At 72.9% G+C, this 57,671-nt stretch carries 43 protein-coding genes; 23 read left to right on the forward strand and 20 right to left on the reverse strand.

Going from position 1 to position 57,671, the window contains the following annotated elements:
- Positions 1-181: 181 nt before the first annotated feature.
- Positions 182-1,231: a glycosyltransferase family 4 protein gene (locus ADK67_RS28815; RefSeq protein WP_269436038.1), complete on the forward strand. Its 1,050-nt coding sequence runs from the start codon at positions 182-184 to the stop codon at positions 1,229-1,231.
- 58 nt (positions 1,232-1,289) lie between these two features.
- Here ADK67_RS28815 and ADK67_RS28820 read toward each other — a convergent pair whose 3' ends face one another.
- The gene (locus ADK67_RS28820) at positions 1,290-2,723 is read right to left on the reverse strand and encodes a putative glycoside hydrolase family 15 protein (protein WP_231648398.1); all 1,434 of its coding nucleotides are present in this window, start codon (positions 2,721-2,723) and stop codon (positions 1,290-1,292) included.
- Entirely contained in the window at positions 2,705-4,120 is a 1,416-nt protein-coding gene (locus tag ADK67_RS28825) for a sugar transferase (protein WP_082403971.1), read from the reverse strand. Before ADK67_RS28825 ends, ADK67_RS28820 begins: the two co-directional genes overlap by 19 nt.
- A gap of 356 nt (positions 4,121-4,476) precedes the next feature.
- On the opposite strand from ADK67_RS28825, the gene ADK67_RS28830 reads away from it, so the two are divergent.
- Both ADK67_RS28830 and ADK67_RS28835 read left to right on the forward strand, forming a co-directional pair.
- Positions 4,477-5,283, forward strand: a complete 807-nt coding sequence (locus ADK67_RS28830) for a glycosyltransferase (protein ID WP_231648399.1) — start codon at positions 4,477-4,479, stop codon at positions 5,281-5,283.
- Positions 5,283-6,593, forward strand: a complete 1,311-nt coding sequence (locus ADK67_RS28835; RefSeq protein ID WP_053719678.1) for an FAD-dependent oxidoreductase — start codon at positions 5,283-5,285, stop codon at positions 6,591-6,593. The genes ADK67_RS28830 and ADK67_RS28835 overlap by 1 nt, the downstream gene beginning before the upstream one ends.
- On the opposite strand, the gene wecB is transcribed toward ADK67_RS28835, so the two are convergent.
- Positions 6,511-7,683: a non-hydrolyzing UDP-N-acetylglucosamine 2-epimerase gene (wecB, locus tag ADK67_RS28840; protein ID WP_053719679.1), complete on the reverse strand. Its 1,173-nt coding sequence runs from the start codon at positions 7,681-7,683 to the stop codon at positions 6,511-6,513. The two genes, ADK67_RS28835 and wecB, sit on opposite strands and share 83 nt — an antisense overlap.
- Positions 7,684-7,897: 214 nt before the next feature.
- Here wecB and ADK67_RS28845 point away from each other — a divergent pair, with 214 nt between their 5' ends.
- From ADK67_RS28845 to ADK67_RS28860, 4 genes are all read left to right on the forward strand, one after another.
- The gene (locus ADK67_RS28845; protein WP_053719680.1) at positions 7,898-8,848 is read left to right on the forward strand and encodes a lysyl oxidase family protein; all 951 of its coding nucleotides are present in this window, start codon (positions 7,898-7,900) and stop codon (positions 8,846-8,848) included.
- Positions 8,849-8,923: 75 nt separating this feature from the next.
- Positions 8,924-10,330 (forward strand): DUF4041 domain-containing protein, encoded by a 1,407-nt coding sequence (locus tag ADK67_RS28850; protein ID WP_231648400.1) that lies wholly within the window; start codon positions 8,924-8,926, stop codon positions 10,328-10,330.
- Between the two features lie 3 nt (positions 10,331-10,333).
- On the forward strand, positions 10,334-10,891 hold the full coding sequence (locus tag ADK67_RS28855; RefSeq protein ID WP_053719681.1) for a DUF2510 domain-containing protein: 558 nt from the start codon (positions 10,334-10,336) through the stop codon (positions 10,889-10,891).
- A 111-nt stretch (positions 10,892-11,002) separates the two neighbouring features.
- Positions 11,003-11,851 carry a serine/threonine-protein kinase gene (locus ADK67_RS28860; protein ID WP_157620913.1) on the forward strand — a complete coding sequence of 283 codons (849 nt, stop codon included), beginning with the start codon at positions 11,003-11,005 and terminating at the stop codon, positions 11,849-11,851.
- Positions 11,852-11,864: 13 nt separating this feature from the next.
- Here ADK67_RS28860 and ADK67_RS28865 read toward each other — a convergent pair whose 3' ends face one another.
- Positions 11,865-12,653 carry an alpha/beta fold hydrolase gene (locus tag ADK67_RS28865; RefSeq protein ID WP_053719683.1) on the reverse strand — a complete coding sequence of 263 codons (789 nt, stop codon included), beginning with the start codon at positions 12,651-12,653 and terminating at the stop codon, positions 11,865-11,867.
- Positions 12,654-12,747: 94 nt separating this feature from the next.
- Between ADK67_RS28865 and ADK67_RS28870 the strand changes: the two genes are divergently transcribed.
- Together ADK67_RS28870 and ADK67_RS28875 are read left to right on the forward strand one after the other, a co-directional pair.
- Positions 12,748-14,061, forward strand: coding sequence for an aminotransferase-like domain-containing protein (locus tag ADK67_RS28870; RefSeq protein ID WP_053719684.1), 1,314 nt, complete (start codon positions 12,748-12,750; stop codon positions 14,059-14,061).
- Between the two features lie 9 nt (positions 14,062-14,070).
- Entirely contained in the window at positions 14,071-15,051 is a 981-nt protein-coding gene (locus ADK67_RS28875; protein WP_053719685.1) for a hypothetical protein, read from the forward strand.
- Here the strand turns inward: ADK67_RS28875 and ADK67_RS28880 are convergent.
- The gene (locus ADK67_RS28880) at positions 15,048-16,109 is read right to left on the reverse strand and encodes a DUF2332 domain-containing protein (RefSeq protein WP_053719686.1); all 1,062 of its coding nucleotides are present in this window, start codon (positions 16,107-16,109) and stop codon (positions 15,048-15,050) included. The two genes, ADK67_RS28875 and ADK67_RS28880, sit on opposite strands and share 4 nt — an antisense overlap.
- Before the next feature lie 133 nt (positions 16,110-16,242).
- Between ADK67_RS28880 and ADK67_RS28885 the strand changes: the two genes are divergently transcribed.
- A complete protein-coding gene (locus ADK67_RS28885; protein WP_197289663.1) occupies positions 16,243-17,838 on the forward strand; it encodes an outer membrane protein assembly factor BamB family protein in 1,596 nt (531 codons plus the stop codon).
- A 19-nt stretch (positions 17,839-17,857) separates the two neighbouring features.
- Here the strand turns inward: ADK67_RS28885 and ADK67_RS28890 are convergent, their stop codons facing one another.
- Together ADK67_RS28890 and ADK67_RS28895 are read right to left on the reverse strand one after the other, a co-directional pair.
- Complete coding sequence (locus tag ADK67_RS28890; protein ID WP_053719688.1) at positions 17,858-20,437, reverse strand: ABC transporter substrate-binding protein; 2,580 nt, start codon at positions 20,435-20,437, stop codon at positions 17,858-17,860.
- A 74-nt stretch (positions 20,438-20,511) separates the two neighbouring features.
- A complete protein-coding gene (locus ADK67_RS28895; protein WP_053719689.1) occupies positions 20,512-20,742 on the reverse strand; it encodes a hypothetical protein in 231 nt (76 codons plus the stop codon).
- Positions 20,743-20,928: 186 nt separating this feature from the next.
- Between ADK67_RS28895 and ADK67_RS28900 the strand changes: the two genes are divergently transcribed.
- The gene (locus ADK67_RS28900) at positions 20,929-21,558 is read left to right on the forward strand and encodes a dienelactone hydrolase family protein (RefSeq protein WP_063797750.1); all 630 of its coding nucleotides are present in this window, start codon (positions 20,929-20,931) and stop codon (positions 21,556-21,558) included.
- 49 nt (positions 21,559-21,607) lie between these two features.
- On the opposite strand, the gene ADK67_RS28905 is transcribed toward ADK67_RS28900, so the two are convergent.
- Positions 21,608-22,567 carry a S66 peptidase family protein gene (locus tag ADK67_RS28905; RefSeq protein WP_197289664.1) on the reverse strand — a complete coding sequence of 320 codons (960 nt, stop codon included), beginning with the start codon at positions 22,565-22,567 and terminating at the stop codon, positions 21,608-21,610.
- A gap of 239 nt (positions 22,568-22,806) precedes the next feature.
- A complete protein-coding gene (locus ADK67_RS28910; protein WP_053719691.1) occupies positions 22,807-24,402 on the reverse strand; it encodes a beta-1,3-glucanase family protein in 1,596 nt (531 codons plus the stop codon).
- A 195-nt stretch (positions 24,403-24,597) separates the two neighbouring features.
- Here ADK67_RS28910 and ADK67_RS28915 point away from each other — a divergent pair, with 195 nt between their 5' ends.
- A complete protein-coding gene (locus ADK67_RS28915) occupies positions 24,598-25,797 on the forward strand; it encodes a cysteine desulfurase-like protein (RefSeq protein ID WP_053719692.1) in 1,200 nt (399 codons plus the stop codon).
- A 141-nt stretch (positions 25,798-25,938) separates the two neighbouring features.
- On the forward strand, positions 25,939-26,700 hold the full coding sequence (locus ADK67_RS28920) for a hypothetical protein (protein WP_063797751.1): 762 nt from the start codon (positions 25,939-25,941) through the stop codon (positions 26,698-26,700).
- A 50-nt stretch (positions 26,701-26,750) separates the two neighbouring features.
- Here ADK67_RS28920 and ADK67_RS28925 read toward each other — a convergent pair whose 3' ends face one another.
- On the reverse strand, positions 26,751-27,350 hold the full coding sequence (locus ADK67_RS28925; protein WP_053719694.1) for an acetoacetate decarboxylase family protein: 600 nt from the start codon (positions 27,348-27,350) through the stop codon (positions 26,751-26,753).
- 147 nt (positions 27,351-27,497) lie between these two features.
- Here ADK67_RS28925 and ADK67_RS28930 point away from each other — a divergent pair, with 147 nt between their 5' ends.
- Positions 27,498-29,588 (forward strand): acyltransferase family protein, encoded by a 2,091-nt coding sequence (locus tag ADK67_RS28930; protein WP_053719695.1) that lies wholly within the window; start codon positions 27,498-27,500, stop codon positions 29,586-29,588.
- On the opposite strand, the gene ADK67_RS28935 is transcribed toward ADK67_RS28930, so the two are convergent.
- The gene (locus ADK67_RS28935) at positions 29,589-33,242 is read right to left on the reverse strand and encodes a DEAD/DEAH box helicase (RefSeq protein ID WP_231648401.1); all 3,654 of its coding nucleotides are present in this window, start codon (positions 33,240-33,242) and stop codon (positions 29,589-29,591) included.
- Between the two features lie 295 nt (positions 33,243-33,537).
- The gene (locus tag ADK67_RS28940) at positions 33,538-34,668 is read right to left on the reverse strand and encodes an alkaline phosphatase family protein (protein ID WP_053719696.1); all 1,131 of its coding nucleotides are present in this window, start codon (positions 34,666-34,668) and stop codon (positions 33,538-33,540) included.
- A 35-nt stretch (positions 34,669-34,703) separates the two neighbouring features.
- On the opposite strand from ADK67_RS28940, the gene ADK67_RS28945 reads away from it, so the two are divergent.
- A complete protein-coding gene (locus ADK67_RS28945; protein ID WP_053719697.1) occupies positions 34,704-35,210 on the forward strand; it encodes a DinB family protein in 507 nt (168 codons plus the stop codon).
- Between the two features lie 109 nt (positions 35,211-35,319).
- Positions 35,320-37,350, forward strand: a complete 2,031-nt coding sequence (locus ADK67_RS28950; protein ID WP_197289665.1) for a tetratricopeptide repeat protein — start codon at positions 35,320-35,322, stop codon at positions 37,348-37,350.
- On the opposite strand, the gene ADK67_RS28955 is transcribed toward ADK67_RS28950, so the two are convergent.
- Positions 37,328-39,676: an HAD-IC family P-type ATPase gene (locus tag ADK67_RS28955; RefSeq protein ID WP_053719699.1), complete on the reverse strand. Its 2,349-nt coding sequence runs from the start codon at positions 39,674-39,676 to the stop codon at positions 37,328-37,330. The two genes, ADK67_RS28950 and ADK67_RS28955, sit on opposite strands and share 23 nt — an antisense overlap.
- A gap of 123 nt (positions 39,677-39,799) precedes the next feature.
- Here ADK67_RS28955 and ADK67_RS28960 point away from each other — a divergent pair, with 123 nt between their 5' ends.
- The 3 genes from ADK67_RS28960 (at position 39,800) to ADK67_RS28970 (ending at position 44,863) form a co-directional block, all read left to right on the forward strand.
- Entirely contained in the window at positions 39,800-42,133 is a 2,334-nt protein-coding gene (locus ADK67_RS28960) for a phosphoketolase family protein (protein WP_053719700.1), read from the forward strand.
- A gap of 1 nt (position 42,134) precedes the next feature.
- Positions 42,135-43,214: an acetate/propionate family kinase gene (locus ADK67_RS28965; protein WP_053719701.1), complete on the forward strand. Its 1,080-nt coding sequence runs from the start codon at positions 42,135-42,137 to the stop codon at positions 43,212-43,214.
- 149 nt (positions 43,215-43,363) lie between these two features.
- A complete protein-coding gene (locus ADK67_RS28970) occupies positions 43,364-44,863 on the forward strand; it encodes an extracellular solute-binding protein (protein WP_053719702.1) in 1,500 nt (499 codons plus the stop codon).
- Between the two features lie 6 nt (positions 44,864-44,869).
- Here the strand turns inward: ADK67_RS28970 and ADK67_RS28975 are convergent, their stop codons facing one another.
- The 3 genes from ADK67_RS28975 to ADK67_RS28985 all read right to left on the reverse strand — a co-directional run bounded on the left by ADK67_RS28975 (position 44,870) and on the right by ADK67_RS28985 (position 52,068).
- Complete coding sequence (locus ADK67_RS28975; RefSeq protein ID WP_053719703.1) at positions 44,870-45,529, reverse strand: hypothetical protein; 660 nt, start codon at positions 45,527-45,529, stop codon at positions 44,870-44,872.
- A 16-nt stretch (positions 45,530-45,545) separates the two neighbouring features.
- Positions 45,546-47,828 (reverse strand): ATP-binding protein, encoded by a 2,283-nt coding sequence (locus ADK67_RS28980; RefSeq protein WP_082403965.1) that lies wholly within the window; start codon positions 47,826-47,828, stop codon positions 45,546-45,548.
- A 286-nt stretch (positions 47,829-48,114) separates the two neighbouring features.
- A complete protein-coding gene (locus tag ADK67_RS28985) occupies positions 48,115-52,068 on the reverse strand; it encodes a CHAT domain-containing protein (RefSeq protein WP_053719705.1) in 3,954 nt (1,317 codons plus the stop codon).
- Positions 52,069-52,133: 65 nt separating this feature from the next.
- Here ADK67_RS28985 and ADK67_RS28990 point away from each other — a divergent pair, with 65 nt between their 5' ends.
- Positions 52,134-52,535: a hypothetical protein gene (locus ADK67_RS28990; protein WP_053719706.1), complete on the forward strand. Its 402-nt coding sequence runs from the start codon at positions 52,134-52,136 to the stop codon at positions 52,533-52,535.
- Positions 52,532-53,467, forward strand: a complete 936-nt coding sequence (locus ADK67_RS28995; protein ID WP_053719707.1) for a hypothetical protein — start codon at positions 52,532-52,534, stop codon at positions 53,465-53,467. The genes ADK67_RS28990 and ADK67_RS28995 overlap by 4 nt, the downstream gene beginning before the upstream one ends.
- Here ADK67_RS28995 and ADK67_RS29000 read toward each other — a convergent pair.
- From ADK67_RS29000 to ADK67_RS29010, 3 genes are read right to left on the reverse strand one after another with little or no spacing between them, the layout of a single operon-like run.
- Entirely contained in the window at positions 53,454-54,074 is a 621-nt protein-coding gene (locus ADK67_RS29000; protein ID WP_053719708.1) for a TetR/AcrR family transcriptional regulator, read from the reverse strand. The genes ADK67_RS28995 and ADK67_RS29000 overlap by 14 nt on opposite strands.
- Positions 54,043-54,993: a saccharopine dehydrogenase NADP-binding domain-containing protein gene (locus ADK67_RS29005; protein WP_053719709.1), complete on the reverse strand. Its 951-nt coding sequence runs from the start codon at positions 54,991-54,993 to the stop codon at positions 54,043-54,045. Before ADK67_RS29005 ends, ADK67_RS29000 begins: the two co-directional genes overlap by 32 nt.
- Before the next feature lie 2 nt (positions 54,994-54,995).
- The gene (locus ADK67_RS29010) at positions 54,996-55,805 is read right to left on the reverse strand and encodes a class I SAM-dependent methyltransferase (RefSeq protein ID WP_053719710.1); all 810 of its coding nucleotides are present in this window, start codon (positions 55,803-55,805) and stop codon (positions 54,996-54,998) included.
- A 96-nt stretch (positions 55,806-55,901) separates the two neighbouring features.
- Here ADK67_RS29010 and ADK67_RS29015 point away from each other — a divergent pair, with 96 nt between their 5' ends.
- Both ADK67_RS29015 and ADK67_RS29020 read left to right on the forward strand, forming a co-directional pair.
- Positions 55,902-56,234 (forward strand): YnfA family protein, encoded by a 333-nt coding sequence (locus ADK67_RS29015; protein WP_053719711.1) that lies wholly within the window; start codon positions 55,902-55,904, stop codon positions 56,232-56,234.
- A complete protein-coding gene (locus ADK67_RS29020) occupies positions 56,231-57,127 on the forward strand; it encodes an aminoglycoside phosphotransferase family protein (protein ID WP_053719712.1) in 897 nt (298 codons plus the stop codon). The genes ADK67_RS29015 and ADK67_RS29020 overlap by 4 nt, the downstream gene beginning before the upstream one ends.
- Before the next feature lie 39 nt (positions 57,128-57,166).
- Here ADK67_RS29020 and ADK67_RS29025 read toward each other — a convergent pair whose 3' ends face one another.
- Positions 57,167-57,451, reverse strand: a complete 285-nt coding sequence (locus ADK67_RS29025) for a hypothetical protein (RefSeq protein ID WP_231648402.1) — start codon at positions 57,449-57,451, stop codon at positions 57,167-57,169.
- Positions 57,452-57,671: the final 220 nt, after the last annotated feature.

A 57,671-nucleotide genomic window follows, 5' to 3' on the forward strand; every position in this document is an offset into this window, starting at 1 on the left:
TGGCGGGAAGAGCGTCCGCCAAGCCTGCCCGGCTTCGACCAGCCTAAAGCACCCGAACCCATGTCAAATCGGGCCTCTGCGGGGCGGTTGCGGGTCCGTTGTTGGTTCCGGAAGTTCTGCTTGTGGAGGTGAGTGGTCGGTGAGGGTGGCGTACTTGTTGACGCAGGACAGTGGGGGGCCGGTGGATGTCACGGTTCGGTTGGCGCGGGCGGTGATGGAGTTGGGGGTGGAGGTGCGGGTTTTCGGGCCCGTGCCTCGGCGGGGGGTGGAGGAGTTGGGCGGGTGTCACGAGGTGGTTGAGGTTGGTGACAAAGTGGACGTTCGGGCTGGGCGGCGGGCGCGGGCGGTGGTGCGGGGGTGGCGGCCGGATGTGGTGCACGCGCAGGATCGGCGGGCGGGGTTGGTGAGTGCTGGGTTGAGGTTGCGGCACAAGGTGGTCCAGACGTACCACGGGGTGCCGGACGATGTGGGTGAAGAGTGGTTCCGGGGTGGCAAGGGGGCGGTGGGTCCCTCGGCTTACACGCGGGCTGTGTTGGCGGCGGATGCTGTGGTGGCACGGGCTGTGCATAGGACGGTGGTGCCGGCGCAGGCCATGGGGCGGTTCCTGGCGGCGCGGTTGAAGGTGCCCGAGGCGCGGTTGGCGCACATCGACAACTGCGTGGAACCCGCGCACGTGCAGCCGCCGGTCGGGCCGGTGCGGCGGTTGGTGTTCGTCGGGTTGTTGGTGGAGAGGAAAGGGTTGGCCACGTTGTTGGCGGCGTTGGCGTTGCCCGGTGTGATGCCGGTGGACGCGACGTTGACCGTGGTGGGTGACGGGCCGGAGAGGGCGAAGGCGGAGGAGTTGGCGCGGGCGTTGGGGGGGAGGGTGGAGTTCTTGGGGTTCCGGTCGGACGTGCCGGAGTTGTTGAGGCACCACGACGCCCTTGTGCTGCCGTCGACGATGGAGCAGCAGCCCTTGGTGGTGGCGGAGGCGATGGCGGCGGGCAAGCCCGTGGTGGCGACGGACACCGGTGGGGTGGCGGACATGCTCGGGTGCGCGGGGGCGGACGGTGCGTTGGCGGCGCCGGGTGATGTTGACGGGCTGGCTGATCGGTTGCGCGCGTTGTTCGCCGAGCCCGATGCCGCGCGGATCGGGTTGGAGCTCGCTGAACGGGCGCGGGAGCGGTTCGCGCCGCACGTGTGCGCGCGGCGCCACCTCGACCTCTACCGCCGGCTCATTGACAACCCGTAGCCGTAGCCGGCGGTCCGTGGCGCCGTAGTTCACGGGTGAGGCTTCTGGGTTCAGTCGGTTAGGAGGTGGTGTTCGGTGGCTCGGTGGGTGTGGTCGGCTCGGTGGTCGTGGTCGTGGTCGTGGTCGTGGTCGGCTCGGTGGTGGTGGTGGTGGGTGTGGTGGTGGTTGGCTCGGTAGTTGTGGTGGTGGTAGTGGTAGTAGCGGTGGGCACGGTGGTGGTGGAGTCGGTTGGGTTGATGAGGATGATGGCGTCGCCGGCGGCCAGGTCGATGGTGGACGGGGCGGTGGCGCCGCCGTCGATGTTGACCAGGCCCGGTGGTGGGGTGATCTTGGCGGATTGACCGGTCGGGTTGACTGCGACGTAGCCGCCGGTGAAGCGTCGGTCCCAGACGCCGGAGGGGAGGCGGTTCGCCGTTTCGGTGGCCTCGCCCAGGTTCGAGTCCTGGTAACGCGACCAGTCCGGGTTGCGGTAGTCCTTGGTGGTGGCGCCGGACCAGCAGGTGTGCGGGCTCGCCAGCAGTGCGGCCGTGGCGAAGCCGACGCGCTCCTCCCGCGCGCCCTTGGTGTGGGTGATCAGCAGGAGCCACGTCTCGCCGAGCGCGGCCTGGGACCGCAGTTCCTTCCACTCGTTGCCCTTGAACGTGAGCAGTTCACCCGTACCGGTGTCGCGCAGGCCGAAGTTCTCCTCCATCGCGCCGTCGTAGCGCGAGTGCGCCGACCACCGACCCGCGGTCAGGTGGGATTCGGACACGTTCGGGATCAGCATCTTCCCGGCCTTGTGCAGGGTGTCACCGGCCGTGGTGAGGAACGTGTCCATGCCCTCGCGGATCACCCGGTCGGACTCGGCGGCGTCCGCCGTGCCCTTGAGCACGGCGGACGAGTAGTACTTCAGGGAGCTGAAGTCGTTGTCCGCCAGCACGCCGTCCCAGCCCTCGCGCACCACCTCGGCGGTGACGGCGTCGCTCCACGCCTTCTGGTAGGCGGGGTCCCAGACGGTCATCTGCCAGTGCTTCGGGTAGGAATTCCACTCGATCCGGTTGTTGTGGGTGTCCACCGCGAACCAGTGCGGGCTCTCGCGGTGCGCTCTGAAGTAGCCGATGCCGGTCGGCAGGAACGGCGCGTCCACGTCGCCGTCGACCGCGCCGGGGTAGTTGCGCGCGCTGGAGAAGTCCTTGTAGACCAGCACCTTGATCTTCGGGTTGAGCTGCTTGAGCCGGCGCAGCGAGGACGTCTCGGTCGCGTTGAGCACGACCAGGCTGTAGTGCTGCGCGGCGAACGTGATGTCCCGGTTGGTCGGCGGCTCGCCGATGCCGTACCACCAGCCGCACGGCGCGAGCGGCTTCGGCACGGGGCCGAGGGGGTCGTGCGGCGGTGTCTCCCGGCCGGCGGCGGCGCCCGCGGTGCACGCCGCGCTCGGCACCAGGAGCGCGGCGGCGCACAACAGGGCGAGGACGCGGCGGGGTCGTCGTCGGTTCAGCGGTTCCTTCGGCACAACAGCTCACCCACCGTCTGCAACAGGATTTTCACGTCCAGCCACAACGACCAGTTGGCTATGTAGTAGTTGTCGTATCGAGACCTGTCGACAATCGAGGTGTCACCCCGCAGCCCGTGCACCTGCGCGAGCCCGGTCAACCCCGTCGGCACGCGGTGCCGGGCCCAGTATAGCTCGTGGATAGCCGAGAATTCGCGGACGAAACCAGGGCGTTCCGGGCGTGGTCCGACGATGGACATGTCGCCCCGGATGATGTTCCACAACTGGGGCAGTTCGTCCAGCGAAGTGCTGCGCAGGAATCGCCCGACTGGCCCGACCCGGCGATCCCCGACCACCGACCAGGTGACTTGGGAATCGTCTTCGCCGTTCATCCTCACGCTGCGCAGCTTGTAGAGCACGAACGGCTGATCGTCCATCCCGACCCGGATCTGGCGGAAGATCACCGGTCGGCCGCTCTCCAGCAGCACGGCCAGCGCGCACAGCGCGATCACGGGCGAGAGCACGACCAGCGCCACGGCGGCGAGCAGCACGTCCATGGCGCGCTTGACCCACCAGCTCGGCCTGCTGGTCGGCGCGGTGCCCAGCCGCATCAGCGGGTAGCTGCGCAGCCGTTCGATGTCCGGCCCGTCCTGGTACAGCTCGAACATCCGGGGCACCACCAGCGTGGTGCAGCCGAGCCGGTGGGCGATGATGGCCGAGTCGACGACCGACGACTCGCGGGCGTGCGAGAACGCGAGCACGACCGTGCCGACACCCAACCGGGTGATCGCGTCGGCCAGGTCCTCGTCCATCAGCCCGACCGGCAGGGCGGTGCGGTCCAGCGCGGGCTCCGGGTCGACGAAGCCGACCGGCCGCAGGCCGAACTCCGGGTGCGCCAGCATCGCGCCGACCAGGTCGACTCCGACCTTCCCGGCGCCGACCACGATCGTGCGGTCGCAGCGGTGGAACCTCCGCCGGCACCAGCGGCCGAAGGCGAACACGAAGAGCCGGGCCGGTTCGCTCAGCACGGCGAACGCCAGCACGGCCCACTGCGTGGCGAGGGCGGCGTCCGGCGGCGCGCCTGCGACCAGGCCGGCCAGCGTGACCAGGGCGAACGCGACGGCCGTCGCGCCGGCCGAGCGCGGCAGGTCGTGGAACCAGGACAGCCACAGCCGCCGCCGGTACAGCCGGCACGCGGCCCGCACGCCGAGCAGCGCCGCCGCCACCACCGCCGTCCACCCCGCGCCCGGCGAGTACCGGGCCGCCACCGCGGCCACCGCGGTCACGTCCACCGCGACCAGCAGCACCGCCACCGCGTTCACCCGCCGCAGCAGGTCCGACCCCGACGCCTCGCGGAGCCGCGGGTGCCGCCACCGCGACACCAGGGTCGGGGTGGTCGCCGAGCCGACCCCGTTCACCTCGGACCGCCCTTGCCAGGGACCGAGCGCGTCCCGTCCACGCCACACCACATTCGGACGACGTCCTTCCCACCATGAACCCGATTATTTGGTCACCCGTTCGAGACCATCCGAACGGGACTCTCTGCTCACTCGGTGTGCATCAAGCGTGATTCATTGGCGCTAATTCACTCGTTCGGTGATCACTATTCCCCTTTCCGGTAGCCGGCGCGCTCTGACCCTGCGGTAATTCAGCCAGACGTGCGACGAGATACCACCGGGGTGGTCGAATCCCGTCGCGGTCCGGAGGCGAATAATTCTGGACCGTCATCCGCCATCCAGTGAAATGGGGCCCATTGAGCGTCGATGAAGGAGACGTGCGCACCGCGTCGGAACAGGGCGGACCGGCCCGTCCCGACGGCGCGCGCACCCACGTCCGTGCCCACGTCGTGCTGCCCGCCTACAACGAGGCGGCCTCGCTGCCGCCGCTGCTGACCCGGCTCGCCGAGGCGTCCCCGGCGGGGGAGCTCACCGCCTGGGTCGTCGACGACGGCTCGTCCGACGGCACCGCGGACGTCGTCGCCGACGGCTGGCCCGGCCTGGACGTCCGGCTGGTCAGCCACCCCGTCAACCTCGGCCTCGGCCAAGCCGTCCAATCAGGACTGCGCGCCGTGCTGGCCGAGGCGGGCGACGAGGACGTCGTCGTGGTGATGGACGCCGACGACACCCACGACCCGGCCCTGATCCTGCGGATGCGGCAGGAGATCGAGGCGGGCGCGGACGTGGTGATCTGCTCCCGGTTCGTCGACGGCGGCGACGACGCGACCGCACCGCCGCTGCGCCGGCTGCTGTCCCGCGGCGCGGCCGTGCTGTTCCGCCGCGTGCTGCGGGTCGACGGCGTCCGCGACTGCACCAGCGGCTTCCGCGCCTACCGGGTCAGCCTGCTGGCCCGCGCCGAGCGGCACTGGGGCGAGCGGCTCATCGAGGAACGCGGGTTCGCGTGCATGGTCGAGCTGCTGCTCAAGCTGCGGCACTGCCGGCCCGTGGTCACCGAGGTGCCGCTGGCCCTGCGCTACGACCGCAAGCACGGCCCGAGCAAGATCCGCATCGTCCGCACCGTCGGGCAGTACGTGAAGCTGCTGGTCCGCGACCGGCTCACGCCCGCGCCGTACCGGGCGCTGTGATGCGGCGGGCGGACCGCGGGCACGTGGTGGTGGTCGGCGGCGGCATCTGCGGCTTGGCCACCGCGCACCGCCTGGTGCGCGCCGGCACGAGGGTGACGTTGCTGGAGGGCAGCGACCAGCTCGGCGGGCTAGGCACGTTCTTCCCGTGGCGCGACCGCTGGGTGGAGCGCTTCTACCACTGCGTGATGCCGACCGACGACCACCTGCTCGACCTGCTCGGCGACCTCGGGCTGCGCGACTCGATCGCCTGGCGGCCGACCCGGATGGGCATGGTCGTGGACGGTCGGGCGTTCCCGTTCAACACGGCGCTGGACCTGCTCAGGTTCACCCCGTTGAGGGTGCTCGACCGGCTGCGGTTCGGCGCGGTCTCGGTGCTGCTGCGGCGGTTGGGCCGGGGGAAGGACCTCGACGGCACCCGCACCGAGGACTGGCTGCGCGGCCTGTACGGCGACCGGGTGTGGGAGCTGCTGCTCGCGCCGCTGTTCGGGGCGAAGTTCGGCGCGCGGTTCGGCGACGTGCCCGCGCTGTACCTGTGGCAGCGCCTGGGGCGCGAGGGGGCCGTGTCGGTGCGCGGGTACCCCGAGGGCGGCTACCGGGCCGTGATCGACGCGCTGAGGGCGTCGATCGAGGCCGGTGGCGGCGTGGTGCGGCTGGACGCGCCGGTGCGGCGGATGGGCGTCACCGGCGGGCGGATGCGGATCACGCTGGACGGCGGCGAGTCGGTGTCGGCGGACCACGTGGTGTCGACGCTGCCCCTGCCGCTGCTGCGGCAGCTCGCCGACGAGGACCTGGCCGCGCGGCTGCCCGACGTGCGGCTGCCGTACCAGGGCGTGGTGAACGCGCTGTTCTTCCTGCGCCGGCCGTTGTCCGGGCACTACTGGACGCCGGTGGTGCGGTCCGGCACCGAGTTCGACGGCCTGATCCAGATGACGCCGCTGGCGGGCGTGGAGCCGTACGACGGGCGGCACCTGGTCTACGCGATGCGGTACACCGACCGGGAGTCCGCGCTGTTCCGGGAGGACGACGCGGCGATCGCGGCGCGGTGGACCTCGCAGCTGCTGGCCCTGCACCCCGCGCTGTGCCGCGAGGACCTGGACGACGTGCGGGTGTTCAAGGCGCCGTTCGTGGAGCCGGTGTACCCGCTCGGGTACCTGGCGCGCCGGCCGCCCGTGGTGGTCGCCGGCACCCCGCTGCTGCTGGCGACCACCGCGCACGTCTACCCGGACGTCACGAGCTGGAACTCGAGTGCGGGACTCGCGCGACGGGTCGCCGCGAGGCTGGCGGGGGCACCACAACCTGTTCCGGGCTGAGCCGCCGGGTGTGCACCGGCTCGCCGCGGACCAGCTGCCGGAGCGCGGCGGCGATCCGGGCCGACGGCGAGCCGGTGCCGTAGGGCGACGGGATGTGCTCCAGGCGTTCCCGGTGGCCCGCCACGTCGTCCAACCACCGCAGCACCTCCGCGCACACCCGCGGCCCCGGCGGCACGAGGGTGCCGAACGTGCCCTCGATCTCGGGGCGCTCCGTGCTGCGGCGCACCACGACCACCGGCCGTTTGAGGACGCTGACCTCCTCCTGGATGCCGCCGGAGTCGGACACGACCACGGCGGCGCACCGGGCCAGCGCCAGGAACGCCGGGTACGCCTGCGGTTCGACCACCCTGAGCCGGTGCAGCAGGGCGGTCAGGCCGAACGCCTCGACCCGCTTGGCCGTGCGCGGGTGCAGCGGCAGCACCACGGGCAGCGGCAGCCGGTTCAGCTCGCGCAGGATCGTCTCCAGGTTGACCGGGTCGTCCACGTTCTCCGGCCGGTGCACGGTGGCCAGCACGTAGCCGTCGCGCTCCAGCTCGTGCGCGGCGAGGACGACGGTCTCCTCGTCACGGCCGGGCAGCGCCGTGACCAGGGCTTCGACCACCGTGTTGCCGGTGATCGCGATGCGCTCCTCGGGGACGCTCTCGGCCAGCAGGTTGGTGTGGTTGAGCGGCGTCGGCGCGCAGCAGAGGTCGGCGAGGTGGTCGATGGCGACCCGGTTGTGCTCCTCGGGCATCGCCCGGTCGAAGCTGCGCAGCCCGGCTTCGACGTGCACCAGCGGCACGTCGTTGGCGTTGGCGGCCAACGCCCCCGCGAGCGCGGACGTCGTGTCGCCCTGCACGATCACCGCCGTCGTCGGGTGCTGCGCCAGCAGCTCGTCCACCGCCGCGATGGCCGCGCCGAGCTGTCCGCCGCGCGTGCCGCCGCCGACGGTCAGCTCGTGGAACCGGCCGGGGCGGCCGATGTCCTGCCGGATCCGGTGGTACATCGCGGTGTCGTAGTGCTGTCCGGTGTAGACGACGGTGGCGTTGGCGCCCATCACGCGGATCAGCGGCGCGAGTTTGATCAGCTCCGGCCTGGTGCCGCACACCATCGTGACGGTGCCGGGGACTCCCTGGTCTATCGGACCCACCTCCAGTCGCGGATGACGCGCGCCCGGGGCGCGATCGCGGTGAAGGTTAGAGTCCCGGCGGCCGATTTCCCTTGCGCCTCAGTCGATCGAGTGAACTTGCCCGTCGGGTGGCTCGAGTTGTCGGGGTGCCTCAGTAGATTGGTGAGTGGATCATTCTGAAGTGGACGGACATGCGATGATGCGAAGACACACGGCGTTGATCACCACGGCGTTGCTCGTGGCGTCGGCGGTGGGCCCGTCGCACGCGGAGGGGGCCGGGACGGTGCTGCTGCCGGACCTCCGGCAGGCCCCGGTGGGGTGCCGCGGCGGGTTCACCGGCAACCCGTCGTGGTGCGTCGACTGGGACGTGTGCCCGGTCGCCGACCCGGCCGCGCCGAACGGCGAGTGCGTGCAAGTGGGCCCGATCGGGGCAATCCGGCTGAGGTTCACCACATCGGCGGACAACATCGGCGACGGGCCGCTGGTGATCCACGGCAGGCGGAGTGACGCCGGGCAGCCGCGGATGGCCGCGCGGCAGGCATTCCAGTCCGCTGTGGACGGTTCCATCCCGATGGCCTACGAGCAGGCGCAGCACCCCATCCCGGCCACCCTGTACTACGAGCCGGCGGCGACGCACGAGCACTGGCACCTGCTCGGCTTCGAGCACTTCCAACTCCGCACACCTTCGGGTGACACGGTCGTGACGGACCGGAAGAACGGCTTCTGCCTCGGCGACCGGTACGCGACCCACGACCGGCTGCCGAACCGGCCGGGCGCGGAGGACACCCCGCAGGGTCGGCTGGCGGCGTTCCTGCGGCTGAACAAGTGCGGCCACCACGCGCCGGAGGCGTTGAGCGTGGTGCAGGGCATCTCGGTCGGCTACGGCGACGACTACCCGCACACCGTCGACTTCCAGTGGCTGGACATCACCAAGGTGCCGTCCGGTGTGTACGACGTGGTGAACACCGTCAACGGCGACCGCACCCTGGTCGAGAAGTCGTACGCGAACAACACCTCGGTCATGGCGGTCTCCATCCGCTGGCCGGACGGCGCCGTCGAGCCACCCGCCACGATCACCACCCCGCCGCAGGTGCGGCTGCTGCGGAACTGCCCGGGCACCGACCAGTGCGCCACCCTGCGGGAGTGACCGGTGAGGGCCCGCCGCGCGGTGTAACGCGGGTGGTCCGGGTGCCGATCCACGGTGACATGGCCGGGAACCCACGTGTCCGCGTGGTTCCGGGCGTGGCTCCGGGAGAGGACCAGGGTGGCTCTGTTCGGCAACAAGGAGAGCGCGGAGATCGCGGCGCTCCAGCAGCAGGTGGCGGCGGCGCACGCGACGATCGCCGAGCTGCGCGGGTGGGTCGGTCACCTCCGCGGGGCGGAGACCGGGGCGTTGGAGGCCGAGCTGCGCGGCCTGCGGTCGGCGGTGGAGCAGGCCAAGCAGGAGCACGCGACGCTCGGCGCGTCCCGGCAGCGGCTGGTGGCGGAGGTCGGCACGTGGCGGTCGCAGCTGGTCGAGACGCGCGAGCTGGCCCTGCTGCAGGAGGTCGGGGTCTACGAGTACGCGCACCCGCTGGACGACGCGCTCGCGTACAAGAGCGCCCTGGACGGGCTGAAGCAGCAGATCAAGGCGGCGGCCAAGGACGACGCGGTGGCGTGCCAGGTCGACTGGGCGGTGAACGGGTCGGTCAAGGAGGGGCAGAAGCTGGGCCGCGACATCGCCAAGTTGATGCTGCGCGCCTACAACGCCGAGGCCGACAACGCGGTGCGCGCGGTCAAGCCGCACACCCGTGAGGCGGTGAAGAAGCGGCTGACCACGACCCGGGACACCATCGGCAAGCTCGGCGCGCTGATGCGCATCGTCATCTCGCCGGACTACCACCGGCTGCGGCTGCACGAGATCGACCTGACCGCCGACTACCTGGTCAAGGTCGAGGCCGAGCGCGACGCGGCCCGGGCGGAGCGCGAACGGCTCCGCGAGGAGGCGAAGGTGATGAAGGAGATCGAGCGCGAGCGGGCCCGGCTGGCCAAGGAGCGGTCGCACTACGCCACCGTCGTGACCAAGCTGGAGGCGAAGGGCGACGTCGAAGGGCTGGCGCGGGCGCGGGAGCAGCTCGCGGCGGTCGACGACGCGATCACCGGGGTGGAGCGGCGTGCGGCGAACGTGCGCGCGGGCTACGTCTACGTGATCTCCAACGTCGGCGCGTTCGGGCCGGACGTGGTCAAGATCGGCATGACGCGGCGGCTGGAGCCGATGGACCGGGTGCGCGAGCTGGGCGACGCGTCGGTGCCGTTCCGGTTCGACACGCACGCCCTGTTCTTCTCCGACGACGCGATCGCCCTGGAGACCGCGTTGCACCAGCGGCTGAGCGAGAAGCGGGTGAACATGGTCAACCCGCGGCGCGAGTTCTTCTACGCCACGCCGGCGGAGGTCAGGGACCTGCTGGTCGCGTTGGGCGACGACCACGTCCTGGAGTACAACGACACGGCGGAAGCCGTCGAGTGGCGTGCGTCCGACCCGGGTCGACGTCTCGTCGACGGCGCGGCGCGGCGTGACCCGGTGCTGTCGGGAGTCGGCGCCGGTGACGCCGGGTCGGACGGCGACCTCTCCGACGACGGCGGTGAGTGACCGGTGCCCCACTCGCCCGCCGCGTGGCTGACCGATCCGCTCGACGACGCGCTGGTCCGCTACTGGGACGGTCACCGCTGGACGTTCCACACGGCCGTGCGCCGGGTGGCGGCGGCCGTGCCGACGTCACCGGTACCGACGCCACCGCCCGCGCCGACGCTTAGGCCCGACGTGGCGCAGGCCCTCGAACGGGTGCGGGGCGTGCTCATCGGCTCGATGAAGGAGGTCAACCTCTTGGGCGGCTACCTGCGCCCGGAGGAACGGGTGCTGGCGCTGACCGGTGCGCAGGGCGAGGGCTCCGGCGTGCTCGCCTGCACCAACCACCGGCTGCTGTTCCTCTTCGTCGGCCTGGTGCGCAAGCAGGTCCTGCAGGTGGACTGGAACCAGGCCAAGGGCGTCACCTACGACCGGGCGTCGAAGGTCTTCGCCGTCTACACGACGAAGCCGACGAAGCGGGCCGTGCCCGCGATGGCCGTGCGCGTGCCCAACCTGGCCGACGCGCAGGCCGTGGCCCAGGCGGCGCAGGCCGCGTCCGCCGCGCCCCGCCTGGATGTCCTCTGACCGGATGTCCTCTGAGGAGGGCCGTCCAGCCCTGGTGGCCTCCGGCGTTTGGCCGCGTCGCCGTTCGGGAATTCGCCGGACGTCCGGATCGGCGACCCGAAGGGTGGGGCCATGTCGTTGGCCACCGGGGAACGCGTGCTCGCAGGTCGCTACCAGCTGGCGGGCAAGCTCGGCGCGGGCGGCGCGGCCGAGGTCCACCGGGGGTGGGACGTGCTGCTCCGGCGGTTCGTCGCGGTCAAGGTCGTGCGGGGCGACGAGGTGGACGAGCGGCGCTTCGACAACGAGGTCCGCACGCTGGCCGGCCTGTCGCACCCCGGGCTGTTGTCCGTCTACGACGTCGGCACGTGCGACGGGGCGTCGTTCGTGGTCATGCAGCTGGTCGAAGGCACGACGTTGCGCGACCGGCTGCTGGCCGGCACGTTCACGCCCGCGCAGGTCCGCACCCTCGGCCACCAGGTGGCGGACGCCCTCGCCCACGTGCACGACCAGCGCGTCGTGCACCGGGACGTGAAGCCGTCGAACGTCCTGCTCGACGGCTCGGACACCGCCTACCTGGCCGATTTCGGGCTGGCCCGGACCCTCGGCTCGACCCGCGTCACCAACGTGGGCGAGGTCGTCGGCACCGCCTCCTACCTGGCGCCGGAGCAGGTGCGCGGTGACGAGGTGGGCCCGGCCGCGGACGTCTACGCGCTCGGCCTGCTGCTGCTGGAGTGCCTGACCGGCTACCGGGAGTACCAGGGCGACCGGGTGGAGGCCGCCGTCGCCCGCCTGCACCGCCCGCCCAGGGTCCCGGACGACGTGCCCGCCGGTCTCGCCCGCCTGCTCTCGGTGATGACCTCGCTGTCCGTCCGCCGCCGTCCCACGGCCGCGCAGGTCGCCGACAAGCTCCGCCCCGCCCCGACCGCACTGCCGCGTGACGGGCTGCTCTGCGGTGTCCGGTCGCCCGGTCGCCCCGCCTAGACCCGCCCCCGGTTCACGCCTGGACCGTGGTCAGGAACCGTTCGAGCGCGTCGGTGAACTCCGCCGGCCGTTCGAGGTTGGGCAGGTGGCCCGCGCCCGGGATGACCGCGAGCGCCGAGCCGGGGATGGCCGCGTGCAGCCGCTCGGCCACGGCGACCGGCGTGTACTCGTCGTCCTCGCCGACGACCACGAGCGCGGGCACGGTGACGCGGGACAGGGAGTCCAGGTAGTCGGGCCGTTCCGCCCGTCCCCGCCACCCCGCCGCCGCACCCTCCGGTGACGTGCCGCGCATCATCCCCAGCACGTGCTCGGCGACGGCCGGCAGCGCGACGACGTTGTGCGGCGAGATCATCTTGTCCAGCACTTCGTCGGCGTACGGCCCCATGCCTTCGCGCAGCACCCGCGCCGCCAGTTCGTGCCGCAGTTCGCGGGCCGCCGCCGTGTCCGCCTCGGGGAACGTGTCCGCCAGCACGAGCGCACGGACGCGTGCCGGGTGCGATCGGTGCAATTCCATGGCGATCTGGCCGCCCATCGACAACCCGCACACCACCACCCGGTCCAGGTCGAGGCGGTCGAGCAGGCCGATCAGGTCGCCGGCGAACACGTCCAACGGCGTCTTGCCGGGCACGACCGTCGTCTCGCCGTATCCGCGCAGGTCAGGCACGATGACCCGGTAACGGGAGCGGAGCCGTTCGACCTGAGGGCGCCACATCGAGCGGTTGAACGGGTGGCCGTGCACCAGCAGCACCGGGACGCCGTCGCCCTCGTCGTCGTAGGCGATGTCGATCTCGTTGACCCGCATGATCCCCCCACTGTCCGGTTGACGTCCGAAGCCTAGGAACGCCACCCTGCTCGGTGCAATGAAAACAATGCTCTCGGTGCAATGTGAGGTGCGCGTGGCGGACTACCGCCTGATCGCCGACCGGCTCGCCGCCGACGTCGCGACCGGCAGGCTCAAGCCGGGCGACCGCCTGCCGCCGCAACGCGCGTTCGCCCGCAGGCACGGCATCGCCGGCTCCACGGCGGCCCGCGTCTACGGCGAGCTGATCCGCCGCGGGCTCGCGGTCGGCGAGGTCGGGCGCGGCACGTTCGTGCGGGCCGCACGCCCGCCGGTCGAGCCCGCGCTGGCCGAACCGGGCGGCGCGCGGGTCGACCTGGAGCTGAACTTCTGCGTCCTGCCCGACCAGCCCGCCCTGCTGGTGCCCGGTCTCGACCGGCTCGTCCGGCACGGGCTCGGCGACGCGCTCACGCCGGTCGGCGTCCGCGGCACGCCCGAGGCACGCGCCGCCGTCGCCCGCGTGCTGGCGCGGGGCGGGTGGACGCCGGACGAGCGCCGGGTCCTGTTCACCGGCAACGGCAGGCAGGCGATCGCGGCCGTCGTGTCGGCGTTGGTGCCGGTCGGCGGGCGGCTCGGGGTGGAGGCCGTCACCTACCCGGTGGTGAAGGCGATCGCGACCAGGCTGGGCGTCACGCTCGTGCCGCTGCCGGTGGACGACGCGGGCGTGCTGCCGGGTGCGCTCCGCGCCGCCGACGTGCGCGCGGTCTACCTCCAGCCGACCCTGCACAACCCGCTCGGCACCACCATGCCCGAACGACGCCGCGCCGAACTCGCCGACACCGTGCGCGACCTGGACGTGCAGGTGGTCGAGGACGCCATCTACGCCTTCCTCGGCCCCGACCTGCCGCCGCTCGCGCCCGAGCGCACGACCGTGGTGGACAGCCTGTCCAAACGCCTCGCGCCCGGCCTGACGGTCGGGTTCGCCGTCCCGCCCGCGCACCTGGTCGACCGGGTCGCCGCCGCCGCGCGCTCCGGCGGCTGGGCGGTCGGCCACTTCGCGCTCGCCGCCGCGACGGAGTGGCTCACCGACGGCACCGTGGAGTCCATAGTGGACCAGAAACGCGTGCTCGCGCACGAACGGCAGCGGCTCGTGCGCGAACGCCTGGCCGGCTTCGACATCAGCGCCGACCCCGGCTCCTACCACTGCTGGTGGCGGCTGCCGGACCGGTGGCGCGCCGAGACGTTCGTGGCCGCCGCGGCACGGCGGGGCATCGCCATCACGCCCGCCGCCGCGTTCGCGGTCGTGCCCGGCCACGCGCCGAACGCCGTCCGCCTCGCCCTCGCCTCCGCGTCGACCCCGACCCTGGCCGCCGCGCTGGACGTGCTCGCCGCGCTCGCCGAAGGCAGCCCGGAGGACGAGCAGGTCGACTAGAGTCGGGCCATGACCGGGGTTTCTTGGCTGCTCGACGCCGATCCGGCGCTGCGCTGGCAGGTCGAGCGCGACGTCGTCCACGCGCCGCCCGAGGTCTGGGAGGCGACGCGGGCCAGGATCGCGACCGAGGGCTTCGGCGCACGCCTGCTCGCGCTGCAGGACACGGACGGCCGGTGGGCGGGCGGCGCGTTCTTCCCCGCCGGCTTCGACTTCCACGGCCCGGAAGCCGCCGATGGCGCCGGGCAGCCCTGGACCGCGACGACGTGGACGCTGAACACGTTGCGGGAGTGGGGCATGGACTCCACCGTCCTGCGTGACCGCGGCACGGCGGAACTGCTGGAGCGCCACTGCCGCTGGGAGTACGACGACCTGCCGTACTGGGGCGGCGAGGTCGACTGCTGCATCAACGCGTGGACCGTCCAGAACGGCCTGTGGCTCGGGGCCGACATCACCGGCATCGTGGACTGGTTCGTCGAGCACCGCCTGCCCGACGGCGGCTGGAACTGCGCGTGGGTCGAGGGGTCGATGCGGTCGTCGTTCCACTCGACCCTCAACTCGCTCAAAGGACTGCTCTCCTACGACGCCGCGACCGGCGGCACGGACGCGACGCGTGCCGCCCGCCGTGCCGGCGAGGAGTACCTGTTGGCCCGCGGGCTGTTCCGCCGGCTGTCCACGGGCGAGCCGGTGGCGCCGTGGGTGGACCGCTTCTCGTACCCCTTCCGCTGGTTCTACGACGTGCTCAACGCCGCCGAGCACTTCCGCCAGGTCTCGCTGCTCGACGGCACGCCGCCGGACCCGCGCATGGCCGACGCGATCGAACTCATCCGCGCGCGGCGGCAGCCCGACGGCACCTGGCTCCAGTCCCGCCGGCATCCCGGACGCGTCTGGTTCGAGGTCGACGTGCCGGCGGGGGAGCCGTCGAAGTGGCTGACCCTGTACGCGACCCGGGTGCTCGACTGGTGGGACGCCAACGCCCCGTCAGCGCCCTAGGAATCGGCCAGCCACGCCAGCAGTCGGCCCCGCGACCAGCAGCGGCCGACGGCTTCGGCGTGCCGGCCCGACCCGTCGGACACCGCCACGCCGATGATGCTGTGGCCGGAGGCAGGGCGGTCGCCGAGCGTCGGTATCGACGGCGCGACCCCGACCCCCTCGGCCGACACCCACGCCACCGGCCGACCCGCCGCCGCTTCGTCGAGGCGGTGCAGGAAGCGCGCGCGGTCCTCCGGCGGGAAGCGCGACAGCGCCCACGTCGTGGTGACGACCGGCAGGGCGTCCGCGGGCACGTGCGCGAACGCGTCGGGCAGCACGTCGACGGCGTCACCTCGCAGCAGCAGCGGAGGGTGCGCCGCCGCCAACGTGATCTCCGCGTCGAGCCTCGCCATCCGCTCCGGTTCGTCGGGTGGCAGGCAGGCGCGCAACCAGCGGGCGTCGTCCGCGTCGGTCACGTCGAGAGGGTCGACGTCGACGCCGATCCGGGCGACGACCTCGGGCATCGCCCGCGTCGGAACGGGCCGGTCGCCCACGATCGAAGCCGACACCCGCACCGGAGACGTGGGGTCGCCCAGCGACTGCCCATTGCCGTAGGTGATGCCGACGCGATCGACCGTGAGGTTGAGACCGGCCGAGCAGCCCACGTCGACCAGCCCGACCGCGGTCGCGCCGACCCGTCGTGCCGCCTCGGCGACGGCCGGGTACAGCACCGCGCCACGCCCGGTCTCGTCGGTCCTCACGCGCCGGCGCACGGCGATGTCCACGACGGCGTCGGTCAGGCGCAGCAGGGTGTCGATCGCCGCGTCGGCGGCGGCCTCGCCGTTCCCGGCGGCATAGGCCGCGGCGAGTGCGGGTGCGCGTCCGGCGAGGGCGAGGTCGTGCAGCGCGGCGAGGATCAGCGCGGGCTGCCGCTTGCGCGCCGGTGCCGAACCGATGGCCTGCAACGCCCCGTCGGACTCGCTCAGGGCGACGGCGACGCGTCCGCGCAGCGGCGACGTCGCGGCGTCGACCTCGCCGAACCGCCGGTACACCTCGGCGAGCGTGCGAGCCTTACCCACGGGTTCGGCGCCTCCTGCGATCGGCCCTCGACATCCCGACGATCCTAAGCCGTGTAAGGCGTTCACCTGACATCACCTGGTCACGCCGGCGGATAGCCTCACGTCGGCTTGCCAGGGTGCCTCGTCGCCTGGCGTGGATCGACGTGACAGGAACCCGGTGTCCCAGTACCCCCAACACCCGCACTACAGCGCGCCCGGCCGTCCTGGCCTGCCCGGCAACCCCGGTCAGTGGCACCCCGGTCCGCCGCAGGGGTACGGCCCTCCGGTCCCGCCACCGGCCAAGGGCAACAAGGGGGCGCGGTGGGTCATCGTCGCCGTTGTCGTCGCGGTGGTGGTGGCCGCGGGAGCCGGCGGTGCGTGGTTCTGGCTGCGGGCCGGTGGCGCGGGCGAAGGACTCGCGGCGGAGGCGGGCACGCAGCTCACGCGCACGGTGGAGGAGTACTTCCCGGAGGACTGGAAGCCCGAGGGCGAAGAGATCGCGATGGCGGTCGGGTCGTGGGTCGACGGGCGTTGGTGGACCGACGACCACCTGGTGCGGGAGATGCCGGGCGAGGTCGTCGCCTACAAGATCTCCGACGGTTCGGTGGCCTGGCGGATCCCGGTGGCGGGCAACGGCTCCTGCCGGTCCTCGCGGGAGATGACGCCGGAGGGGCACGTCGCGGTCCTGCGCGGTGACGGGATGGGCAGGAAGGCGGTGAAGGGCTGTCACCAGCTGACCCTGGTCGACATCACCGCGGGCAAGGAGCTGTGGACGGTGGAGCTGGACCAGGTGGGCGGCGAGTACGCGAACTCCCTCTCCCAGCCCGTGATCTCGGGCGGGCTCGTCCACGTGAGCAACGGGAAGGGCAGCCAGACCCGCGGCCTCGCGGACGGGTCGCCGTCCGACCTCAAGGCGGAGCCGACGGGCTGTGCCGCCACCGACCACCTGGGCGTCGACGGCGTCCTGGTGTCGTGGCTGCGGTGCCGCAGCGGCGACGAGATCCTGTGGGTGCTGGCCGGGTACGACGAGAACGTGAAACCGCTGTGGGGGTGGCTCCACCCGGAGAAGGGCCGCAAGCCCGCCCTGACGGGCGTGCTGTCGGTCGACCCGCTGACCGTGGTGGTCTACAACGGGACCAAGGGCCAGGACATCTGGCGGGTGGAACCGGGCAAGGGCACGCCGGACGCCCCCGGCACGCACCGGGTGCTCCTCTCCATCATCGCGGGCGAGAACATCTCGCTGCCCTGCCCCACCTACGGCCGGTCGACCGGGCCGTCCGTGTGCACCGCGGTCGTGGTCGGCGACGACGTGCTCTACTTGCAGTCCAATCCGAACGGCCCCAGCAGCAGGTTCCACGGGATCGTCGCGGTGGACCTGGACACCGGCGCGGAGCGCTGGCACGCCCGCGCGGAAGGCGAGCTGTCGCTCTCGGCGATCACCGTCGACGACGGGAAGCTGATCGCCTTCCAGGCCCAGGCCGACCTCTCCCTCGCCAAGGATTTGGGCCACGAGTCGCCGGGCGTCGTCGTCACCGTCGACCCCGGGAACGGCAGCCTCACCGCGCTGGCGGCACTTCCCCTGGTCGAGCGCGGGCAGACGTTGGAGACGCTGGTCGAACGCGGCGAGTACGGCACCGACACCATCGAGTGGCACGACGGCACGCTGGCCATCCTCGCACCGGCGGTCGTGGTGACCAGCGAAGGAGTCGGCGGTGGCCCCGGGTCCTTCGCCGGCCTCGTCTACTCGTGACCCAGGACGAACGCCGTCGCTAGCCGAACGCCACCAGGTACGTGGCCAGCACCGCGAGCAGGTACACCGGGTAGCCGACGCGCGAGGCGCGGGCCAGCCGCCGCTCCGCCTCGTCGTGCCGCATCGCCACCAGCCGCTTGCGCAGCATGACGATCAGCACGCACCCGGCGGCCAGCATGATGAACGCGTAGTAGCCCCACTCCAACGCCACCGTGTAGCTGACCGACGGCAGCTGCGACGTCACGTTGTTCAGCAGCACGGCCGTGCTGAGGATCGCCGTGACGCCCATCGACACCGGCGCGGCCCCGTCCGCGGGCCTGAAGAACAGCGACAGGTACGTGACGCAGATGAGCAGCAGCAGCGGCAGCAGGTTCTTCAGCAGGAACGGCAGCGTGTCGCGGACGATCTCCACCTCGCCCGTGTACTGGCTGTAGTAGATGCCCTCGGCGGCGCCGGCCGCGGAGCCGTCGCCCAGGGCGTCGCTGCTGCCGACGGTCCGCTGGAAGAACCGCGCCGACGTGGCCAGCCAGTTCGGGATGTCGTTGATCGTCGCCTCCGCGTCCGCGCCGCTGCGCAGGTGGTGCTCGGCGGGCAGGTCCAGCACCTCCTTGTCGGTCACGTACACGACCTCGTCGGCGGTCCGCGTCCGGTTCTGCAGCACGACCTTCAAGTGCTGGTGGTCGAACGGGAAGCTGCGGAACTCGAAGCCGTTCTTGAACCGGTCGGCCACCCGGTACAGCCGGTAGGTGCCGTCCTCGCCGGTGACGTCGCGCAACGGCTCGCCCAGCCTCAGGTCCGGCTCGACCGCGTTCACGAACTGCACGTCCGCCGCCGTGTGCGGGCCCGTGTACTTCAACCACAGGAAGAAGTCCATGAAGTACGTGCCGTCACGGGTGTCCAGGTCGCGCACCTCGTTGAGGTTGATGCCGGTGGCCACGACCTGGCGGCGCGTCAGGTACCGGTCGCCGATCGCGATCACCGTGCCGTCGGCCAGGCCCGCGCCCAACGCCTGGGGCGACGGCGGCTCGTAGCTCGTCAGCTGCACCGGCGCGGACACCAGCCGCGTGCCGTCGCTCGTCACGAACGACACCGGCATCTGCGCCGAGCCGTTGGCGGTGAAGTACAGCGGCCCGAGCAGCGCCGGGAACGCGTTCCTCTTGTCCTTCAACGCGGCCAGGCCGTCGCGCAGCCGCTCGCGGTCGTCGGCGATAGTCGTCTCGTCGAGTCCGATGTGGTGGGTGGTGACGACGTGCAGGCCGACGTTGAGCGCCTCCCGCGCCGTGGCGGCCTGCCAGCGCGGGCGTTCGCCGTACCGCCGCTGGTAGTCCTCGGCCCACCTCAGCGCGGGGCCGGACAGCGAGTCGTGCGCCATCGGCGTGGCCAGGTGCAGGTCCCGCGTGGCGCCGCCGAGGGCGTCGTGGAACGACGGGGTGCCCAGGGTGGCGGTGCCCAGGATCGGCACGTCCACGCCCGCGTCGCGCAGGCCCTTCACCAGCGGGACGCCGTTGCGCTCCTCGGTGGCGAGCACGACCGGCGTGCCGAGGGCTTTGACCTGGTCGACGACCGCCCGCGGGTCGTCGGTGACGGGCACGGTCGCGACGACCTCGCCGAACCGCCGGTAGGAGTCCGCGAACGCGGCCTGCGCGGAACGGCCGGACGCGTGGTCGTCGTGGACGATCACGACCTTGTCGACGCCCAGCACCTCGGCCGCGTACACGGCGAGGAAGTCGCCCTGGGTGCGGTCGCCGAACATGCTGCGGAAGTACCAGTCGCTGCCGTCGGTGACGCTCGACCCGCTCGCCGACGGCGTCACGGCCGGGATGCCGGCCGCGCGGTAGATCGGTGCGGCGGCGAGGGACGTGGCCGTGACGCCGTGCCCGATGACGTACAGCGCCTTGTTCTCGCGGACGATCTCCTCGGCGATCCGCTTCGCCTGGTCGGGCTGGTCGGCGTCGTCGTAGACGAGCAGCTCCACGGGGTGGCCGTTGACGCCGCCGTCCGCGTTGACGTCGTCCAGGCCCATCCGCACGCCGCGTTCGAGGTGGGCGGCGGCGGCCGGGTCGCGCCCGGTCAGGCCCGCGACCAGGGCGACGTGCACGGGGGTGTCGGTCGCCTGGCTGACCGCGGACCACACGCCCGCGCCGGTCAACGTCACCAGGACCACGATGCCCGCTGCGACCAGCGCTTTCAGCTTCGTGCGGCGTTTGGGCGCGGGGTCGGTCGGGTCCGGGCGCGGCGGTTCGACCACGTCCCGCGCCTCGGGTGGCGCTTGTGGTTCGACGCCGCGCAGCGCGCGCCGGGCCCGGTCGGTGGCGGGGTCGGCTTTGAGCGCGTAGGCGTGGTCGAGGCAGAACCGGCGTTCGGCGTCGTCGGTGACGAGTTCGGCGAGCCAGCGCCAGGCGGGCTCGTAGTCGATGTCCTCGGCCAGCGCCACGCCGAGCAGTTCGCGGGCGGCGGCGGGATCTGTGTTACGCAGGGTGATCGCCTGATGCGTGAGCGTCACGGCCGTGTCGGGTTTGACGGGCTTGGCGCGGTCGGCGGGCTGGTCGGGTTGGCCGGGCTCGGCGGGCTGGTCCGGCTTGGCAGGCGTCTCGGGCACGGGGTCGGACGCTAGGCACGCCACCCGGTGCCCGATGGAGAATCCCCCGGTTGTGGCACGGTCACCTGATCAGGTCATTCGGCGGGGCGGCCGTCCTCGTCCTCGATGTGCATCGCCGCGTCCTCGGGTCCGCGCAGGTAGTTCGACCCGGCTTCGTCGGCGATCGACGTCGGCTCTTCGTCGACGAAGTCGCCGTCGTCGTCGGGCACGGCGTACTGCGGGCCTGCCGTCTCGGGGTCGCGACGCAGGCTGTGGCCCTCGTGCGTGCCCCAGTGCGGCTCCAGCGACTCCTGCTGCTCGGACATCGGTCCTCGATCTCCTCGTTCGGCTGGGTCGTCTCGTTCGGCTCGCGCTCGTTCGTCGGCCATGGTCGCTCCTCCCGTGCCGGTCAGGGGGCACACCGATGGGTTACCCGCGACCCCCGGTGGGACACGGCTCGTTTGCCGGGGCGTGCGGCGGTGAACCCGGAGGCCATGACGAGGAGCGGCACGATGGCGGTGTCGGTCGACGCCTGGGGCGTCGACCTGGACGCCGACCTCGGCGTTCCGTCCGACCCGGCCGGTGTGGTCGTGTTCGCGCACGGGTCGGGCAGTTCGCGGCACAGCGGGCGCAACCGGGCCGTGGCGGAGTCGCTGCGCCGGGACGGGTACGCGACCCTGCTGCTCGACCTGCTGACCGAACGTGAGGAGCGGGAAGACCGGGTCACCAGGAGGCTGCGGTTCGACATCGGCTTGCTGGCGGAGCGGGTGGCGGCGTCGGTGGAGTGGACGTCGAGGGCGCCGGCGACGCGCGGGTTGCCGATCGGGCTGTTCGGCGCGAGCACGGGCGCGGCGGCGGCGTTGGTGGCGGCGGCCGGGACGTACCTGGTGAGGGCGGTCGTGTCGCGGGGCGGGCGGCCGGACTTGGCGGGGAACGCGCTGTCGCGGGTGCGTGCGCCGACGTTGCTGGTGGTGGGTGGGCGTGACGAGGAGGTGCTGGCGCTGAACCGCGCGGCGGCGGAGCAGTTGGCGGTGTTGTGGCGGATCGAGGTGGTGGAGGGCGCGACGCACCTGTTCGAGGAGCCGGGTGCGTTGGACGAGGTCGCCCGCCTGGCGGGCACGTGGTTCCGGGACTTCCTCTGAGCCGTGCTCGTTCGGATCGGTGTTTGCTCGGTGGCGGTGTCGGCTGCGCTCAGCCGACCGGTCCCGTCAGCGCGTGCGGCCCGACCGCCGGTTCGAGCAGCGACAACGTCCGCTGTTGCGCGTCGAGACCGACGCGGATGCCGACCGGCATCGGCAGGTTCGGGCCGGCGTGTCCAAACTCGACGTTGCCCAGGACCGGGATGTCACGGTCACCGAGGACGTCGAGGACCATCTCGGAGAGGGTCGGGGAGGCGCCGGGCTCGAGTCCGCTGATCTCGCGCGGAACGCCGACGACCATGCCGGAGATCCGGTCGAGGATGCCGCTGTGCCGCATCACGTGCAGGTAGCTCCACACGTGCGATGCCAGGCCGCCCATCTCCTCCCAGAACAGCACCGCGCCGTCGAACCACTCGAGCGGCAGCGCGAAACGCGTCGCCTGCGCCAGCACGATGCGGTTGATCACCCCGCCGATCAGCCGACCTTCGACACGACCGGGACGCCAGCACTCCCACGACGGGCTCACCGGCAGCGCACCGATCGCCTCGGTACCGGTCAGCAACCTTGAGTAGAGCTGTTCGAGCTCCGCTCGGCGCGCCGCCGGCGCGGACTGCCAGTGCCCGCCGAAGCCGGGGACCGCCATGTCGGCGTGGAACCCGACCAGACCCGTGCGCGCGTAGAGCACCAGGTGCAGCAGCGAGATGTCGCTGTAGCCCAGGATCGGCTTGGGGTCGGCCCTGATCGCCTCGACGTCGATCAGGTCGAGGTAGCCGAGCGCCGTCTGGCCACCGTCACTCGCGATGATCGCGCGCACCTCAGGGTCACGCAGCAGACCGTTGAGCTCCGCGGCGATCTCCGCCGGTGTCGCCGCGCTCCACCAATGGCGCCGCCCTGCTTCGAGCAGCGGAGCCCGACGCACGCGGAACCCCATCCGCTCGAGCACGACCACCGCCCGCTCGACGTTGGGCTCGTAGGCGGCCGGCAGCGGACCGGACAGCGCTGCGATGACCACGAGATCTCCGGGCCTCAGGGCACGCGGTCGAAGCAGTCGAGGCAGTGCGGAACCGGTCATGGCGTCAGTGTCGCCAGTGCCCTTGGCAGGGTCACGCGATTTACGTGACCACCGTCGACCGCCCGGCCGACCGGGGTGACCGCGCAGACGACCCACCGGCCGTCCGATGACAGCGCGGCTCCCCGCCGTCCATCTCCGCGGTCAACCCGGTCGACGGGATCACGTCGGCCAGGCCGGCGCTAGCCCCGACGCCACTTCTGGTTCGCCGTGCCCCCGCACTCCCACAGCTGCAGGACGGCGTCGTTCGCCGGGTTCCAGTCGGCGATGTCCACGCACTTGTTCGCCTGCGGGTTGACGAGGTCGCCCGCGGCGGTCAGGACGAACTGCTGGGCCGGGTTGCCGCTGCACGTCGCGACCTGCACGGCGGCGCCGTTCGCGGTCGAGCCCCAGGCCACGTCCATGCACATGTTGTTCTGCGTGCGGAACGTGCCGCCGGTCGACTCCCACTTCTGGTTCGTGCCGCCCGTGCAGTCCCACACGATCAGGCGTTGGCCGTCGGCGAAGTTCCAGTTCGGCACGTCGACGCACTTGCCGTGCCACGCGCTGACGATGCTGCCCGCGGTCCCGGGCGGGGGAGTGCCGCCGCCACCCGTGAACGGCGTCAAAACGATCCCCGCCGAACGCGGGTCGCCGTCGTGCACCAACGACTCCTGCGCCTGCACGTCGTCGAACGCGAAGCCGTAAGCCTTGCCGTCCACCATGTTGTGGTGCACGAGCCGCGAGTAGTGGTTGGTGAGCGACCCCTTGTAGAAGTCGGCGGGCCCGCCGCCGGGCTGGGTGTCGATCGTGCCGAGCGTGGAGCGGTGCAGCGCGGCGCACAAGGTGCGTGCGATCGGGCCGACGACCTGGTCGTTGGGCGCGTGCAGGGCGCCGTCGCAACCCCACACGTTCGACGTGGACGGTTTGCCGAACGAGGCCACCTGACGTCCCGACGAGTCGGTGAAGGTCATGGTGGCGCCCGACGTGCGGCCGAAGTAGCGGATGTCCGGCCGGTCGCCGAACGGCACCACGGTCAACGTCTTGGTGGTGTAGGCGTTCCACGCCTGCGTGATGTACGGGTCGAGGTAGGCGGGGTCGAACAGGCCCGCGTCGGCCGCCTTGCCGGGCGCGAGCACGCGCACCACCGTGCCGTCGGCGCGGGTGCGGACCGAATTCGCCCAGGCCGCCTGGTTGCGCACGCCGTTGATGACGTTGTCGCGGCCTCCCGCGACCAGTTCGCCGGTCTTCTTCGTCACGCCGCTCGCACCGGTCACGGTGACCGCGTGCGGCACGGCGAACATGTCCACCTGGGAGCTGTTCAGCCACAGGCCCGCGTCGTTGTAGGTGAACTCGCTCCAGTCGAACAGGATGTCGCGGTTCGGGTCGCTCGGCGACCACGGCGCGGGCTGCACCAGGCCGTCCGGCGTGAGGAAGAACTTCAGCTTCTCGCCGAACGACATGTAGACGCGGCCGGAGATGAACCGCGGCACGCGCAGGGTGGTGGTGCCGCCGTTGGGTGGGCCGGCGATCGACACGTCCGGCGCGGGCGAGGGCGGGTTGGCGCCGGCCGGCCACGGCGTGAACGTGCCGGACTGGTTGACGTGCCCGAGTCGGCCGCCGGGCCGGATGTCGGTGCCGAGGACGTACAGGTGGACGGCCTCGGCGCGGCCGCTGTTGTTGGTGATCGTGATCGGCAGCAGGTCGGGGCCGACGGCCGCGGCCGGTGTGGCGGCGGCCAGTGACGCCGACGTGGCGAGCGCGGCGAACGCGCTCACCCACTTCGTCAGGGTGCGCATGGTTGCGACTCCTCGGTGCAGGGCAGGTTTGCCGACCTCCCGGCCGGTTTCAGGGCGGCCGTGCGGTCGGGCGCTCCGGCGGACGAGTCCGTGAGAGCGCTTCCATAGCGTTGTGCGATGGTTGGACCAATGTCAAGGGGAGAACGTGACCCGGAACACTGGAGTCCGATGTGGATCGGCCGCCAGAGTGGTGGCATGACCTACGACGTCGAGTCCGTCCGCGCCCGCTTCCCGTCCCTCGCCACCGGCACCGCCCACTTCGACGGCCCGGGCGGCTCGCAGGTGCCCGCCGCCGTCGCGGACGCCGTGCGCGACGCGATGATCTCGTCCCTGGCCAACCGCGGCGTGGTCACCGCCGCCGAACGCGCGGCCGACGCGATCGTGCTGGACGCCCGGCGCGCGGTGGCCGACCTGCTCGGCGCGTCGCCGGAGGGCGTGGTGTTCGGGCGCAGCATGACGCAGCTGACCTACGACTTCGCCCGCACGTTGGCGCGCACCTGGCGTCCCGGCGACGAGGTGGTGGTGACCAGGCTCGACCACGACGCGAACGTGCGGCCGTGGGTGCAGGCGGCCGAGGCGGTCGGCGCGGTGGTGCGGTGGGTCGGGTTCGACCCGGCGACGGGTGAGCTGGACGACGTCGCGGAGGTGCTGTCGGAGCGGACCCGGCTGGTGGCCGTCACGGCGGCGTCGAACCTGATCGGCACCCGCCCGGAGTTGGCGAAGATCGCCGCCGCGACGCACGAACGCGGCGCCCTGTTCTACGTGGACGGTGTGCACTTCGCCGCGCACCACCCGGTCGACGTGGAGGAGATCGGGGCGGACTTCTTCGCGTGCTCGCCGTACAAGTTCTTCGGGCCGCACTGCGGTGTGGTGGCGGGGCGGCCGGACGTGCTGGCGGAGCTGCGGCCGGACAAGCTGCTGCCGTCGCCGAACGCCGTGCCGGAGCGATTCGAGCTGGGCACGCTGCCGTACGAGGTGCTGGCCGGCTGCACGGCCGCGGTGGACTTCATCGCCGACCTGGCGCCGTCGGAGGGCACGCGTCGCGAGCGGATCGCGGCGTCGTTGACGGTGGTGGGCGAGCACGAGGACCGGTTGCGGGAGAGGGTCGAGGCGGGGCTGGCGGAGCTGCCCGGCGTGACGGTGTGGTCGCGGGCCCGGCTGCGCACGCCGACGGTGCTGGCGACGTTCGCCGGGCACGCGGCGGCGGACGCGTACCGGTACCTGGCCGAGCTGGGCGTGAACGCGCCGGCGAGCTCGTTCTACGCGATCGAGGCGTCCCGGTGGCTGGGGCTCGGCGACACCGGCGGGCTGCGGGTCGGGCTCGCGCCGTACTCGACCGAGGCCGAGGTGGACCGGCTGCTCGACGGGCTGGCCGCGTTCCTGCGTTCGGCCTAGCGACGACCCCTGACCTGTTGGGTCGACCGGCGCAATGTCGGTGCGGGGCGTGAACAGGGCTCGTCGGTCGGCCGTACCCCCCGACGAGAACGGGTCACCCCGCCGCGCAGGTGCGCCCGTACCCACACAGGAAGGTGGTCCATGAGGCACACACGTCCCCAACTCGGCAGGAAACGCGCGGTGGTGGTCGGTGCGGTCGGCGTGGCGGCGATGGTGGTCACCGCGGTGGCCGCCCTCGCCACCGCCGGGAGCGACGACGGGCAGGCGATCGTCTGCCCCTCGCCGGTCGGCGCGCTGTCCGCCGTGCCCGACGCCGCGCGGACCGAGGTCGCCCGCGAACTGGCGAACCTGGACAAGCAGCTCAAGGAGGCCAACGAGCGGTTGGCCCGATCGGAGGGCGAAGGCGGGCCGAACTTCGTGGACAACGCCATCCTCGGGCCGTTGGCGAGCAAGCGGACCGCCGCGCTGGACCGGATCGCGATCGCCATCGGCCGGGTCGACGGGCAGCGGCCGGCCGGGCTGGCGGACTTCGCCGAGTGCGCGCTGGGCGAGGCGGGCGAGGCCGGGGAGACCGTCGAAGTCACCACGGCCCCGGCCGATCCCGCGGCCGGTGGGCAGGCGATCGAGTGCCCGTCGCCGGTCGGTGCGCTGGCGGAAGTGCCCGCGGCGGCCGAGGACGAGGTGGCGCGGGAGTTGGCGAACCTGGACAAGCAGCTCGCGGAGGCCAACGAGCGGCTGGTCGACACCGAGGGCCAGGGCGGGCCGAACTTCGTGGACAACGCGATCCTCGGTCCGTTGGCGAGCAAGCGGACGGCGGCGTTGAACCGGATCGAGACGGCGATCGGCCGGGTCGCGGAGAAGCCGGAGGGGCTGGAGCGGTTCGCGGAGTGCTCGGTGGGGTGAGCGGGTTCGGGCGAGGCCGGTCCGGGTGTGCGCCCGGGCCGGCCCTGGTCCTAGCGGCGGCGCGGCCCGAACGTCATCCGCATCCGCCGGACGGCGACGCTGACCAGCGGTCGGTGGGGGAGCAGCCACGCCAGCGGACCCGCCGGGTCGATGCGCCAGGTCGCGCGGACCGGACCCACGAGACCCGTGGCGCGCAAGGGCGTGCGGGCCAGGCCGTCGCCGAACGCCTGCCACGTCGACCCCGCCACGGGCAGCCGCACGCTGAACCGGGGCGACCGCGCCCGGACCGACGCGATGGGGCCGTGCCCGTCCCGGGCGGACGCGGTGCCCCCGGCGCCCCACTCGAACTCGGCCAACTCCTTGGGGATGCCCCACAGCTCACGGCCGCCCGCCCGTGACGCCGGGCTGTCCACCCAGATGCGCGTGATCGACACCCCGAACCGCGCCCCGTGCCGCACCAGCACGGCGGCCAGCACCTCGTGGTACGCCAGGCCGGGCGGCCGGTAGTCGACGAACGCCGTGCCGACCACGGCCCGCCCGAACACCGTCACCGGCCGCACCGGCAACGGCGGCACCGCCGTCGCCCGGACCAGCCACACCGACACGCACGCCCGGCCGTGCAGCTCCCACGGTTCCGGCGGATAGCTCATCGATCACCCCTGTCGCCGCTCCGGGCGCGGAATCACGGTCACCATTGTCGGGTCACGATCCACCGAGTCGCCTCTCGGCCCGGCACGGGTCATGTACCGTCCCCGGCCACAAGCCTGTAGCCGGGCCGACGCGTGGGGACGGGCTGAATGGCGAGCACGGTCGTCGAGGAACGCTCACCCGTCGGGACGCGAAGACCGTCGGCGTTCCGCACCGACATCCAGTCCCTCAGAGCGGTCGCGGTGCTCGCGGTGGTCGTCAACCACCTCTGGCCGGGCAGTCTCACCGGCGGTTACGTCGGCGTCGACGTCTTCTTCGTCATCTCCGGCTTCCTGATCAGCTCGCACCTCGACCGCGAGATCGCCGCCACCGGCCGCGTCCGCCTCGGCCGCTTCTACGCCCGGCGCGTCCGCCGGCTGCTGCCCGCCGCGTTGCTGGTGCTCGGGGTGAGCGTCGTCGTCGCGTACTACGTGCTGCCGTACCCGCGCTGGGAAGCGACCGCGGCGGAAACCCTCGCCGCCGCCCTGTACTGGGAGAACTGGCTCCTCGCGGCGAAGTCCGTCGACTACTCGGCGGCCAACGCGGCGGCGAGCCTCGTGCAGCACTACTGGTCCCTGTCGGTCGAGGAGCAGTTCTACCTGGTCTGGCCGTTGCTGTTGGTGGTGCTGTTCAAGGTCCGGCGACGACGGGCGCAGATCGTCGGCATCGCCCTGGTCGGCGCGGCGTCCCTGGCGTTCAGCGCCTACTACACGCAGGTCGAGCCGAACCAGGCGTACTTCGTCACGCCGGGCCGCGTCTGGGAGTTCGCGCTGGGCGCGCTCATCGCGCTGACCGGTGTCGAGCTGTCGAAGCGGACGGCCGGCGTCGCGTCCGCGGTCGGGTTCGCCCTGATCCTCGGGTCGGCGTTCCTCTACGACCACGCGACGCCGTTCCCCGGCTACCTCGCGCTGGTGCCGACCGTCGGCACGGCGCTCGTCATCGCTTCAGGGCAGCGTCCGGGACGGCAGTGGCACACGCCGGTCACGGCATCGTCGCCGGTGCAGTTCCTGGGCGGCATCAGCTACTCGCTGTACCTGTGGCACTGGCCGCTGATCATGGTCGCGCCGTTCGTGTTCGCCGACGCGTTGCAGGCGGGCCGGATGACCACGCCGCTGCTGCTCGCCGTGCTCGCCGTGTCGCTCGTCCTGGCGCACCTGTCGAAGCTCCTGGTCGAGGACCGGGGCATCGCGGTCCGCCTCGGGACCGGGGCAACGTTCGCCGCGATGGTCGTCGGGCTGCTCGTCGTGTCCGCCGGCGCGGTCGGGCTGACCTGGACCTACGAGCGGCACGTCGCGCAGGCCGAGTCGGACGCCGCGCAGGCCGTGCTGGACGCCGTGGAACGCGGTACCGGGGTGTGCGTCGGCGGGCAGGCGATGATCCCGGCCAACAAGTGCCCGAACCCGTTGGGCCCGGCGGAGGTCGTGCACATGGGGCCGGCCAACGAGTACTTCAAGCCGCCGGCGGGCTGTGTGGGCGTCGAGGGCCTGACCGACGTGTCGCTGTGTGACTACAGCGGTGGGTCGGCGTCCCCTCGGGTGGTCTGGCTCGTCGGCGACTCGCACGCCCAGCAGTGGCAGTCGCCGGTGGCGGACCTGGCACGGGAGCACGGCTGGGTGCTCAAGTTCGCCTACCTGGGCGGGTGCCCGTTCGCGGACGTCGACTTCGTCGGCTTCCGCGGCGAGGCGACCGAGGAGGCCAAGCGCGGGTGCGCCGACTGGTCCGCGCGGATGACCGACGTGATCGCGGACGACTCGCCGTCGCTGGTGCTGACGTCGTTCCACGCGCGCAAGGAGATCGTGGACGACGGCAGCGGCCGGTCGCAGACCGAGCAGTACCGCGACGGGCTCGAACCGCGGTGGCGGCGGTGGACCGACGCGGGGGCGCGCGTGGTGGTGTTGGGCGACCCGCCGTTGAACGGCGACGTGCGCGACCCCCACTGCGTGGCGCTCAACCCCGGCGACCCGGGCGTGTGCTCGGTGGACCGTGCCGTGGCGCAGCCCGTGGACCCGTTGTCGGAGGTCGCGCGGACCAGCGACAACACCGGCGTGTCGTTGGCGGACTTCACCGACTACTTCTGCGACCGGGACAGGTGCCACGGCGTGGTCGGCAACATCGCCGTGTACTACGACCCCGACCACCTCAACGTCGCGTTCAGCCGTTCCCTCGCGCCGATCCTGGCGGAGGAGCTGAACGACCGGTAGTCACCTGCCCAGTCCACGGCGGGTGCGTGCCGGTGGTGGTGGGGTGTCTTCGGTGTTGATGCCGGTGTACGCGTCGAGCCAGCCGGTGGCGCGGTAGTCGCCGCGGCGCGTGAAGACGGCCACCCCCGTTTCGGTCGCGTCGTCGTCCTCCGACGGTGGGTAGGCGACGGTCGCGGACGTCGTGGGCGCGGACCACGTCCGGCCGCGCCAGGCGATCGCGGTCGCGCCCGTGCCGCCGGTGACCGTGGCGTTGTCGGCGTGCGCGGCGAGCGTGTGGTTGGTGGTGCGTTCGCGCAGCAACGCGGTGTAGCCCGCGTGGTCCAGGACGCAGCCCGCCGGCGAACGCCCCGGCGGCCAGTCCGGCGCGCGGACACCCCGGGCGACCGCCGAGCGCCACAGGTCCGGCACCACGTCCCTGAGGTGGGCCCGGGTGGCCATCTCCTCGCACATCCACAGCAGCCTGCCCGCGCCGCGGCCCGGTGCGAGGCTCCGCCAGCGGACCCGGTGGTCGAGGTCGGCGGCCACCACGGCGATCCACGGGTGCACGGTGCCCAGCACGCCCTGCGCGGCCAGCCACGCCAGGAACCTCGGCGCCTGCTCGTACACCGGGTGCAGCGTCGCCAGCGGGATCCCGCCGGCCACCCGCCGCTTGGGCGAGTCGAACAGGTGCGGCGACCGTGCCGCGAGCAGCAGCGCCGCCCACGCCAGGTCGCCCGGCGCGGTGGACGTCTGCGAGCCGAGGCCCTTCACCGACGTGGTGTTGGTGATCTGCGACGTCTTGCCGCCCGCCTTGATCACCGTGGCCACCGCCGGCCGCACCGGCTCCGGCACCGGGATGCCCGCCAGGTCGCGGACGGCGACCGACAGCACCAGGCTGAGCGCGTTCTCCGCCTCGTCCGGGTCGTGCGGCACGGGCAGCAGGCCGAGCGTGCGGCGCAACCGGTGCCCGGTGTGGGTGGACACCATCATCCGCGCGGTGAGCCGGCCCAGCTCGGTGATGTCGAGCCGGTCGCCGGTCATCGTCAGGTGACCCTCGTCCACCAGGAAGGTCACGGCCTCCTGCACCGGCTCCAGGTCGTCGTCGCCCTGCGCGTGCGCCAGCGTCTCCACCCACCACGCCTGCGCGTCGTCCATCGTGCCGATCCGGCCCTGGAGCACTTCGGCGAGCACGTGGTCGGGCAGGGAGTCGCGGATCCGCGAGTACACCGAGTAGCCGGCCACCAGCCTGGTCTGCCAGTCCGCGCGCTGCGTCTCGTCGACGACCAGGTACGACCAGCCCTCGGTCTCGCCCGCGCCGATGCGCCCCGCCCGGCCGAACATCTGCAGCACCGTGGACGTGTCGATCGGTTCGCCGCCGATGGAGACGTCGCGCACGATCACCGCCCGTGCGGGCAGGTTCACGCCGGCGGCGACGGTGGACGTGGCCACCAGGACGTCCGCCTGACGTGCGCGGAAAGCCCGTTCGGCGGCGTGCTTGTGCTCGTAGTCGGCGTAGTGCAGGCGGACGCCGACCTCCGCGCACGCCTTGGTCAGGCCGTCGATGTCGTCCGGGGCGACGGTGTGCACGGGCGCGCCCCGTTCGGCGGCGATCGCCATCGCGGTGGAGCGGACGTTGCGCTTGGAACCGCAGAAAACCAGCACGCTGCCGCCCTCCGCGGTGTGCCGGTGGGTGAGGTCGATCACGACCTGTTCGCGCAGCCGGTTGTTCGCGGTGAAGCCGGAGGCGGCCGGGATCGTGGGCAGCTGCCAGGTGACCTTGGACGGCCGCCAGGTCGTGGCCACGAGATCGGCTTCCAGCCACTCGGCGACTTCGGCGGCGTTCGACACGGTCGCCGAGAGGCCGACGATCCGGACCGGCGAGTCGATGCCGCGGACCCGGGCGAGCAGGGCTTCCAGCAGCGCGCCGCGGTTCGGGCTGCCCAGCAGGTGGATCTCGTCCACGACCAGGCAGCCGACCTCGCCGAGGGCGGCCTGGAGGGAGGACGCGCGGCAGATCGCCTCGAACTTCTCGGTGGTGGCGACCCAGAGGTCGGCCGCCTTGACGGCTTCGACGTCGACCGCGTACTCGCCGGAGAGGCGTTCGACGCGGAGGCCCTCGTCGCGCCAGGCTTCCAGCTCGCGGTCGAGTTCGTCGGTGAGCGAGCGCTGCGGGACGAGCCAGGCGGCTTTGCGGCCTTCGTGCAGGATCGCCTTCAGCACGGCCAGCATGCCCATCGCGGTCTTGCCGGCCCCGGTCGGTGCGGTGATCAGCAGGTGGGAGTCGCCGTCCACCAGGTGGGGTGCGGCTTGTGCCTGGGCGGGGTTGAGGACGGGGAACGGCAGGAACCGCGCCCAGTCGGCGGGGACGAACCGTTCGACCGGGACGGGGTCGGGGACGTCGTCGGCGGGGACCGGTTCGTGCAGGTCCCACACCATCTCGAAGGCCAGCCGAGCCGCCCGCGCGCCCTCGCCGACCACCGACTCGCACCGCTCCGGCACCACTCCGCCGACGTCGGACAGCCAGGCGGTGGCGGTGGTCGTGGAGACTTCCTCCTGCTCCAGCCAGTGGCGCACGGCACGGAACGGCACGCCGGCCGCTCTGAGCCGGTCGCGGGTGTCGGCGAATTCGGACAAATCGGGCAAAACGACCCTAACGTCGACACCGGCCGGCACCGCGGCCACGTCGAACCCGGGGTCGACCGTCTTGCACCACCACACGGGCCGCGACTCGAGCGCCGCCAACGCCGGCGGCAACACGGGCACCGCGCCCGCCCGCGTCGCCGGCGCCACCTCCGACCCGCTGAGGATCGACCGGATCCGCGCCGCCATCGCCACGGTGGAAACCCGCCGCCCGACCCGAACCCGCCCCGCACCCCCATCCCCACCGTCCGCCGCAACGGCCGCTGCTTCGCCTGCCGCCGCAGCCGGCTGGAGCGACCCCTCGCGCCGCGAACCTGGCTCCGACGCCCCGGCTCCCGACTCCGGCTCCGGCTCCGACTGCGGCTGCGGCTGCGGCTGCGGCGAACCTGCTTGCGGCCGCCGCGAATCCGTCCCTGCCCGCCGAGAGCCCGTTCCCGGCCGCCGAGATCCCGTTCCCGATTGCCGGGAATCCGTCCCCGCTTGCCCAAAATCCGGCTCTGGCGGCAGATCCAGGCCGATTTCGGGCTCGCCGAACTCGGCACGCGGCGCGGCGTTGTCGGGCTGCGTCGGCGGGTTTCGGAGCGGGTTCGGCGGGGGCCTGGACGGGTTCCGGGGCGGGTTTTGAGGCCTGGGCGCGGTTTGGGGGTGGTCGGTGGTCGGTGGGCGGGTTTTGTGCGCGCTGCGGGCCAGGGCTTCGAGTTGGGCGTCTTCCGCGAGGCGGCGGGAGACGGCGTCCGGGCGCAGGTCGCCGAGCACCGAGCGTTGCGCGAGTTTCAGCTCCCGCAGCGTGAACGACGCGGGGCACGTGGGGCACACGACGGCGGCCTGCAGCTGCTGCCTGCCGCGGTCCGGGTGGGCGCGGTACAGGCCGTGCAGCTCGCCCTCGCACTTCGGGCACCGGCGGTCGACGGGCAGGGGCGACAGCTGCCAGCCCGGCTCGGCGTACCGCGCGATCGCGGGCTCCGGGCGGACACCCCACCTGGCTTCCACGACCCCGGCGACCGACGTGTCCACCACGGGCGACCCGTGCTCCACTCGTCGCCTCCCCGTTCCGGCCGCCGGTCGTGTGTCGGCACCCCCGCGTCCCACCTCGCGTCCCGGGCGTCTGCCGGCACGTCCAGGCGGACGGCGTACGGCGGACGCCGGCCCGGAAGTGCGCGGCGGCCCCGGAGTGCCTGCCGGGAGTGCGGGGCAGGCGCGGCGGCCGACACGTGATGCTATGCCGAACCGCGTTCGGGCGGTCGCTGTGGTGACGGGGCGGGGCTGGTCGGCGCTCGGTCAATCCAACCGATGTACGAGAACAGTGTTTCCGTACATTTTCGGGCCATGATCACCCGATCGTGTGCAGGACCGGGATGTGCTGCTCCTCCTCCGTCAACGAGCCGTGGTGCCCGACAAAGGTAGTGAGTCCCGGCTCCACCGTCGAACGCACCACCGCCAGCGACCCCTTCGCCGCCACGACCAGGTCGCCGATCCGCGGCGTCACGTGGTCATCCACCCGAGGCCCGAACCACCCCGCCGCCACGGCCTCCGCACGTGACGCGATCCACGCCCGCTCGCCCAACCGCTCCGCCCACCTGACCCGCACGGCCTCCGCCTCCGCCGTGTACACGTGCCGCACCCGAGCCTCGCCACCGAGCGCCCGCACACCCTCCCGCAGCACGTCATCGGTGTCGAAGTCCACCCGGTCGTCCGCCGCCACCATCCCGTGGTCGGCCGTCACGACCAACGACCCACCGGCGGGCAGCCCGTCGGCGACCGCGGCGGCCAACCGGTCGACGAACCGCAACTGCCACCGCCACGCCTCGCTGCCCGGCCCGTACACGTGCCCGAGCGCGTCCAGGTCGGCGTGGTACGCGTAGCAGAGCACCCGGTCGCCCGACCGCATCGCCGCCGCCACCCTCGTCACCACGTCGCCGAACCCGAGCACGCCCTGGAACCGCCCACCCCGCAGCACGGCCCGCGACAGCCCGCTCCCCTTCTGGTCGCGCGGCAGTACGAGCCGCACCGCCACCCCGGCGTCGGCCGCCACCTCGAACGCCGTCCGCCGCGGCTGCACCTCCTCGGGCACGAGCACGTCCCGCAAGTCGACGTGCGAAGCCGCCCCGTACCGCGACCACCGCAACGCGTTCAGCATCTCGCCGCCGTCGGCGAACGAGTACCCGACCAACCCGTGCTCACCGGTCGGCAACCCGGTGCCCAGCGCGGCCAGGCTGGTCGCCGTGGTCGACGGGAACCCGGCCGTGATCGGCGGCCCCGCCAACGACGCCAGGAACGGCGCGTCCGCCTCGTGCTCCCGCAACAACCGCCACCCGAGACCGTCCACGAGCAGCACGCACACCCGCGACGCGCCGGAGATGCCGAGCACGTCCACCATCCCGGGCACACCGAGCCCGGCGAGCAACGACGGCACGACGTCGGCCAGCGATCCGCCTCCGTACCGGGGCACCAACGGGTCCATGGCGCCCGACCCTAGCGGCCGGAGACGATGGGCCCATGACCACCGAACGCATCGGCCCACCCCTGCGCGCCGGCGAACGCGAGACGCTGCGCGCGTTCCTCGACTACCACCGGGCCACCCTGGCCATGAAGTGCGACGGACTGTCCACCGAGGAGCTGCGCCGCCGCTCCATGCCGCCGTCCACGCTCAGCCTGCTCGGCCTGGTCCGGCACATGGCCGAGGTCGAGCGCACCTGGTTCCGCCGGGTGATCGACCACGAGGACGTCCCGCTGGTGTGGTCGCCCGACGGTGACTTCCAGGTCGCCTACGACGCGTCCGCCGCGACCAGGTCCGAGGCGTTCGAGGCGTGGCAGGCCGAGGTCGAGCACGCCCGCCGCGTCGAGCGCGAGGCCGAGTCGCTCGACGTCACCGGCCACCACGAGCGGTGGGGCGAGGACGTGTCGCTGCGCCTGGTCATGCTCCACGTGATCCACGAGTACGCCCGGCACAACGGCCACGCCGACCTCCTGCGCGAAGGCATCGACGGCACGGTCGGCGCGTGACGCCCCTTCTCCGCCGAACTACGGTGCGCGGGAGCGGCGCGCGGGGGTGGATGAACGGGTGGACCCCCCGAACCCGAACGTGATCTCGGGCGACGTAGGTGGATCGGCGGTGCAGACGGGCACCGTCCACGGTGGCGTGCACGTCCACCAGCAGCACCGGTTCGTACGCCCGGTTCCCAGGCAGCTCCCACCGGACACCTCGCGGTTCACCGGCCGCGAGGACGAGCTGAGCCGGCTGGACGCCCGCGCCGGCACGCCCACCCTGATCACCGGCACGGCGGGCGTCGGCAAGACCGCCCTGGCGGTCCGCTGGGCGCACCGGTGCCGCGACCGGTTCCCGGACGGGCAGCTCTACGTGGACATGCGCGGCTACTCGCCGCGCGGTCCGGTCGACGCCGGCCAGGCGCTGGAGGGCTTCCTGCACGCGCTGGACGTCGACCCCGAACTCGTGCCCGTCGACACGGGGGACAAGGCCGCGCTGTACCGGTCGGTGACCGACGGCCGCCGGCTGCTGGTGCTGGTCGACAACGTCTCCGACGCCGACCAGGCCCGCCCGCTGCTCGCCGCGTCCGACACCGTCACCGTGCTCGTGACCAGCCGCAACCGGTTGCCGGGGCTGGTGTCGCGCGACGGCGTCGGGCGGCTCGGCCTGGACGTGCTGCCACCGGACGAGGCGGTCAGCCTGCTGCGGGCCACCGCGGGCGTGGACCGCGTCGACGCCGACCCGGCCGCCGCCGCCCGCCTGGCCGACCAGTGCGCCCGCCTGCCGCTGGCGCTGCGGGTCGCCGCCGAGCGCTGCGCCGACACGCCGTTCACCACGTTGGCCGACCTGACCGCCGACCTCGCCGCCGAACAGGACCGCCTCGACCTGCTGTCGTCCGACACCGACCCGACCGCCGCGGTGCGCGCGGTGCTGTCCTGGTCGTACCGGGCGCTGCCGGCCGACGCCGCCGCCGCGTTCCGCGCGTTCGGCCTGCACACGACGTCGGAAGCGTCGCTGGACGCGGTGGCCGTGCTGCTGGACGTGCCGCCCGCGAGCGCCCGCCGCGTGGTCGACTGCCTGGTCTCGGCGCACCTGGTCGAGCCGACCGCCCGCGACCGCTACCGCCTGCACGACCTGCTGCGCGCCTACGCGGTGGAACGCGCCAGGGCCGAGGTCTCCCCGGACGACTGCGCAGCCGCGATCCGCCGGGTGCTCGCGTGGTACCTGCACACCGCCGACGCCGCCGACCGGGTCCTGCTGCCGCTGTACCAGCGCACCCCGTTGCCCGCTGAGAGCGTGCCGCTGGAGTTCGCCGATCGGGTCGCCGCGATGCGGTGGTGCGAGACCGAGCGGGTCAACCTGGTCAGCGCCGTCCGGTCGGCCGCCGACAGCGGACACCACGACATCGCGCGTTGGTTTCCGCCCGCGCTGTGGAGCTTCTTCGACCTGCGCAAGCATTGGGCCGACTGGATGGCCGTGTTCGGGATCGGCCTCACCAGCGCGCGCGTGATCGGAGACCGGGACGCCGAGGCGTACATCCTGGGCAGCCTCGGCGTCGCACTGCACGACACCGGCCAGTATGACCGGGCGATCGACCACTACCAGGAGGCGTTGGCGATCAGCGAGGAGATCGGGAACGACCGGCTGCTGGGCGGCACGCTGGCGAGCCTGTCCCACGTCTACCGCCGCCTCTCGAGGTTCGACGAGGCCCTCGACTGCCTGCACCGCTCGCTGACCATCCGCCAGTCCACCCGGGACCGTCGCGGCGAGGCGATCACCCTCAACCGGCTCGGCGCGGTCTACCGGGACCTGGGGCGGTTGGACGAGTCGCTCGACCACCTGCACCGCTCGCTCGACCTTCGCCGGGGCATCGGCGACCGGCACGGTGAGGGGTTCGCCCACCACAGCCTGGCGGCGACCTACTCGACCCTGGGGCGGATCGACACGGCGATGGAGCACTACCGGCACTCCGTCGAGGCCCATCGCGAGGTCGGCAACCTCTTCGGCGAGGCGCAGGGGCTGGACTGCCTCGCCAAGCTGCTGCGCCTGACCGGTGACGAACCCGGCGCGCGGGCGGCCTGGGAGCAGTCGTTGGCGATCTACGACAGTTTCGGCAGCGCGGAGGCCGACCAGGTCAGGGCGCGACTCGCCGGTTGATCAAGCCCCGGCCCACGACCTCCACCAGACCCGCAGCCACCGCACCCACGGCCAGCCCTACCAGCACCCGCTGCGGCGTCACGGCCAGCAGGAACACGTCCGCCGCGAGCACCGGCACGGCCAGGATCACCGCCGCCGACGCCGTCAGACCCGCCAGCAGCGCGACCTTCCACCCCGTCAACGGCCGCGCGAGCAGCGACAACGTCCACAACGACGCCACCAGCACCACGACCGTCGCCACCGTCTGACCGGCGGCCCGCCCACCGCCCGGGTCGAGCGAGCGGATCGCCAGGTCGCCGCCGAACGCGGCCAGCCCGATCACCACACCGGTCGGCACGGCCAGCCGCAGCACGCGCCCCAGGAAACCCGGCACGTAACGACGTCGGTTCGGGCCCAGGGCCAGCACGAAACCCGGGATGCCGATCGTCAGCGTCGAGATCATGGTCAGCTGGATCGGCGCCAACGGGTAGGCGATCCCGCTCGCCAGCACGACCAGCGCCAGCACCAGCGAGTACACGTTCTTCACCAGGAACAGGTTCGCCGCGCGCTCGATGTTGGCGATCACCCGCCGACCCTCCGCGACGACGTCCGGCAGGTGCGCGAACCGGCTGTCCAGCAGCACGAGCTGCGCCACCGCCCTGGTCGCGGCGGCGCCGTTGCCCATCGCCACGCCGATGTCGGCGTCCTTCAACGCCATCGCGTCGTTCACGCCGTCACCGGTCATCGCCACCACGTGCCCGCGCCGTTGCAGCGCGCGCACCATGGCCCGCTTCTGCTGCGGCGTGACCCTCCCGTACACGGCGGACGTCTCCAGCACGTCGGCGAGCGCGTCCGGGTCGTCGGGCAACGTGCGCGCGTCCACCGCCTCGGCCGCGGTCGAGATGCCGGGCACGCCGACCGACACCGCGACCGCGCCGACCGTGCGCGGGTTGTCGCCGGAGATCACCCGCAGCGTGACGCCCTCCTCGGCGAAGTACCGCACGGTGTCGGCGGCGTCGTCGCGGACGCGTTCGGCGAGCACGACGAGAGCGCGTCCGTCGAGGTCGGCGGGCAGCGCCGTGCCCCGAGCGGGGGAGCGGGCCGAGGCGAGGACCAGCACGCGTCTGCCCCGCGCGGCGATGTCGGCGGCACGTCCGGCCAGCGGGTCTCCGGGCGGGAGCACCATCTCCGGCGCGCCGAGCACCCACGTGCCGTGCCCGTCGGTGTCCACAGAGGACCACTTGCGGGCCGACGAGAACGGCACGCCGCCGGTGCGCCGCCAGGTGGTGGAGGCGAACTCACCGGCCAGCGCGGCGGAGGTGGCGTTCGCGTCGGGCGCGGTCGCCAGCAGCGCCAGCGCTGCCCGGACGTCGTCCCGCGGACCGTCCGCGATCAGCTCGTCGAAGACGATGTCGCCGTGCGTGAGCGTGCCCGTCTTGTCCAGGCAGACGACGTCGACCCGGGCCAGCACCTCCACCGCGGGCAGCTCCTGCACCAGCGTCCGCTTCCGCGCCAGGGCCACCGCGGCGACCATGAACGCCAGGCTGGTGAGCAGCACCAGCCCTTCGGGGACCATGCCGACCAGCGCCGCGACCGCACCGGTCATCGCCTCCTGCCAGTCGTCGGTGTCGGGGCTGCGGAGCTGGCTCCAGAGCAGCAGCGGGCCGACTGCCAGCATCATCAGCGAGATCCACCGCAGCAGCTTGTTCGTGCCCGCGACCAGCTCGGACCGGACCACGGTGAACCGGCGCGCGTCCTCGGTGAGCCGGGTCGCGTAGGCGTCCGCGCCGACCGCCGTGGCCTGGAACCGCCCGGATCCCGCCACCACGGCGGACCCGGACCGCACGTCGTCGCCGACGGCCTTGGGCACCGGGTCGGACTCGCCCGTCAGCAGCGACTCGTCCACCTCCAGGCCGTCGGCCGCGGTGACCACGCCGTCCGCCACGACCTGGTCACCGGTGCGGAGGTCGATCAGGTCGTCGGTGACCACTTCCTCGATCGCGATCTCGGACGTCACACCGTCGCGCGTCACCCGGGCGTGTGGCGCGTTGAGCACGGCGAGCCGGTCGAGGGTGCGCTTGGCCCGCAGCTCCTGGATCACGCCGATCGCCGTGTTGGCCACCACGACCAGGCCGAACAGGCCGTTCTGCCACCGGCCGGTGGCCAGGATGACCAGGAACAACGCGGTCAGCAGCCCGTTGAACGGCGTGATGACGTTCGCCCGGACGATCTGCCCGGCGCCGCGGCTCGTGCGGGACCGGACGGCGCTGGTCCGCCCGTCCGCGACCCGCTCCGCGACCTCCGCCGAGGTCAACCCCGCCTGCCGCACGTCGGCGACCCCGGACATCCCGACCTCCCCTCCCGACCACCGCATCCTCACCCGCCCACCCGCATCCCGCAGCCCTCCACACCCGTCCGGGCAAGGACGTTCGAGTTTCGGACCCCCGTGATCAGAGCTAGCGTCGGGACCATGCCGTCGACCGAGCACACCGCGGACGACCTGGACCTGCTGGACGCCTACTGGCGCGCGGCGAACTACCTGTCCGTCGGGCAGATCTACCTGCTCGACAACCCCCTCCTGCGTGAGCCGCTGCGCCCCGAGCACGTCAAGCCGCGGCTGCTCGGCCACTGGGGCACGACACCCGGCCTCAACCTCCTCTACGCGCACATGAACCGCGCGATCCGGCAACGCGACCTGAACGCCCTCTACGTCACCGGTCCCGGCCACGGCGGGCCCGGCCTCGTCGCCAACGCCTACCTGGAAGGCACCTACAGCGAGGTCTACTCGGGCATCGGGGAGGACGTGGCCGGTCTGCGGGCGCTGTTCCGCCAGTTCTCCTTCCCCGGCGGCATCCCGAGCCACGTCGCGCCGGAGACCCCCGGCTCGATCCACGAGGGCGGCGAACTGGGCTACGCCCTCCTGCACGCGTACGGGGCGGTGTTCGACAACCCCGACCTCCTGGCGCTGTGCGTGGTGGGCGACGGCGAGGCGGAGACCGGGCCGCTGGCCGCCAGTTGGCACTCGAACAAGTTCCTCGACCCCGCCCGGGACGGCGTCGTGCTGCCGGTGCTGCACCTCAACGGCTACAAGATCGCCAACCCGACGGTGCTGGCGCGCATCCCGGACGACGAGCTGGCCTCGTTGCTGCGCGGCTACGGCCACACGCCGCACTTCGTCGTCGGCGACGAGCCCAAGGCCGTGCACGAACAGCTCGCGTCCACATTGGACACGGTGCTGGACGACATCGCCGAGATGAAGGGGTCCAGGCAGCGCCCGCCGTGGCCGATGATCGTGCTGCGCACCCCGAAGGGCTGGACCGGCCCGCGCGAGGTGGACGGGAAGCAGGTCGAGGGCACGTTCCACGCCCACCAGGTCCCGCTCGCCGCCACCCGCACCGACGCCGGGCACCGCGCGCAGCTGGAGGAGTGGCTGCGCGGCTACCGGCCCGAGGAGCTGTTCGACGACGACGGCAGGCTCGTGCCCGAGCTGCGCGCCCTCGCGCCCACCGGCGACCGGCGGATGAGCGCCAACCCGCACACCAACGGCGGCCGGTTGCTGCGGGACCTGCGGATGCCCGACTTCCGCGACCACGCGGTCACCGTCGAACGGCCCGCCGCCGAGAGCAGCGAGGCCACGAAGGTGCTCGGCGCGTTCCTGCGCGACGTGGTGCGCCGCAACCCGGACAACTTCCTCGTCCTGGGCCCGGACGAGGTGGCGTCCAACCGGCTGTCGGAGCTGTTCGACGTGACGGGCCGCAAGTGGGGCGCCGACACCGTGCCCGGCGACGACCACCTCGCGCCGGACGGCCGGGTGCTGGAGGTGCTGTCGGAGCACCTGTGCCAGGGCTGGCTGGAGGGCTACCTGCTCACCGGCAGGCACGGCCTGTTCACCAGCTACGAGGCGTTCATCCACATCGTCGACTCGATGCTCAACCAGCACGCCAAGTGGCTCAAGACGACGCGGACGATCCCGTGGCGCGCCCCGCTGGCGTCGTTGAACTACCTGCTGTCGTCGCACGTCTGGCGGCAGGACCACAACGGGTTCAGCCACCAGGACCCCGGCTTCCTCGACCACGTGGTGAACAAGAAGGCCGAGATCGTCCGCGTCTACCTGCCGCCGGACACGAACACGCTGCTGTCGGTGGCGGACCACTGCCTGCGCAGCAGGCACTACGTGAACGTGATCGTGGCGGGCAAGCAACCGGCGCTGACGTACCTGGACATGCCCGCCGCGGTCGCGCACTGCACGCGCGGCCTGGGCATCTGGGACTGGGCGGGCACCACCGAGGGCGAGCCGGACGTGGTGCTGGCGTGCGCGGGCGACATCCCGACGCTGGAGACGCTGGCCGCCGCGAAGCTGCTGCGCGAGCACCTGCCCGACCTGAAGGTGCGCGTGGTCAACGTGGTGGACCTCATGCGGCTGCAACCGGACACCGAGCACCCGCACGGCCTGCCGGACCGCGACTTCGACGCGTTGTTCACCGAGGACAAGCCGGTGATCTTCGCGTTCCACGGCTACCCGTGGCTGATCCACCGCCTCACCTACCGCCGCACGAACCACGCCGACCTGCACGTGCGCGGCTACAAGGAGGAAGGCACCACGACGACGCCGTTCGACATGGTGATGCTCAACGACCTCGACCGCTTCCACCTGGTCATGGACGTGATCGACCGGGTGCCGTCGCTGGGCGGCGCGGCGGCGTCGTTGCGGCAGCGCATGGCGGACGCCCGGCTCGCCGCCCGCCAGTACACCCGCGAGCACGGCGAGGACGACCCGGCGATCGCCGGCTGGACGTGGGGCTGACGTGCGGGTCCTGGTGGTCAACGCGGGCTCGTCCAGCCTGAAGCTGCGGCTGCTGTCGGCCGACGACGAGGTGGAGCGCACCGCCGACGTCGAGCCGGACCCGGCGCGGCTCGAGGACGTGCTGGAGGACTGGCCGACGCCGGACGCCGTCGGGCACCGCGTGGTGCACGGCGGCACGAGGTTCACCGATCCCGTCGTGCTCGACGACCTGGTGCGGCAGGCGCTGGTCGACCTGACCTCGCTCGCGCCGCTGCACCAGCCGAAGTCGTTGGCGGGCCTGGACTCGGTGCACCGGCTGCTGCCGCAGGTGCCGGCGGTCGCGTGCTTCGACACCGCGTTCCACACCACGATCCCCGCGGCGGCGGCCACGTACGCCGTGCCCCGGGAGTGGCGTGACCGGTACGCGATCCGCCGCTACGGCTTCCACGGCCTGTCCCACGCCCACTGCGCGCGCCGGGTGGCCGAACTCGTGTCGCCGGGCCTGCGGCTGGTCACCTGCCACCTGGGCGCGGGCGCGTCCCTGGCGGCCGTCGCGGACGGCCGCAGCGTCGACACCACCATGGGCTTCACCCCGTTGGAGGGCTTGGTGATGGCGACCAGGTCGGGCACGGTCGACCCCGGTCTGGTGCTGTGGCTGGAGGAGCACGAGGAGTTGACCCCGCACGAGGTCGCGACCGCGTTGGAGGAGGAGTCCGGTCTCACCGCGCTGGCCGGCACCGGCGACCTGCGCGAGATCGACGCGGCGGCGGCCCGCGGCGACCCGGACGCCGTGCTGGCGCTGGACGTCTACACGCACCGGCTGGTCGGCGGCGTCGCCGCGATGGCCGCCGCGCTGGGCGGTCTGGACGTCCTCGCGTTCACCGGCGGTGTCGGCGAGAAGTCGGCCACGGTGCGCCGCCGTGCCGCCGAGCGGTTGGGCTTCCTCGGCGTCACGATCGACCCGGAGCGCAACGAGCACGTCGACGGCGACACCGACATCACCGGGCCGGCCGCGCGAGCCCGGACCCTCGTGGTCACCGCGCGCGAAGACCTGGAGATCGCGCACGGCACCCGCACCGCCCTGCGCGACCGGCCGCAATAATGGGGTTTCCCGGCAGCGGGGAATATCCATTGTCCTTGATCGGCGTATTGACACACCCGGTCGGAACGGCATTACTTGGCTCAATCGCGTAATGCGAAGGGGTGGGGATGTCGGAGCCTGGGGGACATTGGAGTCCTCGTTATCGTCTCGTGCTGATCACGATCATGCTGCTCGTCGTCCTCGCCGTAACGACGGTGAGCACGCTGTTGGTCGCGGACGTGGACGAACCGTGGACCGCCGGTTCCGTCGCACGGGCGGTGCTCGTCGCCGTGCTGGCGCTGTTCTCCGGGATCTGCGTCAACTTCCTGCCGGCGGCGGTCCTGCGGGTGTGGCGCCAGCAGGGCGTGACCGACCTGCCGCTGCGCGCGGTGATCGGCAAGGTCGTCGAAGGGCTGAAGCGACCGCTGAAGCAGGCCGGGATCGTGCTGGTGGTCGCCGCCATCGTCGCGGTCGGCCTGGTCCTGCGACCGCCGGAGGTCGGCCTGGAGCCCGGTCGGCTGGTCATCATGACGGCGTTCAACGAGAGCGCGGACGACCCGCGGACGATCCTGATCAAGCAGTGGAACCAGACGCACCCGGAGAACCCGGTGCACATCGACTTCGCGTCCGGCGAGCCCGACCAGCAGAACGCGCGGATGGTCAACGACGCGAAACCCGGCGGCCCCGGTCTCGCCGACGTGTACGTGCTCGACGTGGTGTGGATGGCCCAATTCGCCGAATTCGGGTACATCCGCGAGTTCGAGCGGTCCGCGTCGGCCGAACTGGGTGATTTCCTGCCCAAGGTGCTCGGCACGTGCGCCTACCGCGAGAAGCTGTGGGGGCTGCCGCTCAACACGGACGCCGGGATGCTGTACTACCGGACCGACGTGGCCGGCGCGATCAGGCCGAAGACCTGGAAGGACTACTACGGGCCCCCGGCGGCGGCGGCAGCGGCGGCGGCTGTGCCGGGCGTCGAAGCGGCGAACGCGGCGCAGCTGGACGACGAGGAGATCCTCACCATCACCGCGTTGGAAGCCATGTGGGCCGAGGGCGGCGAGGCGTTCGGCAAGGACGGGCAGGTCGCGCTGAACGAGGACGGGACCGCGGTGGAGTTCGGTGCCGGCGACCTGGCGGGCATCCGGAACCTGGCCGCCGCGTACCACGACCCTGGGATCGTGCTCACCGGCGAAGCGCGGTCGACCACCGACGACGACGCGGTCCGCACGTTCATCGACGGGCGCACCCTGTACATGCGCAACTGGCCCGTCGCCCGGGACCGGCTGATCGGCGAGGTCGAGTTCGAGGTCGCCGCGGCGCCGTCGCCGAGCGTGCTCGGCGGGCAGAACCTCGCGGTCTCGGCGTCGACGGACAAGCCTCGGGCCGCGCGGGCGTTGATCGAGTTCCTGACCAGCCCGTCGAGCCAGCTGATCCTCTCGGAGATCGGCGGGTTCGCGCCGACCAGGCAGTCCGCGTACGACAACGCCAGGCGGGACGACATCCAGGAGCTGCGCACGGCCGTGGACGACGCACGCCTGCGCCCGATCACCCCGCACTACGTGGAGTTCAGCCGGGTGTTCCGCGAGGGCATCGCCGAAGCGCTCGACACCGGCCAGTCCGCCGAGCTGCCACCGGACCTGCGCTCGGCCCTGGCGAAGATCCTCAACCGGTGAGCGCGCTCAGTCGCCGATCGGCTTCCCGTTGCCGAGGAACGGGTTGCGGCGGAACGAGAACCACGCGTACCAGAGCAGGACCAGGAACACGGCCGCGCCGCCGTACACCAGCACGCGCAGCTCGACCGACGGCGGCGACACCAGGCTCAGCACGACCGACAGCGCAGTCGTGCCCAGGCCCGTGCCGCACAACAGGCCGGTGGCGAGGTGGTAGGCGGGGCGGGAGTGGAGGTTCATCCGCCACTCGTTGCGGCCGCGCACCCAGCTCTCCCAGTGCAGCACGTCCGACGCGGGCAGCGCGGAGCCGGCCGGCACGTCGTGCGCGGGCCGCAGCAGCGCGTTCACCTTCCGCTCCAGCTCCCACAGGAACCACCGCGCCCGTCCCAGCCGCTGCACCTCGCCGAACCAGACGAACCACACGAACACCAGCAGCACCGGCGACAGGCCCAGGATCCCGGTCCGCACCGGCACGTTCGACCACGACGCCAGCAGACCCGAGTAGATCACCGCGATCGCGGCCAGCCCGTACGTCATCACGGTCTGCTGCGTCGACACCGCCGCCACCAGCTCGGCGCGGATGGCGTTGTACTCGCCGAGCAGGAACGCGAGCCGTGCCTGCGCCTCCTCCACGAACGGCTCCGGACGGCGTGACTTCCGCAGACCCACGATTGCTCCCCGGTGATCAGGCGACGGTGTCGATGGCGGCCAGTCGCGAGCGGACTTCCAGGACCTCGGCCGTGCGGTGTTGCGAGTGGTACAGCTCCAGCGCCTGCGACCAGGCCTCCCGCGCCTCGTCGTGCTGCCCCAGCGCGGAGTGCGCCTGCGCCAGCTGGTCCAGCGTGCTCGCCTCCTCGCCGCGGTCGTTCAGGCTGCGCAGCACGGCGATCGCCTCGCGGAAGTGCCCGACCGCCCGCGCGTGGTCGCCGGTGCGGTGGGCGATGTGGCCCACGCTGCTCAACGTGTACGCCACCCCGTCGGCGTAGCCGATCCGCCGGTGCAGCTCCAACGCCGCCGTGCAGTACTCCGCCGCACGGGTCAGGTCGCCGAGCACCGCGTGGTACCAGCCGACGGAGTTGAGCATGTTCGCCTCGCGGGTCCGGTCGTCCAGCCCCCGGTACAGCTCCAGCGCCTCGTAGGCGTGCTTCAGCGCGCGTTCGCTGTCGCCCTGCTGGTCCCACGCGGCGGCGAACGCCTCGTGCGTGCGTGCCTGGCCCGCCACGTCGCCCGCCCGGCGGAACAGGTCGAGCGCCCGGTGGAGGTTCGCCAGCCCGTCGCGGTGCTCGCCGACGTCCAGCAGCGCCACGCCGAGCCGCCGGTGCGCGCGGGCCTGGTCGCCCGGGTCGTCCAGGTGCTCGACGGCGGCGACGGCGGTCCGCCACGTGGCGAGGTTGTCCCGGCGGTGCCGCTGCCGGTAGTGGAACGTGTGCATCACCCAGCCGAGCCGCCACGTCGACGTGTGCCACCCGTGCCGCGCGGCCAGCTGCTGCGCCTCCATCAGGTTGGCGTGCTCGACCTCGAACCACGCCACCGCGCGGACCAGGTCGGGCAGCGGGTGCGGCGCCACGCCGGTGACCGGGCGGCCGATCAGGATCGGCGGCCGGTACGGGTCGAGCACGCGGTCCCCGGTGTACGCGGTGTGCAGGTAGAAGTCGAGCAGCCGGGTCAACGCCTCGTCGCGCACCGGCTCGGCCAGGTCGCCCGCCGCCCGCTCGGCCGCGTACAGCCGCACCAGGTCGTGCATCCGGTACCGGCCCGGCGTGTGCTCCTGCACCAGGCTCTCCGCCTCCAGGTCGCGCAGCCGCACCCGCGCCTCGGCGGTGGACGTGCCGATCAGCGCGGCGGCGGCCGGCAACCCGATGTCCGGTCCCGGCGCGAGGCCGAGCAGCCCGAACGCGGTGGCCGTCCGCTCGGCCAACGCCCGGTAGGACCAGGAGAACACGGCACGCAGGTTGGCCTCGGCGTCGTCGATGTTGAGCGCGTCCAACCGGCCCGCGTGGTCGCGCAGCTCGTCGGCCAGGGCGGCCAGCGAGAACTCGGGGTGGCTGGTCGCGCGGGCCGCCACGATGCCCAGCGCCAGCGGCAGGCCGGCGCAGAACGCGATCAGGTCGTCCACCGCGCGCGGGTCGGCGGCCAGCCGGTCCGCGTCGAGGTGCCGGGCGAGCAGGTTGCGCGCCTCGTGGTGCGGCAGCACGTCCAGGTCGACCTGGCGGGCGCCGTGCGCGGTCACCAGGCGGGTCAGCCTGCGGCGGCTGGTGATCAGCACCGTGCACGTCGGGCTGCCCGGCAGCAGCGGCACGACCTGCGCCGTGTCACGGGCGTTGTCGAGCACCACGAGCATCCGCCTGCCGGCGATCACGCTGCGGTACAGGCCCGCCTGCGCCTGCGGGTCGGTGGGGATGGTGGCCGGCGCCACGCCCATGGCCTCCAGGAAGCCGCGCACGGCCGCCTCCGGTGGCACCGGCGAGCCGGTCGGGTCGAAGCCGCGCAGGTCGACGTGCAGCTGACCGTCCGGGAACAGGTGCAGGTTGCGGTGCGCCCAGTGCAGCGCCAACCACGTCTTGCCGATGCCGCCCGCGCCGCTGATCGCCGAGATCACCACGGCGGCGGGTTGGGCCGCGAGCGCGGCCGTGACGTGCTCCAGCTCCCGCTCCCGCCCGGCGAACCTGGCCGGTGGCGCGGGCAGTTGCCGCGCCACCGGGTCGTCGTGGGCGCCCGCGGTCTCCGACGTCGCCATCGCCCACAGCCGGTGCAGCTCGACCAGCTCGGCCTTGGTCGCGCCGCAGGCCCGGGCGATCCTGGCCACCACCTCGAAGTGCTCGGGCACGGCGAGGCCCTGGCAGAAGCGGTGCAGCCCGGAGCTGCTCAACCCGGTGCGCTCGCCCAGCGTCCGGTAGCTGCGCCCGCTGCGCCGCTTCAGCTCGCTGAGCGCGCGTGCGAACGCGTCCACGTGCGCCGATAACGCCATGCCCCGCCCCCTCGATCACCCAGCGTCCCACAGGCCGTCCCGCCGGTCCACGTCCTTGCAGGTCAACGCATCCGCACTGTCCCAGCGTCCCGTGCCACTCGCGCCGCACCGCCCCCGTTCGCCATCGTCTACCTCGACGGACCGGCAGGCTCGGCGCTCTGAGGGGGGACGCGGGGCCGCCGGCCCGTCAACGGCACCCTGCGGCGGGTGTCGAAGGGGGGCGTCCGACCGCGTCGACGAACGCGACGCGGTCGGACGGAGGAGCCGCGAGCGGGCGCCCGGCACGTCACGGCCCCACGTGCACGTACGGGACCCAGGTGGCGGGCAGCGTGTCCCAGCCCTGGGCACGAAGGTCCCGCACGGCCTCGTGCAACGCGAACGCGACGCGGTCCGGTTCGGCGGACGCGCCCAGGCGCCCGTAGAAGACCCGGGCGACCTCGCCCGCGGTGGCGTCGTGGATCGGCCACAGGGTCGCCACGACGTGCCGGTACCCGGCCAGGTTGAGCGCTGCGCCCAGGTGCAGCGACTCGTCGGGCAGGTCGCCGCCGCTCGCGGTGTCGCACGCGGACAGGTAGGCCAGTTCGGCGCCCAGCCGCAGTCGGGACACGTCGGCGACGGTCAGCAGCCCGTCGTGCAGCAGGAGTCCCGAGGCCGACGGGCGGCGGGCGTCCGCGACGCCGTGGCACGCGAAGTGCACGTGGCCGTGCCGTGGCAGGTCGGCGAGCACCCGGTCGCGGACGGCGTCGGCGGAGCGGCGCACCGTGCACCGGCCCGGTGACAGCCCGGTGAGCACGGCGACCTCCGGCTCGACGTCCAGCGGGACGGCGCCCTCCGCCTCGGGGACCGCGACCACGAGCACGCCGTCGCCCGCGGCCGGTTCGCCCTCGCGTGCCAGGGACAGCGCCCGGACGGTCGGCGTGTAGGACGACACCGTCAGGTCGGGCACGGACGCCGGTGTGCCCGGGATGCCCGCGGCGTGCAGCGGCAGCCGGGTCAGAGCGCCGGTCGGGCACCACCACAGCCGCCGCGCCGCGCCGACGTGACCGAGCACGGGTTCGGCCACCGCCTGCCACAGCCACGCCAGCACCTCGCCCAGCACGGAGTTGTGCGCGATGACGCCGGCGAGGTCGTGTGCGGCGTGCGCCGCCGCGACCAGTTCGTCGGCGCGTGCGGCGGCGTCGTCCGCGGTCAGGTCGGGCAGCGGCACGACGTCGACCCCGCCGGTGGTCACGACGAGGGCGTCGCAGCGCAGCCGGCTCACGTTGACGATCACGATCGGCCCGTCGGCGGCGGCGTCGAGCAGGTCGGCGAACGGCCGGGGCCGCAGGAAGTCGGCCAGCCCCGGCAACCCGCGGACCTCGGCCACGGTCTCGTCCCACTGCCGGGCGAGCGCCATGCGGCGGTCGAGCGCGCCGGGCATCGGATCGACCTCGTCCCGCGCGGGCTCTTCCAGGCCGTCGCGCAGCTCCTCCAGCCGGCGCGCGAGGTCCGGGTGCGCGCTGCGCAGCGCGAGGAAATCCGTGCGCAGGTCCAGCAGTTGCGACCAGAGCACGGATCTGCCTTGCTCCAGCAGTTCGACGGCACGTTCCGGACGGCCGGCCGCCAACGCGGTCGCGGCGGCGTCGGAGGCGACACCCACCAGGTCGAGCAGCTGCCGTTCCTGGTCCTGGCGGTGCAGGCCGTGCCACGCGAGCACCGGGAACAACGCCACGGCCTGCTCGTAGCCGGCCAGCGACGACGCGACGTCGTGCCCGGCGACAGCGACGGCCCACAACCGCGCCGCCCGCACCCGATCGGCCACCGGCGACGTGCCCGAGGCCGCCGCCGCCGACAGCGCTTCGACGGCCTCGGTGAGATCGGCCGGGTCGTGCCGGGCACGGTGGCGGCGGACCAGCCCGAGGCCGAAGTCGTAGAGGTGCGCCGCGTGCCGGGTGTCGCCCGCCGCGGTGTGCGCGGCGCACTCCCGCAGCAGCGTGACGGCCTCGTCCAGGTCCCGTGCCTCACGGATGTCCCGGAAGCGGTCGACGAGCGAGCTGCCGAGGTTCGACAGGTACCGCACCCGATGAGGGCTGCCCGGGCCGACGACCGCCAGCGCCTCGCGCTCGGCTTCGATGGCGCGGTCGAGGTCGGCCAGGTCGTGCCGCGCGTGGTAGCGACTCACGGAAGCCGCCGCGAGGCTCGTCCAGGACGAGCCACTGGTGACGGTCCGCACGGGCGCCGCGATCGCCTCGACGGCGACGCGCACGGCCTCGTCCAAGTGCTCGGGCTCGCCGGTGACGTCGTGCAGGTGCCTCAACGCGTCGCACAGGCTCGTCAGGAACTCGGCCCGGTACGAGCTCGTCGGTCCGACCGCCGCCAGCGCGGCGCGGTGGGCCTCGACCGCCTCCACCACGTCGGCCGCGGCGCCGGTCCGCTGGTACCGGCGGATCAACCCGTGGCCGAACTGGTCCAGCGTCGCCGGACTCGGGCGGGACGTGGCCGCGACGACGCGGCGCAGCACCGCGACCGCCCCGTCCAGGTCGTCCGGGGAGCCGCCGAAGTCGTACGCGGTGACCAGCGCGTTCCCGACCGCTCCGAGCTGGGTGGCCGCCATCCCCGCGGGCAGCTCGGCGCCCGCGATCTCCCGGGCGATGGCCGACGCCCGCGCGGCGGACTCCTGGTCGCCGCGCCGGTGGTAGCGGTCGAGGAGCGCCTGCACGAGGTTGGCCTGGTACAGGAAGCGCCCGGGATGACCTGCCGGCCTCCGGGCTGCGGCCGCGGCGTGCAGCTCGATCGCCTCGTCGAGGTCCTCGTCGCCGCCGGACCACCGCGAACGCTCGGTGAGCGCGGCGGCGAGGCTGTTGAGGTGCTCGGCGTCGACGAACCGGTCCGACCCGGGCGTCTCGATCGCCGACCGGTGCCGGCGGATCGCCTCGTCGAGGATCGCGGCGTCGCCCGTCTCGCCGAACACCCACCGGTAGGCGCTGCCGAGCAGTAATCGCGCGCTGGTGCGGACGCCGACGTCGCCGGAGTCCACCGTGGTCAGCAGCAACTCGACGGCCTCCGCCAGCCCGCCCGCCATGCCGGCGCGATGTGTCGCGAGGAGCAAGCCCGCCAGGTTCGTCACGCAGAAGTCGGTCAACACCTGCTCGCCCCGCGCCGGATCGAGGGCGTCACGCCCGGCCGCGATGCCCTCCGCCGCGTCGTGCGGGTCTTCGAGCCGTTCGAACCGCCCGTGGTGGGCGAGGCACAACCTGGTGCGCGCGAGCGCGAGCGGCGGCCCGTCCGTCAGTGCCACGGCGCGCCGCAACACCTCGACCGCCTCGTCGAAGTCGGTGGTCGCGGCGCCGTGGCCGCCGCGGAAGAGGAGCGCGGCGCCCAGTTCGCTCAGCGCGTGGACGTGCTCCGGGCGGCTCGGCTCGGAGGCTTCGACCCCGAGGCGGTAGAGGGCGATCATGGTGTCCGGCTCCTCCGGCCGCACGTGGTCGCCCAGGCGGGGGAGGAGGTCGGCGGCCAGTTCGGCGGTGTGCGCCCGGATCCCGTCGCCCGGGTCCAGTTCCCGCAACGTCCGCGACATCGCCTCGATCAGCAGGCGGGCGGGCTCGGGACCGGCGTTCCCCTCGTACCGCACGGCCCGCAGGTGGACCAGGTTCATCAACGCCACCGGCCGGTGACGCCACTCCCGTCGCGCCGCGGCGAGGGCGGCGGTGAGCACCCGTTCGGCTTCGGCCTCGTCCGGGCTGCCGTCGCCGTCCACCTCGAACCGGCGGGTCAGGAGCGCGCCGAGTTGGCACAGCACGGTGCCGTGGAACTCCTCGCCCGCCGGCAGCCGCGCGGCGGTCGCCGTCATCGCCGCGATCGCGCGATCGAGGTCGAGCCGGTCCTCGGCCGCGTAGAACCGGACGGAGAAGGCGTCGCCCAGGCTGTAGAGGAAGAACGGGTCGAACTCGTCGTCGGTGTCGACACCGTCCAGCAGGTCGAGCGCGGCGACCAGGTGGTCCGGCACCACGTCGGGGTACTGCGGCCGCAGCAGGAGGAACCGGTCCAGGTAAGCGGAAACGGTGTCGATGGCCAGGTCGCCGGCGAGGTACCGGCACCAGCACAACCACGCCACGGCGGCGAGGGCGTCCGGGTCGGCGAGGTCCGCGAGCGCGAGGGCTTCCTCGACGGCCTCGGGCGCCAGCACGGCGTCCGCGTCCTCGTGGTCGAAGAAGGCGCCGACCCGTCGGCGCAGCGACCCGACCAGTTGCCCCGTGTCCACATGACCTCCCTGGATTGGGGTCGCACGGCGCTGTCGGCTCGTTACTCCCGGTATCGTCCGGGACCATGACCGGTCAGCCTCGGCCCTACCGGGTCCTCGTCGACCCGGGCGCCACCGGAGCGGACGCGCCGTGCCTCGACCTGCCGCCCGGCACGGACCCGGTGGACGCCGCCCGTGCCGCCGCGACCGTCTTCGCCGCGGACGCCGCGGTCCCGGCGCTCCTGCTGCGCGTGGACGACACCGAGGTCGGGGTGACCACCCGGGCGCACCTGGACCGGCTGGGCCGCTCGGCCCTCCGCGGGCTCGGCGACGGCGACGGCGCGACCCTGCCCGGCGAGTCGACGCGGTACACGGTGCTGCGCTTCGCCTGCGGGACGTGCCAGAGGACGGCCTACCGCGTGCACGTCGGCCTGGCCGGCGCGCCGGGGTGCCCGAACGGCCACGGTCCGATGGCGGCCGAGCGGTGACGCTCGCCGGACTGGCCAAACCGGCGGGCGACGGGTTCTCGCCCCGGTTCGTCGTCGTGAGCTACCTGCCGTCGCTGGCGGCGGCGGTGTTCCTGCTGCTGCTGGTCTGGGCGGGCGCGCCCGGTCCGCTCACGTGGTCGCGCGCCTGGAAGACCGCCGCCGGGCTCGGCGCGGGCGAAGCCATCGGGCTCGCGGTCGGGCTGACGTTGCTCGCGGTGGCGTTCATGCCGTTGCAGCTGTCGGTGGTGCGGCTGCTGGAGGGGTACTGGCCGCGGTTCCTCACCCCGCTGGACCGCCTGCTGCGGGTGGTGCAGCGGTGGCGGCGCGGCAGGCTCGCCCGACGCGCCGAGCTGCCCGACGACGCCGAACCCACCCCGGCACAGGTGTTGGCCGCGGGCCTCGCGGGCACGCAGCTCGAACGGCGCTACCCCGTCGAGGAGAACGTGCGCGCGACCACGCTCGGCAACGTGCTGGCCGCCGCCGAACAGCGGGCCGGTGCGAACTACGGCTGGGACGCCGTCGTCGCGTGGCCCCGCCTGTACCCCGTGCTCACCGAGCAGGTGCGGGCCGTGGTGGACGCCCGGCGCGACAGCCTCGACAGCACCGCCCGGCTCGCGCTGACCGGTGTGCTCACCGCGGTCGCGTCCGCCTGCCTGCTGGCCCGCAGCGGCTGGTGGTGCCTGCTCGCCCTCGTCCCGCTCGGCCTCGGCTGGCTCGCCTACGTCGGCGCGGTGCGGGCCGCGATCGCGTACGGCGAGGCTGTCGTCGTGGCGTTCGACCTGGGGCGGTTCGACCTGCTGACGGCCCTGCACCTGCACCTGCCCGCGACCCGTGCCGCCGAACACCGCCTGGCCGAGGCGCTGTGCCTGCAGTGGCGGCAAGGCGTCCAGCTGCCCGACGACTACGACCACGTCGGTACTAGCGCGGAGTGATGCCGTTCAGCACGGTGGCGACGAGCGCGTCGACGCGGTCCGCCGGCACGTCCACCGGTTCCGCCAGGCCGCGGTAGACGCGGGGGAGGACCAGCTCGTGGCAGGCGCCGACCACGAGGGTGGCGACGGCGTCGAGGTCGGTGCCCGGGGCGATCCCGCCGCGGTCCCGTTCGGTGCGCAGGTAGTCGGCCAGGGCGGTGTGCAGGCCGCGCCCGTCGGCCATCGGGTTGGGCAGGGCGTCGAACCGGGCGAACACCTCCGGTTGGCCCACCAGGCCGGCGAACGCGGGCAGGAACGCCGCGTGCACGGCCAGCGCGTGCGTCACGAACGCGTGCAGGTTCTCCGCCAGGGTGCCGCCGGTGTCCGGCCGGCCGACGCGCCGCTCCACCTCGCGGACGTGCTCGTGCAGCGCCAGCGCGAGCAGTTCCTCCTTGTCCGCGAAGTGGTTGTAGAGCACGCCGACCGCGACGTCGGCCGCGCGGGCGATGTCGCGGACGGTGAGCCCGGCGGTGCCGCGTTCGGCGATGAGGCGCGTGGCCGCGGCGATCAGGTGGTCGCGCAGGCTCACGTCGCCGTCACGCAGTGCTGCTGCTCGTCGCGGTGCCATCGTGCTGCATCGTAGGCGGTAGGTGGAGGTCGAAGCCGTGGGCGGCGGCTTCGACCAGGAACCCCACCGGGTCGACGACCTCGTCCACGTGCCACACGCCGTGCGGCAGGGTGGGCAGCCGGTCGACGAGCAGCGCCGCGACCACGCCGGTGGCCCGGCTCTGCCGCCTCCCGCTGAACGCGGCCGTCACCCCGCCCGCCGACACGGCCACCGCGAACCCGTCCGAGCCGACGTGCGCCTTCGCCAGCGGCCCGAGCCGGTGCGCGAACCGCGCGGCGGCGGGCAGCAGCGCGGTGATCAGCCGGGAGTCCAGGCACAGCCCCGTGCGGACCCGGTCCACGTCGAGCGTGTCCGGCAACGTGAACTGGTCGGAGAACGGGAACCCGTGCACGGTCCGCGTGCCGTAGGGCGCGGGGAACTCCACCCGCCACGACGGCCCCAGGTCGGCGAGCCCGTCGAGCGTCCACGCGACCGCCGCCGCACCGTGCCGCTCCCCACCGCCCAGCAGCACGCCGATCCCGACGTCACGGGCGCCGGTCAGCTCCACGCAGTGCCGGGCGAGCAGGTTCGTGACGCCGGGCGCGAGGCCGACGCTGAGCAACGCGGTCGCGTCACCCTCCAGCGCCCGGATCTCGGTGATGGTGTCGTGCGACGCCGTCACGTCGAGGTAGTGCACGCCGCGTTCCAGGCAGGCTCGGGCGATCCGGGCGTTGTCCACCTCGGCGCACATCAGCACGGCGTAGGCGCCGTCCAGCGCGCTCTCCACGTCGTCACGCAGGTCCACGCGCAACGTCGTGGCGCCCGGCACCGTCGCCGGCGGGTTGCGCCCGGCCACCACCACGTCGTGCGACCGGGACAGCACGGCCGCCGCCTCCCGGCCGACCGCGCCGTACCCGCCGAGGATCACGATCCTGGCCACGGTCAGGCCCTCGCCGTGACCAGCCGGGCGGTGCCGCGCAGCCGCACCGCGTCACCGCCGGCGTGCGGTGCGAGCGCCGCGGCGACGGCATCGCGCACGCCGTCCACAGTGGACGGAGAGGCGTCGCGCAGGGCGAACCGCACCGGGCCCCAGCCCATGAGGAACTCCGTCGCGTCGGCGACGTCGCGGCCCCACACCTGGTCCGCCTCCACCGCCTCGGCCGTCACGTCGGTGAAGCCCGCGCCGGTCAGCACCCGGTCGATCACGGCCGGGTCGGACAGCGACAGCGGCCCCGTCTCCGCGGACGTGGACACCGGCGAGCCGCCGAACGCCGCGAACACCTCCGCCAGGTCGCCGAGGTCCCGCATCGACAGGAACGCCAGCCGGCCGCCGGGCCGCAGCGCGCCGCGGATGTTGGCGAACGCCGCGACCGGGTCGGCGAAGAACATGACCCCGAACCGGCTGACCGCCACGTCGAACGCGTGCGGCGGGAACGGGAACACCTGCGCGTCGCCCTGCTCGAACGTCAAGTTGGGCACGCCCATCGCGGTCGTCCGCGCGCGGGCCAGCATCGGGCCGGACAGGTCGATGCCGGTCACGTGCGCGACGTGGGGCGCCATCAGCCAGCTGATCCGGCCGTTGCCGCAGCCGACGTCGAGGACCCGGTCGTCGGGCGAGAGGTCGGCCGCGGCGAGCAGCATGTCGTTGAAGCCCGCGTTCACGGCGTCGTAGCGGTCGTGGTTCTCGGCCCAGTGCTCGCCCTCGTACCCGTTCCACGCCTCGGCCTGGTGGGTGTTCACGATCTTCGGCACGGTGCTGCCTCCTCGTTATGAACGCCTGTTCATGAACAACTGTTCACAACAGGGCCCGGTGTTGTCAAGAGCGCGTCGCCGGCTATCGTCGCGACCATGACCGTGGTCCGCTCGCTGCTGTTGTTCGCGCTGGCCGCGTTCGCCGAGATCGGCGGCGCGTGGCTGGTCTGGCAAGGCGTGCGGGAGCACCGCGGGCTGCTGTGGATCGGCGCGGGCGTGGCGGCACTCGGCCTGTACGGGTTCGTGGCGACGTTGCAGCCCGACGCGCACTTCGGCCGCATCCTCGCCGCGTACGGCGGGGTGTTCGTGGCCGGGTCGCTGGCCTGGGGCGTGGTGGTCGACAAGTTCCGGCCCGACCGGTGGGACTACGTCGGCGCGGCGATCTGCCTGGTCGGCGTGGCCGTGATCATGTACGCCCCGCGCCCGTGAACGTCCCGGAGGCGCTGACCGCGTCGTACCACCGCACGGAGTGGGGACGGGCGTGGCTGGCCGCGCTGCCCGACCAGACCGCCGCCTTCCTAAACCGGTGGGAACTGCGCCCGGACGGGCCGGTCGCCAGCGGCATGGCGTCGCTCGTGCTGCCGGTCGTGCGCGCGGACGGCACACCCGCCGTGCTCAAGCTCCAGCCCGTCACCGACGACAACGCCGCCGCGCCGATCGGCCTGCGCACGTGGGACGGCGACGGCGCGGTCCGGCTGCTCGCCGACGAACCGGGCGCCATGCTGCTGGAACGGCTGGACGCGAGCCGTCCGCTGTCCTCGGTGGCCGACGACGTGGTCGCCCTGCGGATCCTCGCCGACCTGCTCGCCCGCCTGGTCGCCGTGCCCGCGCCGCCGGGCGTGCGGCGGCTGACCGACATCGCCGCCGCCCTGCTCGACCAGGCGCCGTCCGCCGTGCCCGCGCTGCGCTCGGAGGCCGACCGCGACCTGGTGCGCACCTGCGCGTCCGCCGTGGCCGAGGTCGCGGACGACGCGGGCGACCGGCTGCTGCACTGGGACCTGCACTACGACAACGTGCTGGCGGGCGACCGCGAACCGTGGCTGGCGATCGACCCGGAGCCACTGGCCGGCGACCCGGGCTTCGACCTGCTGCCCGCCCTGGACAACCGCTGGGACGCCGTCGTCGCCACGGGTGACGTCCCGCGCGCCGTACTGCGCCGCTTCGACCTGCTGACGGACGTCCTCGCCCTCGACCGCGACCGTGCCGCCGCGTGGACCCTGGGCCGGGTGCTGCAGAACTCGCTGTGGGACGTGGAAGACGGCGAAACCGCCCTGAACCCGGTCCAGACCGCCATCGCCACCGCCCTGCTCGACCGAACCTGATCGGCCCGTCGAGTCACCAGCGAGGCCGCCTGCGGCCGTTCAGCCCTCTTCTGTGTGCTCCGGCGCTCCGGCCAGCCACACCAGGTGCGTCCGCACCCCACGCGACCGAGCAGAAAGCTCGAAGATCTGCCGAGCACGCTCCGGGCTCTGGGAGACCAGATGGAAGTCGCCTTCCACCGAGTTGACGTCGGCGTGGTCGGAGTAGGCCAGGCCGTAGCCCGCAACCCGACCGTCCTCCTGCTCGCCGTGCTCCTCCACGATCGCGAACAGTCGCGGCGCCTGCTCCTCGGCGATCAGGTGCATGACGTCGGCGAACTCGTTCACGCGCACTCCCTCCAGCGCCGCAGTGAGTTGCTCGGTTTATTTGTCGTGATCGACATGGGTTGCCAATCTCGGTGTCGTTGCGTGAAAGCAACCAACGCCGCCGAAAGCCGAACGCTTCGTGATCTCCGGCGTTGGTGCCCGGGACAAGGATCGTCATTAGACCGATCGGGCGGAGTCGCCCCGAGAGAGGGCCATCTGGCGAGGAGTGACCAGAAGCGGG

Origin of the sequence: Saccharothrix sp. NRRL B-16348 (assembly GCF_001280085.1) — a bacterium.
GTDB lineage: Bacteria > Actinomycetota > Actinomycetes > Mycobacteriales > Pseudonocardiaceae > Actinosynnema.

What these genes read in the sequence shown, in the direction of transcription:
- ADK67_RS28835 (WP_053719678.1), top strand. Translation starts at nt 5,283, where the DNA reads ATGCGGCGGGCGGACCGCGGGCACGTGGTGGTGGTCGGCGGCGGCATC.
- wecB (WP_053719679.1), bottom strand. Translation starts at nt 7,683, where the DNA reads ATGGTGTGCGGCACCAGGCCGGAGCTGATCAAACTCGCGCCGCTGATC.
- ADK67_RS28845 (WP_053719680.1), top strand. Translation starts at nt 7,898, where the DNA reads ATGATGCGAAGACACACGGCGTTGATCACCACGGCGTTGCTCGTGGCG.
- ADK67_RS28860 (WP_157620913.1), top strand. Translation starts at nt 11,003, where the DNA reads ATGTCGTTGGCCACCGGGGAACGCGTGCTCGCAGGTCGCTACCAGCTG.
- ADK67_RS28865 (WP_053719683.1), bottom strand. Translation starts at nt 12,653, where the DNA reads ATGCGGGTCAACGAGATCGACATCGCCTACGACGACGAGGGCGACGGC.
- ADK67_RS28875 (WP_053719685.1), top strand. Translation starts at nt 14,071, where the DNA reads ATGACCGGGGTTTCTTGGCTGCTCGACGCCGATCCGGCGCTGCGCTGG.
- ADK67_RS28895 (WP_053719689.1), bottom strand. Translation starts at nt 20,742, where the DNA reads ATGTCCGAGCAGCAGGAGTCGCTGGAGCCGCACTGGGGCACGCACGAG.
- ADK67_RS28900 (WP_063797750.1), top strand. Translation starts at nt 20,929, where the DNA reads ATGGCGGTGTCGGTCGACGCCTGGGGCGTCGACCTGGACGCCGACCTC.
- ADK67_RS28910 (WP_053719691.1), bottom strand. Translation starts at nt 24,402, where the DNA reads ATGCGCACCCTGACGAAGTGGGTGAGCGCGTTCGCCGCGCTCGCCACG.
- ADK67_RS28915 (WP_053719692.1), top strand. Translation starts at nt 24,598, where the DNA reads ATGACCTACGACGTCGAGTCCGTCCGCGCCCGCTTCCCGTCCCTCGCC.
- ADK67_RS28920 (WP_063797751.1), top strand. Translation starts at nt 25,939, where the DNA reads ATGAGGCACACACGTCCCCAACTCGGCAGGAAACGCGCGGTGGTGGTC.
- ADK67_RS28925 (WP_053719694.1), bottom strand. Translation starts at nt 27,350, where the DNA reads ATGAGCTATCCGCCGGAACCGTGGGAGCTGCACGGCCGGGCGTGCGTG.
- ADK67_RS28930 (WP_053719695.1), top strand. Translation starts at nt 27,498, where the DNA reads ATGGCGAGCACGGTCGTCGAGGAACGCTCACCCGTCGGGACGCGAAGA.
- ADK67_RS28940 (WP_053719696.1), bottom strand. Translation starts at nt 34,668, where the DNA reads ATGGACCCGTTGGTGCCCCGGTACGGAGGCGGATCGCTGGCCGACGTC.
- ADK67_RS28945 (WP_053719697.1), top strand. Translation starts at nt 34,704, where the DNA reads ATGACCACCGAACGCATCGGCCCACCCCTGCGCGCCGGCGAACGCGAG.
- ADK67_RS28955 (WP_053719699.1), bottom strand. Translation starts at nt 39,676, where the DNA reads ATGTCCGGGGTCGCCGACGTGCGGCAGGCGGGGTTGACCTCGGCGGAG.
- ADK67_RS28960 (WP_053719700.1), top strand. Translation starts at nt 39,800, where the DNA reads ATGCCGTCGACCGAGCACACCGCGGACGACCTGGACCTGCTGGACGCC.
- ADK67_RS28980 (WP_082403965.1), bottom strand. Translation starts at nt 47,828, where the DNA reads ATGGCGTTATCGGCGCACGTGGACGCGTTCGCACGCGCGCTCAGCGAG.
- ADK67_RS28990 (WP_053719706.1), top strand. Translation starts at nt 52,134, where the DNA reads ATGACCGGTCAGCCTCGGCCCTACCGGGTCCTCGTCGACCCGGGCGCC.
- ADK67_RS29000 (WP_053719708.1), bottom strand. Translation starts at nt 54,074, where the DNA reads ATGGCACCGCGACGAGCAGCAGCACTGCGTGACGGCGACGTGAGCCTG.
- ADK67_RS29015 (WP_053719711.1), top strand. Translation starts at nt 55,902, where the DNA reads ATGACCGTGGTCCGCTCGCTGCTGTTGTTCGCGCTGGCCGCGTTCGCC.